Annotated in this window: 45 protein-coding genes and 1 pseudogene (1 of these 46 cut by a window edge); 24 read left to right on the top strand and 22 right to left on the bottom strand. The window is 72.0% G+C overall.

All coding sequences use genetic code 11. The features are described 5' to 3' along the window. The 6 genes from ACIOJE_RS30490 to ACIOJE_RS30465 form a co-directional block, all read left to right on the top strand. On the top strand, window positions 1–274 hold a 274-nt coding region (locus tag ACIOJE_RS30490; RefSeq protein WP_400780585.1), incomplete at its 5' end, for a hypothetical protein. Window positions 275–1,671: 1,397 nt separating this feature from the next. Next, window positions 1,672–2,919: a glycoside hydrolase family 27 protein gene (locus ACIOJE_RS30485; RefSeq protein ID WP_400780583.1), complete on the top strand. Its 1,248-nt coding sequence runs from the start codon at window positions 1,672–1,674 to the stop codon at window positions 2,917–2,919. 57 nt (window positions 2,920–2,976) lie between these two features. Then, on the top strand, window positions 2,977–3,357 hold the full coding sequence (locus tag ACIOJE_RS30480; RefSeq protein WP_400780580.1) for an NPCBM/NEW2 domain-containing protein: 381 nt from the start codon (window positions 2,977–2,979) through the stop codon (window positions 3,355–3,357). Between the two features lie 107 nt (window positions 3,358–3,464). Then, on the top strand, window positions 3,465–3,791 hold the full coding sequence (locus ACIOJE_RS30475) for a hypothetical protein (protein WP_400780578.1): 327 nt from the start codon (window positions 3,465–3,467) through the stop codon (window positions 3,789–3,791). Between the two features lie 159 nt (window positions 3,792–3,950). Continuing rightward, window positions 3,951–5,429, top strand: a complete 1,479-nt coding sequence (locus ACIOJE_RS30470; RefSeq protein ID WP_400780576.1) for an RICIN domain-containing protein — start codon at window positions 3,951–3,953, stop codon at window positions 5,427–5,429. A gap of 124 nt (window positions 5,430–5,553) precedes the next feature. Next, window positions 5,554–5,955: an NUDIX hydrolase gene (locus ACIOJE_RS30465; RefSeq protein WP_400780573.1), complete on the top strand. Its 402-nt coding sequence runs from the start codon at window positions 5,554–5,556 to the stop codon at window positions 5,953–5,955. 183 nt (window positions 5,956–6,138) lie between these two features. On the opposite strand, the gene ACIOJE_RS30460 is transcribed toward ACIOJE_RS30465, so the two are convergent. The 4 genes from ACIOJE_RS30460 to ACIOJE_RS30445 form a co-directional block, all read right to left on the bottom strand. Beyond that, on the bottom strand, window positions 6,139–6,603 hold the full coding sequence (locus ACIOJE_RS30460) for a hypothetical protein (RefSeq protein ID WP_400780570.1): 465 nt from the start codon (window positions 6,601–6,603) through the stop codon (window positions 6,139–6,141). A gap of 262 nt (window positions 6,604–6,865) precedes the next feature. After that, window positions 6,866–8,275 carry a uracil-xanthine permease family protein gene (locus tag ACIOJE_RS30455; RefSeq protein ID WP_400780602.1) on the bottom strand — a complete coding sequence of 470 codons (1,410 nt, stop codon included), beginning with the start codon at window positions 8,273–8,275 and terminating at the stop codon, window positions 6,866–6,868. Window positions 8,276–8,427: 152 nt separating this feature from the next. Continuing rightward, window positions 8,428–9,408 carry an ArsR/SmtB family transcription factor gene (locus tag ACIOJE_RS30450; RefSeq protein WP_400780567.1) on the bottom strand — a complete coding sequence of 327 codons (981 nt, stop codon included), beginning with the start codon at window positions 9,406–9,408 and terminating at the stop codon, window positions 8,428–8,430. Between the two features lie 114 nt (window positions 9,409–9,522). Next, window positions 9,523–10,131 carry an RICIN domain-containing protein gene (locus ACIOJE_RS30445; protein ID WP_400780565.1) on the bottom strand — a complete coding sequence of 203 codons (609 nt, stop codon included), beginning with the start codon at window positions 10,129–10,131 and terminating at the stop codon, window positions 9,523–9,525. A gap of 270 nt (window positions 10,132–10,401) precedes the next feature. On the opposite strand from ACIOJE_RS30445, the gene ACIOJE_RS30440 reads away from it, so the two are divergent. Continuing rightward, entirely contained in the window at window positions 10,402–12,735 is a 2,334-nt protein-coding gene (locus tag ACIOJE_RS30440; protein ID WP_400780562.1) for an ATP-binding protein, read from the top strand. A gap of 275 nt (window positions 12,736–13,010) precedes the next feature. Continuing rightward, entirely contained in the window at window positions 13,011–13,376 is a 366-nt protein-coding gene (locus ACIOJE_RS30435; RefSeq protein ID WP_280683315.1) for a hypothetical protein, read from the top strand. Window positions 13,377–13,469: 93 nt separating this feature from the next. On the opposite strand, the gene ACIOJE_RS30430 is transcribed toward ACIOJE_RS30435, so the two are convergent. Next, complete coding sequence (locus tag ACIOJE_RS30430) at window positions 13,470–14,612, bottom strand: serine hydrolase domain-containing protein (protein ID WP_400780558.1); 1,143 nt, start codon at window positions 14,610–14,612, stop codon at window positions 13,470–13,472. A gap of 265 nt (window positions 14,613–14,877) precedes the next feature. Between ACIOJE_RS30430 and ACIOJE_RS30425 the strand changes: the two genes are divergently transcribed. Then, complete coding sequence (locus ACIOJE_RS30425; protein WP_400780555.1) at window positions 14,878–15,654, top strand: MerR family transcriptional regulator; 777 nt, start codon at window positions 14,878–14,880, stop codon at window positions 15,652–15,654. Window positions 15,655–15,765: 111 nt separating this feature from the next. Beyond that, entirely contained in the window at window positions 15,766–16,869 is a 1,104-nt protein-coding gene (locus ACIOJE_RS30420) for a hypothetical protein (RefSeq protein ID WP_280683309.1), read from the top strand. A gap of 119 nt (window positions 16,870–16,988) precedes the next feature. On the opposite strand, the gene ACIOJE_RS30415 is transcribed toward ACIOJE_RS30420, so the two are convergent. From ACIOJE_RS30415 to ACIOJE_RS30390, 6 genes are all read right to left on the bottom strand, one after another. Further along, the gene (locus tag ACIOJE_RS30415; protein ID WP_400780551.1) at window positions 16,989–17,888 is read right to left on the bottom strand and encodes a Gfo/Idh/MocA family protein; all 900 of its coding nucleotides are present in this window, start codon (window positions 17,886–17,888) and stop codon (window positions 16,989–16,991) included. 32 nt (window positions 17,889–17,920) lie between these two features. Next, window positions 17,921–18,589, bottom strand: a complete 669-nt coding sequence (locus ACIOJE_RS30410) for an O-methyltransferase (protein WP_400780550.1) — start codon at window positions 18,587–18,589, stop codon at window positions 17,921–17,923. Window positions 18,590–18,678: 89 nt separating this feature from the next. Then, entirely contained in the window at window positions 18,679–19,344 is a 666-nt protein-coding gene (locus ACIOJE_RS30405; protein ID WP_280683304.1) for a DedA family protein, read from the bottom strand. 201 nt (window positions 19,345–19,545) lie between these two features. Continuing rightward, window positions 19,546–20,358: a class I SAM-dependent methyltransferase gene (locus ACIOJE_RS30400; protein WP_400780548.1), complete on the bottom strand. Its 813-nt coding sequence runs from the start codon at window positions 20,356–20,358 to the stop codon at window positions 19,546–19,548. Between the two features lie 181 nt (window positions 20,359–20,539). Beyond that, on the bottom strand, window positions 20,540–21,334 hold the full coding sequence (locus tag ACIOJE_RS30395) for a spermidine synthase (RefSeq protein WP_400780599.1): 795 nt from the start codon (window positions 21,332–21,334) through the stop codon (window positions 20,540–20,542). Window positions 21,335–21,387: 53 nt separating this feature from the next. Then, window positions 21,388–22,374, bottom strand: coding sequence for an alpha/beta hydrolase (locus tag ACIOJE_RS30390; RefSeq protein WP_400780545.1), 987 nt, complete (start codon window positions 22,372–22,374; stop codon window positions 21,388–21,390). A gap of 273 nt (window positions 22,375–22,647) precedes the next feature. On the opposite strand from ACIOJE_RS30390, the gene ACIOJE_RS30385 reads away from it, so the two are divergent. Further along, window positions 22,648–24,060, top strand: coding sequence for a selenium-binding protein SBP56-related protein (locus tag ACIOJE_RS30385; protein WP_400780542.1), 1,413 nt, complete (start codon window positions 22,648–22,650; stop codon window positions 24,058–24,060). On the opposite strand, the gene ACIOJE_RS30380 is transcribed toward ACIOJE_RS30385, so the two are convergent. After that, window positions 24,051–25,259: a globin domain-containing protein gene (locus tag ACIOJE_RS30380; RefSeq protein WP_400780539.1), complete on the bottom strand. Its 1,209-nt coding sequence runs from the start codon at window positions 25,257–25,259 to the stop codon at window positions 24,051–24,053. The genes ACIOJE_RS30385 and ACIOJE_RS30380 overlap by 10 nt on opposite strands. Window positions 25,260–25,338: 79 nt before the next feature. Beyond that, window positions 25,339–26,286, bottom strand: coding sequence for a helix-turn-helix domain-containing protein (locus ACIOJE_RS30375; RefSeq protein ID WP_400780536.1), 948 nt, complete (start codon window positions 26,284–26,286; stop codon window positions 25,339–25,341). Between the two features lie 195 nt (window positions 26,287–26,481). Between ACIOJE_RS30375 and ACIOJE_RS30370 the strand changes: the two genes are divergently transcribed. After that, window positions 26,482–27,567 carry an NAD(P)-dependent alcohol dehydrogenase gene (locus tag ACIOJE_RS30370; RefSeq protein WP_280683439.1) on the top strand — a complete coding sequence of 362 codons (1,086 nt, stop codon included), beginning with the start codon at window positions 26,482–26,484 and terminating at the stop codon, window positions 27,565–27,567. A gap of 123 nt (window positions 27,568–27,690) precedes the next feature. On the opposite strand, the gene ACIOJE_RS30365 is transcribed toward ACIOJE_RS30370, so the two are convergent. The 3 genes from ACIOJE_RS30365 to ACIOJE_RS30355 form a co-directional block, all read right to left on the bottom strand. Beyond that, the gene (locus ACIOJE_RS30365) at window positions 27,691–28,197 is read right to left on the bottom strand and encodes a DUF6114 domain-containing protein (RefSeq protein WP_280683294.1); all 507 of its coding nucleotides are present in this window, start codon (window positions 28,195–28,197) and stop codon (window positions 27,691–27,693) included. A gap of 2 nt (window positions 28,198–28,199) precedes the next feature. Further along, on the bottom strand, window positions 28,200–28,856 hold the full coding sequence (locus tag ACIOJE_RS30360) for a DUF6230 family protein (RefSeq protein WP_280683292.1): 657 nt from the start codon (window positions 28,854–28,856) through the stop codon (window positions 28,200–28,202). Window positions 28,857–28,997: 141 nt separating this feature from the next. Beyond that, window positions 28,998–29,750 (bottom strand): TetR/AcrR family transcriptional regulator, encoded by a 753-nt coding sequence (locus ACIOJE_RS30355; protein WP_400780531.1) that lies wholly within the window; start codon window positions 29,748–29,750, stop codon window positions 28,998–29,000. Between the two features lie 417 nt (window positions 29,751–30,167). Here ACIOJE_RS30355 and ACIOJE_RS30350 point away from each other — a divergent pair, with 417 nt between their 5' ends. Next, the gene (locus ACIOJE_RS30350; RefSeq protein ID WP_280683288.1) at window positions 30,168–30,839 is read left to right on the top strand and encodes a Tat pathway signal sequence domain protein; all 672 of its coding nucleotides are present in this window, start codon (window positions 30,168–30,170) and stop codon (window positions 30,837–30,839) included. A gap of 100 nt (window positions 30,840–30,939) precedes the next feature. On the opposite strand, the gene ACIOJE_RS30345 is transcribed toward ACIOJE_RS30350, so the two are convergent. Continuing rightward, window positions 30,940–31,347: a hypothetical protein gene (locus ACIOJE_RS30345; RefSeq protein ID WP_400780529.1), complete on the bottom strand. Its 408-nt coding sequence runs from the start codon at window positions 31,345–31,347 to the stop codon at window positions 30,940–30,942. Between the two features lie 139 nt (window positions 31,348–31,486). Between ACIOJE_RS30345 and ACIOJE_RS30340 the strand changes: the two genes are divergently transcribed. Together ACIOJE_RS30340 and ACIOJE_RS30335 are read left to right on the top strand one after the other, a co-directional pair. Further along, window positions 31,487–32,368, top strand: coding sequence for an AAA family ATPase (locus ACIOJE_RS30340; protein ID WP_400780526.1), 882 nt, complete (start codon window positions 31,487–31,489; stop codon window positions 32,366–32,368). Then, window positions 32,365–33,831: a VWA domain-containing protein gene (locus ACIOJE_RS30335; RefSeq protein ID WP_400780524.1), complete on the top strand. Its 1,467-nt coding sequence runs from the start codon at window positions 32,365–32,367 to the stop codon at window positions 33,829–33,831. Before ACIOJE_RS30340 ends, ACIOJE_RS30335 begins: the two co-directional genes overlap by 4 nt. A 161-nt stretch (window positions 33,832–33,992) precedes the next feature. Here the strand turns inward: ACIOJE_RS30335 and ACIOJE_RS30330 are convergent, their stop codons facing one another. Beyond that, window positions 33,993–34,670 carry a GAP family protein gene (locus ACIOJE_RS30330; RefSeq protein ID WP_400780522.1) on the bottom strand — a complete coding sequence of 226 codons (678 nt, stop codon included), beginning with the start codon at window positions 34,668–34,670 and terminating at the stop codon, window positions 33,993–33,995. 342 nt (window positions 34,671–35,012) lie between these two features. Between ACIOJE_RS30330 and ACIOJE_RS30325 the strand changes: the two genes are divergently transcribed. The 3 genes from ACIOJE_RS30325 (at window position 35,013) to ACIOJE_RS30315 (ending at window position 38,293) form a co-directional block, all read left to right on the top strand. Further along, window positions 35,013–35,603 carry a hypothetical protein gene (locus tag ACIOJE_RS30325; RefSeq protein ID WP_280683278.1) on the top strand — a complete coding sequence of 197 codons (591 nt, stop codon included), beginning with the start codon at window positions 35,013–35,015 and terminating at the stop codon, window positions 35,601–35,603. Window positions 35,604–35,783: 180 nt separating this feature from the next. Continuing rightward, window positions 35,784–37,103, top strand: coding sequence for a Dyp-type peroxidase (locus ACIOJE_RS30320; protein ID WP_400780520.1), 1,320 nt, complete (start codon window positions 35,784–35,786; stop codon window positions 37,101–37,103). A gap of 53 nt (window positions 37,104–37,156) precedes the next feature. Then, entirely contained in the window at window positions 37,157–38,293 is a 1,137-nt protein-coding gene (locus ACIOJE_RS30315) for a catalase family protein (RefSeq protein ID WP_280683274.1), read from the top strand. Window positions 38,294–38,387: 94 nt separating this feature from the next. Here ACIOJE_RS30315 and ACIOJE_RS30310 read toward each other — a convergent pair whose 3' ends face one another. After that, window positions 38,388–39,590 (bottom strand): MFS transporter, encoded by a 1,203-nt coding sequence (locus tag ACIOJE_RS30310; RefSeq protein ID WP_400780517.1) that lies wholly within the window; start codon window positions 39,588–39,590, stop codon window positions 38,388–38,390. Window positions 39,591–39,879: 289 nt separating this feature from the next. Between ACIOJE_RS30310 and ACIOJE_RS30305 the strand changes: the two genes are divergently transcribed. The 3 genes from ACIOJE_RS30305 to ACIOJE_RS30295 are packed head-to-tail and all read left to right on the top strand — an operon-like array spanning window position 39,880 to window position 43,174. Continuing rightward, window positions 39,880–40,656 carry a (5-formylfuran-3-yl)methyl phosphate synthase gene (locus tag ACIOJE_RS30305; protein ID WP_400780595.1) on the top strand — a complete coding sequence of 259 codons (777 nt, stop codon included), beginning with the start codon at window positions 39,880–39,882 and terminating at the stop codon, window positions 40,654–40,656. Between the two features lie 8 nt (window positions 40,657–40,664). Further along, window positions 40,665–42,068, top strand: a complete 1,404-nt coding sequence (locus ACIOJE_RS30300; RefSeq protein ID WP_400780514.1) for an aldehyde dehydrogenase family protein — start codon at window positions 40,665–40,667, stop codon at window positions 42,066–42,068. Between the two features lie 2 nt (window positions 42,069–42,070). Next, window positions 42,071–43,174, top strand: a complete 1,104-nt coding sequence (locus ACIOJE_RS30295; RefSeq protein ID WP_400780592.1) for an NAD(P)-dependent alcohol dehydrogenase — start codon at window positions 42,071–42,073, stop codon at window positions 43,172–43,174. Between the two features lie 42 nt (window positions 43,175–43,216). Here ACIOJE_RS30295 and ACIOJE_RS30290 read toward each other — a convergent pair whose 3' ends face one another. Continuing rightward, window positions 43,217–44,194 (bottom strand): class I SAM-dependent methyltransferase, encoded by a 978-nt coding sequence (locus tag ACIOJE_RS30290; protein ID WP_400780512.1) that lies wholly within the window; start codon window positions 44,192–44,194, stop codon window positions 43,217–43,219. A 385-nt stretch (window positions 44,195–44,579) separates the two neighbouring features. On the opposite strand from ACIOJE_RS30290, the pseudogene ACIOJE_RS30285 reads away from it, so the two are divergent. Continuing rightward, window positions 44,580–44,708, top strand: a pseudogene (locus ACIOJE_RS30285) (helix-turn-helix domain-containing protein); the annotation flags it as partial. A 42-nt stretch (window positions 44,709–44,750) separates the two neighbouring features. Here ACIOJE_RS30285 and ACIOJE_RS30280 read toward each other — a convergent pair. Next, complete coding sequence (locus tag ACIOJE_RS30280; RefSeq protein WP_400780510.1) at window positions 44,751–45,956, bottom strand: MFS transporter; 1,206 nt, start codon at window positions 45,954–45,956, stop codon at window positions 44,751–44,753. A 320-nt stretch (window positions 45,957–46,276) separates the two neighbouring features. After that, window positions 46,277–47,176: an MBL fold metallo-hydrolase gene (locus ACIOJE_RS30275; RefSeq protein WP_400780507.1), complete on the bottom strand. Its 900-nt coding sequence runs from the start codon at window positions 47,174–47,176 to the stop codon at window positions 46,277–46,279. 243 nt (window positions 47,177–47,419) lie between these two features. Here ACIOJE_RS30275 and ACIOJE_RS30270 point away from each other — a divergent pair, with 243 nt between their 5' ends. Together ACIOJE_RS30270 and ACIOJE_RS30265 are read left to right on the top strand one after the other, a co-directional pair. Further along, entirely contained in the window at window positions 47,420–47,629 is a 210-nt protein-coding gene (locus ACIOJE_RS30270) for a hypothetical protein (protein ID WP_280683263.1), read from the top strand. Beyond that, window positions 47,616–47,632, top strand: partial view of an amidase gene (locus ACIOJE_RS30265; protein ID WP_400780504.1) — the 5' portion only. The gene runs 1,381 nt beyond the window's last position; 17 of the gene's 1,398 nt are visible here — the first part of the coding sequence; the start codon lies at window positions 47,616–47,618; the stop codon falls past the right edge of the window. The genes ACIOJE_RS30270 and ACIOJE_RS30265 overlap by 14 nt, the downstream gene beginning before the upstream one ends.

Genomic DNA, 47,632 nt, shown 5'->3' with positions numbered 1-47,632 from the left:
CTTCGACGACATCAAACCCGCCATCTTCCGCTCGGTCCTCGACGGTTATGTCGCGGGGGGCGGAGCGCTGCCGCCGTCAGGTCCAAGCTGGTTCGCGTTCATGATCGGCGGCTGGCTGGGGCACACGAGGTGGAACATCCTCCGGTGCCTCGCCGGCGTCGAGGCGAGCACCGGCCCTGACCTCGCGCTGTCGCACGAGTCCGTGCGCAACGGCGTGCGCGGCCTCCCCGACCTGTTCGGCCGACTTCCGGAGCTCGAGGCGCTGCTCGTGTGACAGCGACCCGCGTCTGTGCCTGGTATGCGGCGTAAGGCGCGCTCCCGATTCCGCTCGGGGCCATCGTCGATGACCTGCACCGACGCGGACGCGCGGACACCCATCTCGGACCGGCCAGGACACCGGAGGCGCGAACGTCATCGCGGGCGTCGCCTGGCGTGACGCGCTCGCAGCAGACGCCGACCGCGGCAAGCCGGCTCTCGAGGACTGGATCAACGCGGCGACCGCCTCGAGGCTCGTATCCGACAGGCCGGCGGCATCGACGCCCTCGGCCGAAAGGTCGTCGACCGGGTCGGCGATCCCGGCGGCATGCAACTCGGCAATCGCCACGATGTTGAGCGGCCCGGTGTCCGGCAGACAGATCAGGATCTCGTAGGCGGCGGCATACTCCTGGGCGCTCGGCTCGAACCCGCTCCTCGCCATCGCCTCGCCCTGTTCGCACGCCAGGTGCAGTTTGGTGGTCCAGCCGCCGCGGGAGCGGCCCAGGCCGTGGTCGGGCAGCTCATCCATGACGCCGCCGGGCGGCTCGGCCTGAGCCATGCCTTCTACTACGACAACAGGGCCTCCTGGACAGCTTGTTGGCGTAGACACCCTTCGAGCCACCAAGAGGCCCTGCTTTCATGCCCGCCACCCGCCACAGTCGCCCGATCGACCAACACCCCTCAAGATCGGAACGACAACAGCCACTCCCTCGGCGACACCGTCCGCATCGAACGCGAAACCGAGGCGGCGGTCGTGGCGGCCGGACTGATCTCCCTGGCGGATGGCCGAGGCCGGATTCGGCAAAGCGCCCGTCGTCGACGGCTTCGTCTCCGGCGGGCTCCACCACGAGCGGCGGCCCAAGCCGGAGGACCCTGCCTGACGTGCGGACACACGTGCCTGGACAGCGACCGCCACGAGCCCGCAAGTACCGCCCCTGACCTCGTTCTTCCGGCCGGTACACCGAGACCGCGACCCCGACCGCGCCGGCCCGGGACGCGCCCGTCGGGAGTCGGCGATCACGGTGCCGTCGTCCCGACTCTGATCGGGCAGCGGGACCGGGGCACGGGAAGAGGCCGGCAACGTCAGCGAGGGGAAGGCGTCGGAATCTGGCCGCGCGGCGGGCCAAGGCGGTGAGCGCGCCCAGCGGGAGGCTCAGGACTGCGGTGGGCACAGCGCGGCACGGTGGTGCCAGGGGCATGCCGGCTCCTCGGCTGCTGGCGGTCGAGGACCGGGGGGGAGGGGCCGTTGCGTGAACATGACCAATATGGGGGCGAGTTGAGCACAAGTCAACATTGGCGATCAGAATCACGCAGCCTTTCTGAAGTCTCGTCCGAGGGCTTGACGTATGCACAGGGGGAGGCGCGACACTCTGATGCGCAACCCATGTTTGATTCTGTCCGCATATGGAGGATCCTGTGCGTTTACCCTCGGGTGCACTGACCCGACGCCTCACGTCCGTCCTCACCGGGCTCGCCCTGCTCGTCAGCGGCGGCGCACTCACCACCGGGCTTGAACTCGCCACCGCCGCACCGGCGATGGCAGTCGACAACGGTCTTGCCCGAACCCCGCAGATGGGCTTCAACAACTGGAACGCCACCGGTTGTGGCCCGCAATTCAACGAAGCGATGGTCAAGGGCATCGCCGACCTCTTCGTCAGCAAGGGGCTCAAGAACGCCGGCTACCAGTACGTCAACCTGGACGACTGCTGGTCGCTTCCCGACCGCGACGCGAGCGGCAACCTCGTCCCCGACCCGGTGCGCTTCCCCGGCGGCATCAGAGCACTGGCCGACTACGTCCACGCCAAGGGTCTCAAGCTCGGCATCTACTCCAGCGCCGGCACCGCCACCTGCGCCATGACCGGCAACTCCGGGAGCCTCGGCCACGAGCAACAGGACGCCAACCTGTGGGCCTCCTGGGGCGTCGACTACCTCAAGTACGACAACTGCAACAACCAGGGCATCGACACCCAGCCCCGCTACAAGGCCATGGGCGAGGCACTCAAAGCCACCGGCCGCCCGATCCTCTACTCGATCTGCGAGTGGGGCACCAGCGCGCCGTGGACCTGGGCGCCGGACATCGGCAACTCCTGGCGCACCACGGGCGACATCCGCGACACCTGGCAGTCGATGATCGGCATCGCCCACGCCAACCAGGCCCTGGCCGACTACGCCAAGCCCGGTGCGTGGAACGACCCGGACATGCTGGAGGTCGGCAACGGCGGCATGACCGACACCGAGTACCGCACCCACATGAGCCTCTGGGCCGAGATGGCCGCCCCGCTGATCACCGGCAGCGACCTGCGCACCGCCACACAGAGCACGCTCGACATCCTCACCAACCCGGACGTCATCGCGGTCGACCAGGATCCGCTGGGCAAGCAGGGCTCGGTCGTCTCCGACACCGGCAACCTGGTGGTGATGAGCAAGCCGCTGGCCGACGGCAGTCGCGCGGTCACCCTCACCAACGAACGTTCCACCACGGCCACCATCAGCACCACCGTGCAGGCCATCGGTGTCGCGGGTGCCAAGTCGTACAAGCTCAAGGACTTGTGGTCCAAGAAGACCAGCACCAGCACCGGCACGATCAAGGTCACCGTCCCGAGCCACGGCACGGTGATGCTCAAGGTCACCCCGCGCACGCCGGTACCGACCGGCCTGAGCTAAGCGCCCGGCGGCCCGTTCTCCTCCGCCGCCAACGGCTGGGGTCCCGTCGAGCGGGACATGAGCAACGGCGACGCCACGGTTGGTGACGGACAGGCCATCAGCATCCGCGGCGTCCCGTACGCGAAGGGCCTGGGCGCCAACGCCTCCAGCGACATCACGTTCCTCCTTCGGCGGCACCTGCAGGAACCTGGTGACCGACGTCGGCGTCGACGACGAGACCGGCCGAGCCGGCTCAGGCAGGCGTCGGTTCACCTCCGGCACCAACCACGGCGGTCCCTTCCCTACGGACTGCTCAACGATCAGCCAGACGAACGCGGAATCGAGTTGGACCCAGCGGTCAAACTCACCGGGCAAACGATCAGGATCGCGTGTCGGCGGTCACTGAGCGTTTTCCAACCTGAAGCTGCGGGTCACGGGGCTTGCATGGGCCGGAGGTGAGGTGCTCGGGGAGATCGTCTGCCGTGCGGTCGGTTCGCCCGAATTCCGGCGCCGCCCGCCGAGGCCTCCCACCCTCCGAGGAGGTTCAGATCGGAGGCCTGCTGGTAGTGGACGTGTTGACGTCGGTGCTGCAGCGACGGCCGGTACTGGCCGACCGCGCCGAGCGGCCGGTCGGACACCTGGCGGCGGACCGCCGGTCGTTCGACCTCGCGCTGCTGGCCCTGGCCGGTAACACCCGTCCGGTCGAGGCCGTCGCCGACCTGCACAACCATGCCGACCGCCACAGCCCGGCCCGACTCGCGCAGCCGGCCGAGCCGCCCACCTCGGCCATGGACCGCCTCGAACTCGTCGAGCTGATGCTCGCCGGCGACCTTCAAGGCCGCGGAGGCCGCCGTGGCTCGGCAGCTCAGGCCTGCGCCCCAGTTGACAAATAGCCATCAGAGCGACAACTGCTGTGAGCATATGTTTCTTTCTGTTGCATTGTGTTGATACGTGATCGACGTGGTGCCATACTGCGTGCCCAGCGCCGCACCGCCGTCCGGGACTGGCTGGAGTGGCGCCCCCACCCCCTCCCCCACCCAGTCGAGGCCTTCATGCCGATCACCGCACCCACTCGTGCGCGCAGAGCCCTGCGCCGCGTCGCCGTCGCCGTCACCGCCCTCGCGTTGTCCGCCGCCCCCACGCTTACGGCCCAAGCCGCCACCAGCAGCACCTTCACGCCGGCCGCGGCCTGGACGGACCAGAACGGCAACCAGCTCCAGCTGCACGGCCTGGGCATCGTCAAGGCCGGCAAGACCTGGTACGGCTTCGGTGAGGACAAGACCGGCAAGAACTGGACCGACACCAGTTTCAAGGACATCCCCTGCTACAGCAGCACCGACCTGCGGCACTGGACATATCAGAGCCAGGCGCTGAGCCAACAGCCCGGCGGTGACCTCGGGCCGAACCGCATCGTCGAGCGGCCGAAGGTCGTCTACAACGCCGCGACCGCCACCTACGTGATGTACCTGCACATCGACGACCCCTCCTACTCGGAGGCCAAGGTCGGCGTGGCCACCAGCAGCACCCCGTGCGGACCGTACGCCTACCGGGGCAGCTTCCAGCCGCTGGGCTTCCAGAGCCGCGACATCGGCCTCTTCCAGGACACCGACGGCTCCGCCTACCTGCTCACCGAGGACCGGGCGAACGGGCTGCGCATCGACAAGCTGTCCGCCGACTACCTCTCCGTCAGCTCCTCGGTGGCGCTGGTCGGCGACTACGAATCGCCCGCCGTGGTGAAGGCCAACGGCAGGTACTACCTGTTCGGCTCGAACCTGACCGGCTGGGGCACCAACGACAACGTGTACGCCACGGCCACCTCGCTGTCCGGGCCCTGGTCCTCGTTCAACACCTTCGCCCCCGCCGGCACCCGGACCTACAACTCGCAGACCGCCAACGTCATCCCCGTCGCCGGCACCTCCGGCACCAGCTACGTCTTCGCCGCCGACCGCTGGACGACCAACGACCTCGGCAACTCACCCCTGGTCTGGCTGCCGCTGACCCTGTCCGGCGACACCGCCAACGTCGGCTGGTTCAACTCCTGGTCGCTGAACACCACCGCCGGCACCTGGACCGCCAACTCCTCCCTGCCGCCCACCGGCCCCCACGCCCTGGCAGGCGCCAACAGCTCCCTGCTGATGGACGTCAGCGGCGGCTCCACCGCCGACGGCGCCCCCGTCATCCAGTGGTCGGCCAGCGGCGGGACCACCCAGCAGTGGACCCTCAAGAAGGTCTCCGGCAACACCTACACCGTGGTCAGCGCCAAGAGCGGCAAGTGCCTGGACACCGCCGGCCACGCCACCACCCCCGGAACCCAACTCGTCCAGTGGACCTGCACCCCCGGCTCCACCACCCAACAGTGGACCGCCGACGCCGCTGGCGACTACACCTCCGCCACCAGCACCAGCTTCACCCTCAAGAACCTCGCCGCCGGCCTGGTCATCGACGTGCCGAACAACTCCACCACCCCGGGCACCACACTCGCGCTCTGGAGCAGCAACGGCGGCAACAACCAGATCTGGCAGGTGTCCTGACCACAAGCGGAGCAACACTCCTCGGTGGGCGCCTGCGCCCACCGAGGGCCGCCCATGTGAAGGAGTCAAGCCGTAGAACTGCGACAACAGGGCCTACTGGACAGCCTTTTGGCGTAGACACCCTTTGAGCTGCCAAGAGGCCCTGCTCTCATGCACGGCAGCCGCCGCAGTCACCCGATCGAGACCCCGGTCCGACCGTCCACCGGGCGCTGATCGCCGAGGGCACCACCGAGGCGGAATGTGGGAGATCCCCTCCGGAGAGGTCGAGACCGGGGAGACCATCCTGGACGCGCTCCACCGGGAGACCGCCGAGGAGACCGGCCTGACCATCGACCAGGTCATCGGCTGCATCGGGCACTTCGACCACCAGAACAGCCGCGGCGGCACCACCCGCCAGTTCAACTTCGGCGTCACCGTGGAGAAGACCGAGCCGGTCGTCCTCACCGAACACGACGCCCACCAGTGGGCACTCCCGGGCGAACTGCCCGATGTCAGCGACGCAGTCCGCAACCTGATCGCCCCCTGATCCAGAGCCGCACCCCCGGCGGCTCTGCGACACGGCAGCCCGTTTCTCGGTGCTTCGAGAGACGGGCCGTAGTCATTTTTGGATCCGGCGCGAGCACGGTCCGGAGGGGCCCACCAGGGCCTCCGCACAGTTGCGAGCAGGAGTCGGGCCCCAGCTTCCTGCCGGGGAAGCCAGGGGCAGCCGCTACTCGGAGGACGGTGCGTTGTCGGTCAGACCGCCCGCCATCGCCATGCGATCGAGCTCGTCCTTCCGGGGCGATCCAACCATGAGCGTATTGAACGCCTCCATGCCTAGGTGCAGAAGCATGAAAGCGATGTACGGCGACATCGCCGCAGAATCGGGCGCCGTACCGAAGTGAGGCTCCTCGAACAGTGCGACGGTGTCCTGGCCGGAGTCGTCGAAGAAGGCCCGGGATCCTGTGGTCGTGGGGTGCGAGAACGGGGTCTCGCTCAGCCACACCGGCGCGAGGTTCTCGTCGAGCCGGTCGAGGAGCGGCTGCATGTTCAGGAAGACGTTCGTCGCGTTGCCTGGGATGACGGCGTCCTCGACGGAGTCGGCCGAGGCCGCGACCTGGCCGTCGTACTCGAAGCCGGAGGCATCGACTGCCTTCCGCAGGCGTCCGTGCGAGTTCTGGCAGCCCTTGTTCATGGAGTCGACCGCACCGCCGCGCTCCGGTCCACACGCACGTGAAGAGACCGCTCAACACGATCAGGAACGTCATCAACCGGTTCAACCCGAAGATCCACAGAGCGGCCGGCGGACACCGAGAGCGTCATAGACCCGACCGTAGCCGCGGCGCACCCGATCGGGTCGCTGACGGCGCGGATCAAGACCTCCAGAGAGCTGCCGCCGGCCGGAGCCGGTCGGCGGCAGCCGCTACCCGTCGCTGCGCCGCGGCGCAGCGCGGCGGTCAGCCGGTGGGACGACCCGGGTCGCCGTCGGCCCCGGCTTCCGCGTCGTACGAGGACGTGCCGGAGTCCAGCAGCGGCTCCTGCATCTTGAGGTGCGCGGGGGCCAGTGCCCGCAGCGCGTGGTAGCCGGTGATGACGACCAGCGTGCCCAGCGCGATGCCGCTGATGGTGAAGGTGTCGGTGAACTTCATGCTGACGTTGCCGACGCCGATGATGATGCCCGCGGCGGCCGGCACCAGGTTCAACGGATTGCGCAGGTCCACCCCGGACTTGGTCCAGATCTGCGCGCCGAGCAGGCCGATCATGCCGTACAGGATGACGGTGATGCCGCCGAGCACCCCGCCGGGGATCGCGGCCACGACCGCGCCGAACTTCGGGCAGAGGCCGAAGAGGAGCGCGAAGCCCGCTGCCGCCCAGTAGGCGGCGGTCGAGTAGACCCGGGTGGCGGCCATCACGCCGATGTTCTCGGAGTACGTCGTGTTCGGCGGGCCGCCGACCGCGGTCGAGAGCATGGAGGCGACGCCGTCCGCGGAGATCGCCGCGCCCAGCTTGTCGTCCAGCGGGTCGCCGGTCATCTCGCCGACGGCCTTGACGTGCCCGGCGTTCTCCGCGACCAGCGCGATCACCACGGGCAGCGCGACCAGGATCGCGGACCACTGGAAGGTCGGGCCGTGGAAGGAGGGCAGACCGATCCAGTCCGCCTTGCCCACGCCCGACAGGTCCAGGCGCCAGTGGTCGGTGAGCTTGCCGCTCGCGTCCACCGAGTGGATCCTCCCGAAGATCCGGTCGAACGCCCAGGAGATCCCGTACCCGAAGACCAGCCCCAGGAAGATCGCGACGCGCGACCAGAAGCCGCGCAGGCACACCACGGCCAGCCCCGTGAAGAGCATCACCAGCAGCGCCGTCCACTGATCCTGCGGCCAGTACGTCGACGCGGTCACGGGGGCGAGGTTGAACCCGATCAGCATGACGACCGCGCCGGTCACGATCGGCGGCATCGCCGCGTGGATGATGCGCGCCCCGAACCGCTGGACCATCAGGCCCACGAGGAACAGCGCCACGCCCACCACGAACACCGCGCCGGTCACCGTCGCGCTGGTGCCGCCCTGCGCCCGGATCACCGCGGCGACGCCCACGAAGGAGAGCGAGCAGCCGAGATAGCTGGGCACCCGGCCGCGGGTGGCCAGCAGGAAGATCACGGTCGCGACGCCGGACATCATGATCGCGAGGTTCGGGTCGAGCCCCATCAGCACGGGCGCCACGAAACTCGCGCCGAACATGGCCACCACGTGCTGGGCGCCGAGCCCTACCGTACGGGGCCAGGAGAGCCGTTCGTCGGGGCGGACGACCGCCCCCGGCGCGGGCGTGCGCCCGTCACCGTGCAGCTTCCAGCGCACGCCGAGATCCATGGTGAGGTTTCGCTTTCTCTGTACGTTCAAGAACTTCCGGACCATTGTCAGGGGTGCCAGGCGCTCCTACGTCCACACGCCCCGCTCGGGGGCCACCTCGGCGTCACCGGTCGGCGCGGCGCGGTGCTCGTCCTCGGCGTCGGGGCGAGCCGTCAGAGCGGGTTGGCCGTGAGCAGGCCGGTCCCGAGGGGGGTGAGGGCGTGGACGACACACTGTCCGTCGCGGATCGACGTGATCATTCCGGCCGCGCGCAGGGTGGCGGTGTGCTGGGAAGCGGCGGGGGCGCTCACTCCGAGGCGGACGGCTAGCTCGGTGGTGGTGCATCCCGCGCCGATCGCCCGCAGCGCGGCGGCTTTCCCTTTGCCGATGAGCGCGGTCAGGCCGTCGACCGCGGGGGGCGGCGGCTGGACGGCCTCGGAGGCGGTGTAGGCGAACAGGGGCTGCTGCCACGGGCTGGCGATCGACGGGGAGATCATGCCGCCGAGGAACAGGTTGGGGGACAACACGAATCCGGCCGCGGCGCTGCGCTTCAGGTGCTCCGGGACGGTCGGGGCGGTGCCCTGGAGGGTGAGCTGGAAGCGCGTGGGGTCGCTGAACGCCTGGTGGACGTCGGCCAGCATCCTTCCCGTCCCCTGATCTCCGAGGGTGCCCCGGCGCATGCTGATGTCGGCGTTGAGCCGCTTGACCATGTCGGGCCAGTCGTCGGCCAGACAGGCGCGGTAGAGGGCGTGGACGGCCTGGATCAGACGGTTCACCTGTGCGGAGCCACCGTCCAACAGCTGCGCCACCGGTCTCGGGGTGGGACCCAACTCGGCGTACCGGCACAGCTCACCGTGCACCTGCTCCGCGCTGACCGCGCTGATCACGTCCAGTTCGTCGGCGATCGACACACCGCCCGGGACCAGTGGTATCGGGGGCGTCAGGAAGTCCGGGAGGTACAGCGGATGGGCCGCGACCAGCTCGATCAGCGGTAGGGCCCGGCCGGGCACACGGGAGCGGACCGAGCGCCACCACCGCCGGGCCGGCAGCGGAGCCCCGCTGTCCTGTTGGAGCCCGATCACCAGGTGCTGGATCGGCGAGATCGCGAACCGCACGTTGGCCAAGTCCCGTGCCCCGAACGCCACTACAGCCACTCGCACTGCTTGCCGCCCCCTCGGTCCGCTTGATCACCCTGCGCCCTGCGAGCGGCACCGGCCTCCCCCGTCCTGGGACGGGGGAGGCCGGTGCCGTGTGCCGTGTGCCGTGGGTCAGGTCTGGTCGAGGACGGTCCAGCCCTGGTAGCCGGAATCCTGGGAGGGACCGTTACAGGGATAGCCGCGGGTGCCCACGTTGGAGACGTCGAGGCACATGTCCGTGTTGTCCTCCTCCCAGCGGCCGCTCTTCAGGACCGACTCGTAGGCGCCGGCCGCGGTGTAGCGGTTGACCATGGCCCACTGCTGGAAGCCCGAGTTGAAGCTGGGGCCGTTGCACTCGTAGGTCCGCAGGCCGAAGTGGTTGCCGTCGTTGGAGTAGTCCAGGCACCGACCGGTGGCCAGGTTCATGAGCTGCGCCCAGCCGTTGGCGTACTCGGTGACCTTCCACTTCTGCCAGGCCATGCCGTTGCAGGTGAAGGCGCGCAGGTTGTCGGTGCCGTCGCCGTTGTTGGAGTCGTCCAGGCAGGAGTCACCGGCGTCGGGCGACCAGGACACGAAGGTGTAGGTGTGCGCGGACATCCAGTAGTAGGCCCTGGTGCTGGCGCTGGCGTGGGCCGTCCCGAGGTCGGCGGTCCCGGCGTCGGCGGTCCCGACGTTGGCCATGCCGAGGCCGGCGGCCAGGGCTACGGCGGTGGCTGCGGAGCCGAGGGTACGGAGCTTCAACGGAGGTCCTCTTTCTCGTGTGGCCGAGCCGAGGCTCACGGCGAGATGAGCACGTGGCCCGGTCAGAGGTGATCGGCTGGTGCTTCGGTCATCCCGTCCGTGCGTGCGCTGATCGCACGTGAAGTGGCGGGTCCATGCTGCCCGCGGCGGTCGGCTGAAGTCCTGTTTCCCACACAACCCCACACACCCCGGCAGCTCGCTCGTAGACTCAGGCTGTCAGGAACACGGCACCACGGGTCGGGGGACAACGTGAGTGAGCAGCGGAGCCGTATGCCGGACCCCGGCAACGCGGCCGATCTGACGGAGTTCATCGGCATGCTCGGGGAGTTGCGCGCGTGGGCGGGGATGCCGTCCTACCGGTCGCTGGCCAAGCAGGCCGGACCGTTCATGAGGCCAGCGCGCGTCGTCTCGCCCTTCACCGTCGTGGACGCCTTCAAGCCCGGGCGCCGCCGCCTGGACCTCGACCTCGTGGTGGCGATCGTACGGGCGCTCGGGCTGGAGGGGGCCGAGGCCGCCCAGTGGCGGGATGCCTGTCTGCGGGTCCATCGCGGGGCGCGGACCCGCGGCCCGAACGGGGTGCCGCGACAACTGCCTGCCGCGGCGCGGCATTTCACCGGGCGAACCCGCGAGCTCCAGGAGCTCGACGAGCTGCTGGGCGATCGGATTCCCAGCTGCGGCGCGGTCGTGATCTCGGCGATCGCCGGCACCGCCGGAGTGGGCAAGACCTCCTTGGCCGTGCACTTCGCACACCGGGTCGCCCACCGCTTCCCCGACGGCCAGCTCTTCGCCAACCTGCGCGGCTTCGACCCCGCCGGACCCCCGACCGAGCCCGCGAACGTGGCCCGCGGCTTCCTGGACGCGCTCGGCGTTCCGGCCCCACGCATCCCCACCGACCCGGACGGACGACTCGCGCTCTACCGCAGCCGTCTCGCCGGCACCCGGACACTGATCGTCCTCGACAACGCCCGCGAGGCAGCACAGGTCCGCCCGCTGCTCCCCGGCTCGGACACCTGCCTCGTTCTGGTCACCAGCCGAAACCGGATGCCCGGCCTCGTCGCCCTCGACGGCGCCGTCCCGCTCGCCCTCGACGTGCTCTCCCGCGAGGAGGCCCGCGAACTGCTCGCCCGCCGCATGGGTCCCGAGGCCGTACTGGGCCAACCGGACGTGGCCGACGAGCTGATCGATCTGTGCGCCCGGCTGCCGCTGGCCCTGAACATCGCCGCCGCACGTGCGGCCGAGCGCGCCGACACCCCGCTGAGCACCTGGACCCGCGAACTGCACGACACCCGCGCCCGCTTGGACCTGCTGTCGGCCGACGACAGCCAGGCCGACGTCCGGGCGGTGCTCTCCTGGTCCTACCACGCCCTCGCCCCGCAGGCCGCCCGCCTGTTCCGCCTGCTCGGTCTGCACCCGGGTCCGCGCATCAGCGCAGCGGCGGCCGCGAGCCTCGCGGGCCTGCCGCTCGCCGAGACCCGCCGCCTGCTGGACGAACTCCATCGCGCCCATCTGATCACCGCGGTGGACCGGGACTGGTACACCTTCCACGACCTGCTGCGCGCCTACGCCGCCGAGCTGGTCGCCACCGACTCCACGAGCACGCAGGCCGAGGCGGCACGGCGGATGCTCGACCACTACCTCTGCACCGCGCACCGGGCCGGTTCCCTCGCCTACGCCGACGACGCCTCGTGGCATCCGCTCGACCTCCCGGCGCCGGCCGTCGGGGTGACGCCCGAGGTTCTCACCGACCGCGGGCAGGCCCTCGCCTGGTACCAGGACGAACAGTCCGTGGTCGAGCAGCTCGTCTCGTGGGCCCACCGGGCGGGGTACGACGATCACGCCTGGCAGCTCGCCGCCGCGCAGGTGTCCTACCTGCAGAAGTCGGGGCTGTGGCAGCAGTGGCAGCAGGTCAGCGAGACCGCACTGGGAGCCGCTGAGCGCGCTGCGGACCTCGCCCGGCAGGCACACGCGCACCGCTGGCTCGGCCAGGTGCACCGTTCTCAGGGCCGCCAACCCCAAGCCCACCTCGAACTGCGCCTCGCCTGCGACCTGTTCGGCACCCTCGGGGAGCTGACGTGTCAGGGAAAGACCCAGCTCGACATCGCCATCACCCACGGTGAGGAACACGCTTACGCAGAGGCGGTGGCCGAGGCCCACCGGGCACTGACACTGTTCGAGTCCACCGGGGACTCCTCCGGACAGGCCCTCGCCCTCAACCTCGTCAGCTGGTACCTGACGCGACTCGGCCGGGCCCGCGAGGCCCTTCCGTACGGCCTACGCGCCCTGGAACTCGCGCGCAGCTGCGGCAGCCTGCCCGCCCAGTCCTCCATCTGGGACAGCATCGGCTACATCCACCACCACCTCGGCGAGTACGAGCAGGCGCTCCCCGCGTACCACGAGTCACTGCGCCTGCGCCAAGCCGCCGGGGACTACTTCCTCCAGGCCGAGATTCACACCCACATCGGCGACGCCCACCTCGCGCTCGGCGACACCGAGGCCGCCCGGCACGCCTGGACCCAGAGCCTCGCCATCCTCGAACACCTGCAGCATCGCGACGCCGACGCCGTACGCGCCCGTCTGGACACGAACACCGCCCGACAACCGTGACCGGGACACGGTCCGCGCGGGCGAACCGGGCCGCGTCCACGGGCTGTCCTGTTCAACCGGGTCCAAGGGCTGTCCTGTTTAAGGCGAGAGCTTCATGGCTGTCCTGTGCGCGGGAGAGAGGAACACCATGGGCCGCAGACGCCACCGCGACGGACGCCGTGCCCCTGCGGCCGAGCCTCCTCGGCGGCGCCAGCACCTCCACACCGGGCCGACACCCGGTGTCACGACGCCCCGGCGCCGAGTCCGGGGCCAGACCGAGTAATTGGGGGAGCTCCATGCGACTCACCAGGACGACGAAGCGCGCAGTGGCCGTCACCTTCGCGGCTGCCGCGCTCGGATTGGGTGCCACAACCTCGGCCTACGCGGCCGAGGGCACCTGGACCGTCACCAACGGCGGCGGCTGCCAAGCGCTGGAGAAGGTCCAGCTCATGAGCGGCCACGACTACATGGCGAACGACCCGATCGCCAACAGCGGCGGCTGTTCCTTCGGCATCTACAGCTGGAACACCTCCAGCTGGGTGTACGGACCGACCGGCAGCGGCGCCCAGTCGCCCTGGATCTACGACGGCCCGGGCAACAGCCTGTCCGCCTGCGTGTGGTCGTCGGGCAACCCGAACTGGGTGTGCGGCCCGGCCAACTGAGCAGGGTGCGGTGACGGAACAGTAGCCATCGGCGAGGCGGGAGCGGCCCCGGGTCCGCGCCCGCCTCGCTTGCCCGTCGGAGGTCCGGGGTGCTCAGTCCGTCGGCTGGGCCAGCCCGGTCTGCCCGCCGCAGAACACCTCCGTGACGAGCCGCTGCTTCACCTTCTCGAACACCGCGGCCAGGGCGGCCCAGCCGAGCTCGGCGCCCCCGAAGGTCAGCGAGCCGGTCAGGGTCCTACGGCCGTCGGGCGTGCTGTACATCAGCGACGCCCAGCCCCAGAAGCCGCCGTTGTGCTGGAGGATGGTGCCACCGCCGTCCGTCTCCTCCACGAACACCCCCAGCCCGTAGCCCATCTTGGGGTGCGGCGTGCACATCTCGGCCAGCAGCGGGGCCGGCAGGAGCCTGCCGCTCATCAGCGCGGAGAAGAACGTGTGGAGGTCCCGGCTGGTCGAGATCATGTCGCCGGCCGAGGAGATCCAGGAGGGGTTGAAGCGGGTGGTGTCGATCACCTTCCACCGGCCGGCGTCCTCGAACCCGTAGTAGCCGTGGGCGTGCGGCCGGGGGATCTCCGGCGAGGCGCCCGGCAGCACGGTGCCGGTCAGCCCGAGCGGACCCAGGATCAGCCGCTGCATCTCCTCGGCGCAGGAGCGGCCGGTGGCCTTCTCCACCAGCAGCCCGGCCAGCACGTAGTTGGTGTTGGAGTAGTTCCAGTCCGCCCCTGGCTCGAACCGCGCCGGCTTGGCCAGCGCCAGCCGCACCAGCTCCTCCGGCCGGTAGGTGCGGAACTGATTGTCCGCCCACTCCTTGCCCACCCCGGGGACTCCGCCGGGCACGACCGTTCCGTCCTCGTAGACCTCGCCGGTGAAGCTGAACAACCCGCTGGTGTGCTGGAGCAGCATCCGCACCGTGATCCGGCGGTCGAGGCCGAACTCGGGCAGGTAGTCGTCCGCCGGGGCGTCCAACCCGATCCTGCCCTCGGCGACCAGTTGCAGCACCAGGGTCGCGATGAAGGTCTTGGTGATGCTGCCGATCCGGAAGTGCCCGTCGGTCGGCGGCTTCGCGGCCTCGCCCAGCTTGCGCACCCCGGCGGCGCCGACCCACTGCCCCTGCTCGTCGTGCACGCGCACCTGCACCCCGGCGAAACCGGAATCGACGATCTCCTGGAGGGCCTTCCGCAGCTCGGGGCGATCCGGCGCGGCAGCAGTGTTCTCGATGGTGTGGAGGAAGTCCCCCATGGTCGTTTCCTATCTCGCGACGGTGGGTGTTCGGCACGGCTCGGAAGCGCCACGGTGGCCCTGGCGGCCACCGACCCCTTCGCGGCGGCCATGGGATGAGCGTGCACGTTGACCCAAGGTCAAGGTCAACCCCGGCTGCCGGCCTCGGCGACCAGGGTGATGAGCTCCGAACGGATGCGCGCTACCCTCACCCCTGTGATCGCCCGCAACCCGCACCTCCAGGCAAGCGCGAAGGCCGCCCACGATCCGGAGGTGCGCTGAACCGATGGCGACCGGGCTCACGATCGGTCAGGCGGCCGCGTTCGCCGGTGTCACGATCAAGACGGTGCGGCACTACCACCGGCTCGGTCTGGTCCAGGAGCCGGAACGCGACGGTTCCGGCTACCGGCGTTACCGGTCGACCGACCTGCTGCGGCTGGTCCAGGCCCGGACCCTGGCCGGGGCGGGCGTGCCACTGGCCGAGATCGGTGACCTGCTCGACGCCGATCCCGAGCGGTTCGCCGCCGCCCTGGACGACGTCCATCGCCGGCTCACCGAACGGATCGAGGACCTGGTCGCGCGCCGCGACACGCTGCACCGGCTCACCCGAGGTGACCGGGCCCTGCTGCCCGACCGGGCCTGCGCGGTCCTGGACCGGCTCGCCGACCTCGACTTCAGCCCCGACTACGTGGCCACTCAGCGGGAGGCCCTGGTGCTGGCCCAGGCGCTGGTCCCGGAGGTCTTCGACCCCTTCCTGACCCAGCTCGAACACTGGCTCGACGACCCCGAATGGATCGAGCTGACCAAGCGGGGCTGGGCCGCGATGTCCTGGGACCCCGACGACCCACGGATCGACGGGCTGGCGTCCGCGCTGGCCGCCAAGCTGCTGGCGAACCGCGCACTGCTGACGATGCCGAACGGGTCTCAGGACCAGTCCGACACCGCCTCCCGGTACGGACTGGTGAACCACCACCGGGAAGAGCAGTCGCCGTCCATCGCCCGGTTGAACGCCCTGGTCGAGGCGAAGCTGCGCGCGGCCGGCATCGACGTCCCGCGTCAATGACGGCCGCCCGGCTCCCCGGAAGCCGCCGCCGACCGGGGCCGGTCGGCGCCGGCCCGCCCGTCGAGGGTGCCCGATGCCTCATCTCCCCCGCGCGCCCGACAGAATGACGCCATGAGGATGATCCACACCCTGGCCGGCGTGCTGCTGCTGATCGTCGTCGTCGGCAGCATCCTGCGCACCCTGGTCGTCCCGCGCGGGCTGTACTCGGCGCTGGTCCACCGGCTCTGGCGGGCCCTGCGGACAGCGCTGCGCTGGTCCGCCCTGCCCTTCGACACCTACCGCGCGCAGGACCGGGTCCAGACCTGGCTGGCCCCGCTCATCCTGGTCGGGATGCTCGCGGTGTGGCTGGGCGGCATGCTCGTCGCCTACACCCTGCTCCTGCACGGCACCTCGGACCTGAACTGGTCGGTGTCCTTCCGCGAGGCCGGGTCCAGCCTCTTCACCCTCGGCTTCGCCAGCGGCGAGCGGCTCCACCTGTCCGTGATCGACTTCCTGGCCGCCGCCACCGGCCCGCTCGTGATCGCCCTGCAGATCGCCTACCTGCCGACGCTGTACGCCGCCTACCAGCGCCGCGAGACCGAGGTCACCCTCCTGCAGTCCCGGGCCGGCGAGCCCGCCTGGGGCCCCGAACTGCTCGCCCGGCAGTCCCTGGTCGACACCGAGACCGCCCTCCCCCAGCTCTACCGGGACTGGGAGCGGCTGGCCGCCGACATCGGCGAGAGCCACTCCAACTACCCCGTGCTGCTCTCCTTCCGCTCCCCGCAGCCCAACCGCAGCTGGGTGGTCGGCCTGATCGCGGTGATGGACGCGGCCGCCCTCCACCTCGCCCTCTGCCCCCGCTCGGCCCCGCCCGAGGCCCGGCTGCTCCTGCGCGCGGGCTTCACCGCGATGCGCGACATCGGCCGCTCGCTGCGCGTGGACTTCGACCCGGACCCGGACCCGGACGTCCCGATCCGCCTGACCTACACCGAGTACATCGGCGCCGTCGCCATGATCACCGCCGCCGGCTTCCCCCGCGAGCGCGCGGTCGAGGAGGCCTGGCCGCACTTCCACGGCTGGCGGGTCAACTACGAGACCGTGGCGTACGAACTCGCCCGCCGCAGCGACGCCGTCCCCGCCCTGTGGACCGGCCCGCGCGACTTCCGCGCCCCCGTCATCCCCCCGGCCCGCCCCACCGACCGCCGCCCGTCGAACCCGCCCCACCCCACCCTTTGAGATCCTCGTGGTCTCCGCCAGGAGAGGCCCCGCCTTCCCCCGGGAGTATCACCTTTGGTGCGTGCAGCGGGCGGCGGGCGTGGAAATCGCCGTGGCGATAAGCGAGGCATGACGCAGGCTCAGACCTCCACCGGCGCGCCGGTGGCCAGCGAGCGCTCGGCGCCGGCGAGGATCTCGACCACCCGCAGGCCGAAGTCGGCCCCGCAGGGGTGCGGTTCGCCGGTGCCGGCCGAGGTCTGCAGGGCGTCCAGCGCCCGGTGCAGGGCGGCGATCGGGCCCTCGCCGCGCTCGGGCAGGTGGGCCACGCCGTGCTCGCCGCGCAGCTCCATGCCGGTGCCGCCGGCCGCGACCGGCGCGGTCAGGCTGAGCGCGAGGGTGCTGGACGCGCCGGCGGCGTGCCGCACCACCAGGTGCACGGTGTCCAGCGGGCCGGCCACCGCCGTCACCTGCGTCACGTCGCCCAGCACCGGCAGCAGCACCGACAGCGCGTGCGGGCCGACGTCCCACAGTGCGCCCTTCTCCTGCCGCCACGGCGAGGCCGCGTACGGGCTGGCGCTGCCGGGGGCGAACACCGAGCCGAGCCAGTCCGAGCGGCCGGTGAACCAGCCGCCCAGCGCCGCCTGCCGCTCGATCCACGGGATCTGGTCGCCGCCGAAGCGGACGGTGAAGAAGACCACCGAGGCGACCTCGTGGGCCCGGACGGCCTCGGCCACCGCGCGCGCGTCCGGCACGGTCAGCGCCACCGGTTTGTCCAGCAGCAGGTGGCACCCCGCCTGCGCGGCCCGCACCGCGAGGCCCGCCTGCACGGTCGGCGGCAGCGCGATCGAGACCGCGTCCACCTCGTCGAGCAGCCGGTCGAGGTCCGCGTACCCGGGGACCCCGTGCGCCTCGCCGAGCGCCGCGGCCGCCTCCGGCCGACGGGCCCAGACGCCCGTGAACTCCAGCCCGGGGTGCGCGGTCAGCACGGGCGCGTGCACCCGCTCCGCCCAGGGGCCGGTGCCCAGCAGTCCGATCCGCACGATGTCTCCGTTCGTTCTTGTCGTTCTGTGGTTCAGCTCTGGACGCGGGCCAGCGTGAAGCCGTCGTAGCCCTTGCTGCCGACCGTCTGCACCGAGGTCGCGGTGACCCTCGGCTCGGCGGCGATCAGCTCGTGCAGCACGCGGGTGCCGACGACCGCCGGGTCGGTGCTGTCCGCGTCCGCGACGGCGCCGCCGCGCACCACGTTGTCGACGATGATCAGCGAGCCCGGCCGGGTCAGCTGGAGCGCCCGCCGGAAGTACTCGGGGTTGCTGGGCTTGTCGGCGTCGATGAAGACCAGGTCGAAGGGCTCCACGCCCTGCTCCACCAGCGCGGCCAGCGAGTCGGCGGCGCGGCCGAGCCGCACCTCGGCGACCTTGTCCAGCCCGGCCCGCGCCAGATTCCCGCGGGCGACCTCGGCGTGCTTCGGGTCGATCTCCAGGGTGATCAGGGTGCCGTCCGCGGGCAGCGCCCGGGCCAGCCAGATCGCGCTGTAGCCGCCGAGCGTGCCGACCTCCAGGATCCGCCGGGCGCCCTGGGTCAGCGCCAGCAGGTGCAGCAGCTTGCCCTGGTTGGGGGCGACGGCGATCTCCGGCAGTCCGGCCGCGTCGGCGGCGACCGCCGCCTCCTCCAGGGCCGGATCGTGCCCGACCAGCTGCTCGGAGAAGTACGCGTCCACGGCGTCCCACGTCGACTGGGTCATCGGGCCCTCCAGTGTGCAAGATCGGCAGGTACCCGCCGATGCTACTCCGGGGGCCCGACACCCCCTCCGCGGTCAGGCCCTACGATCCGTCACTCCGCGACCGGCGCCTTGGCGGCAGCAGCGGCAGCAGCCGCCTCCTCCGCCTCGATCTTGGCGTGCGTCTTGGCCGCCCGACGCTTCATCACCCACGCCGAGAGGCCGCCGACCAGCACCGCCGCGGCCAGGCCCGCCCAGGAGAACCGGGACAGCCACGGCTCGATGCTCTTGCCGACCTTGTAGACCAGCAGCGTCGTCCCGCCGGCCCAGACCACGCCGCCCAGCACGTTGGCGACCAGGAACTTCCAGTACGGCATCTTCAGCGCGCCCGCGAGCGGCCCGGCGAAGATGCGCAGCAGGGCGATGAACCGGCCGAAGAAGACCGCCCACATCCCCCACTTCTGGAAGGAGCGCTCGGCGGTGGCCAGGTGGGACGGCCCGAAGTGCTTGGGGAACTTCCGCCCGAGCTTCTCGAACAGCGGCTTGCCGCCCTTGCGCCCGATCGAGTAGCCGATCGAGTCGCCGATGATCGCTCCGAGGATCGCGCACACCGCGACCCCCATCGGGCTCACCACACCCTTGACCGCCATCAGGGAGGCCGTGACCAGCGCGATCTCGCCGGGCAGCGGGATGCCCAGCGACTCCACCCCGATGATCAGGGCGACCAGGGCGTACACCGCGGTCGGTGGGACGCTCTCGATCCAGGCGTCGATGTGCAAGGCCAGTACCTCCGTGGCAGGACGGGACCGGCGCGGCCCTCAGCGGTGCCGCACGCCGATCCCGGCAGTTGTCCGATGGCGGCAACGCGGCCGCTTCCCCATCAGGGCAGCCTAACGTGCCGGGTGGCCTGTCCCCCGGCCGATCACCCGTGGTTACGACGTGCGGCGCCCCGCCGTGGTTCCAGCCCGACCAGGCTTTCCTCAAGATTCGGCAAAGAGCAGTGCGACCACGGACGGCCGCCCCTTCGCCCGGCGCACGAAGGGCAGCAGGGCACGCACCAGGCCCCGCCCGCCCTCCGGGTACACCTCGCGGGCCTCGCTCACCGCCGGGTGGGCGGTGAGCAGCTTGCCGCGCTCGTCCGCGTCCATGCCGAACGGCATCGGCGGCGCCTGGTAGTGCCGGTCGCGCAGCTTGCCCCGGACGGACCGGTCGCTGAACCAGCGCGGCACCGCGTCCAGGACGAGCGAGGCGCCGGGGAAGCGCTCGGCGCAGGCCGCGATCAGCGCGCGCACCTCGTCCGGCTGCAGGTACATCAGCAGCCCCTCGGCGCAGATGATCACCCCGCGGCCCGGGTCCACCTCCTCCATCCAGGCCGGGTCGGTGGCCGAACAGGCGAGGATCCGGTGCCGCTCGTCCGGCGGGAGCAGCCGCTCCCGCAGCGCGGCGGTCTCCGGCAGGTCCACCGACAGCCAGTCGGCCCGGCCGTTGTCGACCCGCCAGGCCTGGGTCTCCAGGCCGTCCCCGAGGCCGACCACGGTGCCGCGCGGGCACCGGGCGAGGAAGTCCGCCACCTCGCGGTCGAAGCAGGCCGCGCGCAGCGCCTGCAGCTGGCTGACCAGCGCGCCCTGCCCGAAGCGCTCCGCGAACGGGAAGTCGATCCGGTCGACCAGCTCGACCGCCTTCGGATCCTCCAGCACCGTGTCCGGCCGACGTGCCTCCACCGCCCGGTGCCACAGCGTCCACAAGGCCGTCTCCGGCACCTGCGCCAACTCCGGCCGCTCCCCACCGCTCATCGCTCACTCCCTCGGACGTGCTCCGCGCTCCGGCCTGAACCCGCCGATTCTGACACCCCGGACGTGGGGAGGCTCGGGGCGACGCGCGGACCTGCGGACGACCGCCGCGGCGCCGCCGGGACCGGCCGGGCGGCCCGGACGAGCGGCCCGGACGGCCCGGCCCCGTCGACCGGCGTGCGGCTCAGCCGATGCTGAAGGCGCCGTCCGGCGGGGGTGGGGAGTCGGTGGCGTCGGCGTCCGTGACGGGGGCGGTCCGGCCGACCAGCGCCGTCAGGTCGGCGCCCTCGGTGAGCCGGGCCGGGAAGATGTCGCCGGCCAGCAGCCGGGTCAGCTCGGCCACCGGCAGCGGCGCCGTCGAACCGGCCAGCAGGATGTTGCCGTACCGGCGGCCGCGCAGCACCGGGGCCTCGGCGACCAGGCAGGTGTACGGGAACACCGCGCCGACCGTCGCCGCCTGCGCCCGGGCGAAGGCGAGCGGCGGGCCGTCCGCCAGGTTGGCGGCGTAGCAGCCGCCGGGCCGCAGGGCGGCCGCGGCCAGCCGCAGGAACTCCACCGAGGTCAGGTGCGCCGGGGTGCGCGAGCCGTGGAAGACGTCCGCTATCACCAGGTCCTGGGAGCCGGCCGGGGTCTCGGCCAGGGCCGCGCGGGCGTCGCCGACGGTCGCGGTGATGTCCGCGCCCGGCCCCTGCCAGGGCAACTGCTCGGCGACCAGGTCGAGGAGCGGCCCGTCCACCTCGACCACCCGCTGGCGGGAGCCGGGGCGGGTGGCGGCGAGGTAGCGGGGCAGGGTGAGCGCGCCGCCGCCGAGGTGCAGCGCGTCCAGCGGCCGCCCGGCGGGGGCGAGGGCGTCGGCGAGGTGGCCGAGCCGCCGGGTGTACTCGAACTCCAGGTGGGTCGGGTCGGCGAGGTCGACGTAGGACTGCGGGGTGCCGTCCAGGGTGAGCAGCCAGCCGCCGTCCCGGTCGAGGTCCGGCATCAGCTTGGCGAAGCCGAGGTCGGTCCGCCGACCGACCGGCACCGGCTCGTTCGTCACGCCTTCTCCTCCACCGGCTGCTCCCCCACCGACGCGACGTCCAGGTAGGCGGCGAGCCAGCGGTCGAGTTCGGCGAAGACCTGGGTGCGGGCGGCCTCGCCGGAGAGGACCAGGTCGTGCATGCCGCCCTCGATCCGGACGATGGTGACGTGCCGGCCCAGCCGGGGGCCCTGGTCGGCGATGTCGTCGGCGCGCAGCACGGCGTCGGCGTGGTGCAGGGCGTTGTGCCACTTGGTGGTGGCGATCGACCTGGTGGAGGCCATCAGCAGCACCGGCACGTCGATCCCGAGCCCCTGCCGCAGCCGCCGGTGCCCCTGGTGGATGGCGGCCAGCCAGCCCGCGAACAGCGGGAAGCCCTCGGCGGGCTTGAGGGTGAGGTCGAAGTCCCACTCGCCCTTGTGGTCCTTGTGCAGGCTGTGCGTGTAGTGCGGGTTGAGCGTCGACGGCAGCACCCGGGTCGGCGCCAGCCGCCCGATCGCGATCACCGCCGGGCCGCCGACCGTCCGGACGGCGGGCGCGGCCGGCATGGACAGGAACGGGCTGTTCAGGAACAGCCCGTCCACCAGGCCCCGCCCCGATCGCCGCCCGGCCCACAGCGCCCCGATCAGCCCGCCGGTGGAGTGCCCGTTCAGCAGCAGCTGCCGGTGCCCGTCCACCTCCCGGATGATCCGCACCGCCTCGTCGATCTCCTCGTCGTACTCGGCGAGGTCCCGGACGAAGTTCGGCGACTGGTGCGGGCGCAGCGAGCGGCCGTACTTGCGCAGGTCCAGGGCGTAGAAGGAGAACCCGAGCGCGGCGAAGTGGTCGGCGAGGTTGGTCTGGAAGAAGTAGTCGTTGTACCCGTGGATGTACAGCACGGCCCGCTCCGCCCCCGGCACCACCCGCCGCACCAGCGTCGCGCAGACCTCCCCCTCCTCGTCCGCCCGCAGGGTCAGCTCGGCCGCCTCGTAGGGGGCACCCAGGACGTCTTCCCGAAACTCCATCTGCGCCGCACCCGTTCTCTGCTCTGCCCGCCGACCTGGCAGGCGACCACCGTTCCGAGCCACGACCATACCGGCCGGTAGCCCCGCACTGCGCGGCGGCGTCCGCCTCCGGGGCACATCGGGCCGGTTCCGGGTGGGGCGGGGCTGCGCGGGGGGCCGGTCCGCGCGCACCCCGGCCGCTCCCCGTGCGCCTGCTGTGCGCCGGTGGTCGTGTGGAACGCTTCCCGGACAGATCCGACTCCGGTTGTCACGCAGGCGAGTTGAGGAGAACACATGCCGCAGGCCGGCCAGAGCCACACCGATCCGTCGCTGTACCGTTCGGCCGCTGAGGCGATCGCGGCGCCGCCGGAGCGGCTGGCGTACGTCGCCGGGTTCGACCGGGCCGGGGAGCGGCCGGACGCGCTGCTCACGGTGGACACCGACCCGGCCTCGGCGAGCTACGGGAAGGTGGTGAACTTCGCCGAACTTCCCACCTTGGGCGACGAGTTGCACCACTTCGGGTGGAACGCCTGCTCCAGTGCCCTCGCGCACGCCTGCCACGAGAACCCGGAGCGGCGGTATCTGCTGCTGCCGGGGTTGCGGTCGTCGCGGCTGCATGTGATGGACACCAGGCCCGACCCGGTGCGGCCGCGCCTGGTGAAGACCGTCGAGGCGGAGGAGCTGGCGGCCAAGGCCGGGTACTCGCGGCCGCACACGCTGCACTGCGGGCCGGACGGGGTGTTCCTGTCCTGCCTGGGCAGCGGGGACGGCACCGACGGCCCGGGCGGGGTGGCGCTGCTGGACCACACCACCTTCGAAGTGCTGCGCCCCTGGGAGACCGAGCGCGGTCCGCAGCACTTCGCGTACGACGTCTGGTGGCACCTGGGCACCAACGTCGGCGTGACCAGCGAGTGGGGCACCCCGCGGATGGTCGAGGACGGGGTGGTGCCGGAGCTGCTGCTGGGCCGCAAGTACGGGCACGCGCTGCACTTCTGGGAGCTGGACTCGGGGCGCCACCTCCAGCGCGTCGACCTCGGCGACCAGTACCAGATGGTGCTGGAGCTGCGCCCGGCGCACGATCCGCAGGCGGAGTGGGGCTTCGCCGGGGTGGTGACCAACGTCGAGGACCTGTCCTCCTCGGTCTGGCTCTGGTACCGGGAGGGACCGGCGTTCACCGCGCGCAAGGTGATCGAGATCCCCGCCGAACCGGCCAAGGCCGAGGATCTGCCGCCCGCGCTGCAGCCGTTCGGCGCGGTGCCGCCGCTGGTCACGGACATCAACCTGTCGGTGGACGACCGCTGGCTGTACGTGTCCGCCTGGGGCACCGGCGAGTTGTTCCAGTACGACGTCTCGGACCCGTTCCACCCCCGCCTCGCCGACTCGGTGCGCCTGGGCGGCGTCACCGCGCGCACCCCGCACCCGGCCGAGCCGGGGCGCCCGTTGAGCGGCGCACCGCAGATGGTGGAGATCAGCCGGGACGGGCGGCGGCTCTACCTCACCAACTCCCTCTACGGCGCCTGGGACGACCAGTTCTACCCGGACGGCATCGAGCCGTGGATCGTCAAGCTGGACGCCGACACCGAGGCGGGCGGGCTGCGCATCGACGAGCGCTTCTTCCCGCATGGCGCCGACTTCCGGGGCCTGCGCGTCCACCAGACCCACCTGGCGGGCGGCGACGCCTCCTCGGACTCGTACTGCTACCGGTAGAGCGCCTGGTCGTACCGGACCCGCGCCAACGGCAGCCCGGCCGCGAGGAGTTCGGAGCGGACGGCGGCGACCATGCCGACCGGGCCGCTGATGCAGGCCAGGTGTTCGCGCCAGTCCCCGGCGCCGGCGACCGCGTCGGCAAGCCGCCCGGCGGTGACCGGGGTGAGCGCCAACCAGGGCTTGTGCAGGCCCAGTTCGGCGACGGCCGACCAGTCGTAGAGGTCGGTTCGGTCCCGGGCGCCGACGAACAGGTGCACCCGGCGCCCGGGCGGCCGGTGGGCGGCCTGCTGCTCGATGATGGCCTTCATCGGGGCCAGCCCGGTGCCGCCCGCGACGAGCAGCAGGTCGCGGGGGTCGTCCTCGGGCGGCAGGCCGCCGCGCGGCGGGCCGAGGCGCAGCCGGTCGCCGACGGCGGTGCGCTCGACCAGTGCCGCGCTGACCCCGTCCGGGCCGGTGCGGCGGACGTGGAACTCCAACTCGTTGTCGGTGCGCGGGGCGCAGCCCATCGAGTACTGCCGCCAGGTGTGTGGCAGCCGCGGGTGTTCGACGGTGCCGTACTGCCCCGCCCGGTACGGGTACGGCTCGCCGGTGCGCACCCGCAGCACGGCGAGGTCGGGGCGGCGGCGCTCGTGGCCGGTCACCACGGCGTGCCAGTACGGGGGTTCGGTGAGGGCGGAGTCGGCGCCGGCGGTCATCGCGCCGACGGCGAAGCGCAGCATCCGCACCCAGGCGGCTTCCAGCTCCCCGCTCCACCGCTCGCCGGCCCGGTGCCGGATCGCCGCGCACAGGGCCTCCTCGAAGGCCTCGTAGTGGACCGGCCGTACGCCCAGTTTGCGGTGGTCACGGCCGAGTTGGCGGAGCATCGACTCCAGTTCGGCCGGTCGGTGCAGCTGGTCGATCAGGTGTCGGAAGATCCGCTCCAGGTGGGCCTGCTGGAAGTCCATCGAGGCGGGGAAGAGCGGGCGCAGGTAGGGGCGTTGGCCGAACATGACCGCGTAGAGGTGGTCGATCAGGCCGGCGAGCGGGGAGACCAGGCCCAGGCCGCGTCGGATCACGCGCTGGTCGGCGGCGCCGTCGTAGCCGTCGCTCCCGGTCTCGGCCTCCGACGGCGAGGCGGGGGTGAGGAGTTGGCGCCGCAGTCGCATCGCGTGGTGGCGGGCGATCAGGCGGTCGTACTCGTGTGTGCTGCTGTTGTCCATGACCTGCCCAGTCAACCGCCGTCCGCCGAAACGGTGAAGGGCCGATGGCCCCGGACGCTCCCGGGACCATCGACCCCGCTCAGGCGCCCTGGCCGGCTTGACCGCCCTGGCCGCCCTGAACGGCCTGCCCGGCCCGGGCCACCCCGCCCGTCGAACCGCCCGTCGCCGCGGCCGCCTCGGCGTGGTCGTCAGTGGCCGCCCAGCTGGCCAGCAGGCGCAGGGACTCGGCCGAGCTGGAGCCGGGCTCGGCGTGGTAGGTGACCAGCACCTGGTCGGGCTCCCCCGCCGGGCGCAGCGTCTCGTACTGGAGGCTGAGCCGGCCGACCACCGGGTGGTGCAGCTGCTTGGTGCCGTGGCCCTTGTCCTGGATGCCGTGGGCCGCCCAGAGGCGACGGAAGTCGGCGCTCTTGAGGGAGAGTTCGCCGATCAGCGAGGCGAGCCGGGGGTCGTCGGGGTCGCGTCCGGCGTCCAGCCGCAGCATGCCGACGACGTCGGTGGCCTTGCCCTCCCAGTCCTGGTACAGCTCGTGCGCGGCCGGGTCGAGGAAGACGTGCCAGGCCATGTTGCGCTGCTCGGGCGGCATCGCGGCGAAGTCGCCGAGCAGGGCGGTGCCGAGCCGGTTCCAGCCGATGACGTCCAGCCGCCGGCCGATGACGTACGCGGGCACGCCCTCCATGGCGTCCAGGAGCTGCTGGAGCGCGGGCCGGACACACTGCCGGCGGGCGGCGGCCCGGCCGGGGCGGCGGCGGGCGGGCTTGGTGAGCCGGCCGAGGTGCTCACGCTCGGCGGGGCTGAGCCGCAGGACCCGGGCGATGGCGTCCAGGACGGCGACGGAGACGTTCTCGCCGTGGCCCTGTTCGAGCCGGGTGTAGTAGGCGGTGCTGACACCGGCGAGCTGGGCCAGTTCCTCCCGGCGCAGCCCGGGCACCCGCCGCCGGGTGGTGGTGCCCGGCAGGCCGACGTCCTCGGGCCGCAGCCGGGCGCGGCGGGATCGGAGGAACTCGCTCAGTTCGGTGCGCTGGTCCATGTCTGCAGTATGCGGGGGATCCGCGCGGACAGGGCGGGCCAGGGTGACACTGCCATGCGTACGCTCCCTGGTCGTACGTCCGGTTTCCCTACGCCCGGGGTTCGTACGTCCTGACTTCGTACGAAGACCTCGGGACTGGTTGGCCGCTCCGCGCCGCCGCAGGCTGGAAGCATGACGAACACGACGACGAACGCCATGACGACGAGCACCACCGAGGTCGCCCCCGAGGGCACCACCCGCACGGTCGCCGCCTACGCCGCGGCGCGGCCGGACGCCCCGCTGGAGAAGACCACCATCACCCGCCGGGCGGTGGGCGAGCACGACATCGTGATCGACATCAAGTTCTCCGGCATCTGCCACTCCGACATCCACCAGGTCGGCGAGGACTGGGGCTCCGGCATCTTTCCGATGGTGCCGGGCCACGAGATCGCCGGCGTGGTCCGCGCGGTCGGCCCGGGCGTCACCCGCTGGCAGGTCGGCGACCGGGTCGGGGTCGGCTGCTTCGTCGACTCCTGCCGGGAGTGCGACAACTGCCGGGCCGGCCTGCAGCAGTACTGCACCGGCCAGGGCGGCGCCGTCTTCACCTACAACGGCGTCGGCCACGACGGCCTGCCGACCTACGGCGGCTACTCCTCGGAGCTGGTCGTCGACGAGGGGTACGCGCTGCGCATCCCCGACAACCTGCCGCTGGACGCCGCCGCGCCGCTGCTGTGCGCCGGGATCACCCTGTACTCGCCGCTCGCGCACTGGGGCGCGGGCCCGGGCCGGAAGGTCGCGATCGTGGGCCTCGGCGGGCTCGGCCACATGGGCGTGAAGATCGCCCACGCCATGGGCGCGGAGGTCACGGTGCTCAGCCAGTCGCTGCGCAAGCGGGAGGACGGGCTGAAGCTCGGCGCCGACCACTACCGGGCCACCTCCGACCCGGCCACCTTCACCGAGCTCGCGGGCACCTTCGACCTGATCGTCAACACGGTCTCCGCCGACCTCGACCTGAGCGCCTACCTCGGCCTGCTGCGCACCGACGGCACCCTGGTGCAGGTCGGCGCACCGGAGAAGCCGGTCACGGTGAACGCGCACGCGCTGCTCACCGGCCGCCGCTCGCTGGCCGGCTCGATGATCGGCGGGCTGCCCGGCACCCAGGAGATGCTGGACTTCTGCGGCGAGCACGGCATCACCGCCGAGATCGAGCTGATCCGCGCCGAGCAGATCAACGAGGCCTACCGGCGGGTGCTGGCCGGCGACGTCCGGTTCCGCTTCGTGATCGACGCCGCGACGATCTGATCCCGCAGGTCGGCAGCCGGAGCCCCGACCTCAGCGGCGCCCCGGCGCCCCGTACCCGGCGACGCCCGCCCCCCGGTGCTCTCCCAACACCAGGGGGCGGGCGTCATCGCGGGCCGGGGCGCCCTACACCCCGACCGTCTTGGCCCGGGAGGATCGGCGTTCCTGGCGCCGGTCCTCCCGCCGCTGCCGCCCCCGGCGCAGCGGCTGCTCGGGCAGCCAGCCGAAGGTGAGGCAGGAGCCCACCAGCCCGAGCAGCATCCCGATCAGGAAGCCGCCGAAGTTGGAGGTGAGCCAGCTGGCCAGCGAGGCGAGCACGCCGATGACGGAGTAGAACAGCCGCTGAGCCGGGTTGAACAGGATCAGCAGACCGCACACCACCATCACCGCCGGTACCAGGTACCCGGCCAGGCCCTGGATCCCGACGTGCAGGATGACGGGCAACGGGGCGCGCTCGACGAACAGGATCTCGGCGCCGCCGAGGAACACCAGCAGCCCGCCCCAGAACGGCCGCTTGCCCCGCCAGTCACGTTTGACCGGGCGGGTGGCGGGGGCAGGGGCGGGGGCCGTCCCCTCGGCACCCGCCGCCACGCCCTCGCCGGGGCCGGCCGGCTCCGGCACGGACTCCGCCATGGTCAGCAGCCCTTGGAGCTGAAGCTCAGCCGCAGGTTGGGCAGCTTGAACCCGACCGCCGTGCTCGCGTAGTTGTGCTGGTTGAGGTGCGTCAGCACGACGGTGTCGGCCTGCTGCCCGAAGACACCGGGGTTGCCCTTGCCCTTGTCGCCGGCCTTGGTGTACGTGCTGGCGTCGCCGCCGATCTCGATGTTGGTGAACTCCGCGTCGCCGGACAGCATGTCGGAGTCGGTGGTGAGGTCCGTGGCGCTGACGGGAGTACCGCCGTCGCCCGCGTGGATCACCAGGTTGACGCCGCCGAGGTCGACGCTCTGGCACAGGTTGGTGATCTGGGCGTTCTTGATCGCCGAGACCGCGACCAGGACCTGACCGCCGGTGGAGCCCTGGTTGGGGCTGTCGGGGATCATCGAGTCCAGGCCGCCGAACTGCGCGAAGCCCTTGCCGTCGAGCCTGTCCGCGGTGATCGTGAACGGCATGCCGCTGATCGAGAACTGGGCGGCGAGTACGCCCTGGGCGGTGAGGGTCATCAGCACGGCGCCCGCCGCGACGGCCGGGACGGCCATCAGGGCGCTGCGCTTCAGCCGTACCCGACCTCTCCTGGCGCCGGTCGGCGTCTCCGGTGCCTCGGCCGCGGCGGCGGCCTCCTCGGACATGGCCATGTGTGCTCCCTGTAGGTGGGTGGGGTGTACAGGCACTGGCACGGTGCCCTGGCGCGGACAGCGTTCCACGGCCCGGCCGGGCCGCCCGCCCCTCGGCAGCGGGGCGGGCGCGGTCGGACCGCAGGTTGAGTAACTGGGAAGCTACTGCTCGGTATTGGCCGGGTCAATACGGGTGCACGAAGGATCTTCACCAATCGGCAACCCGAGCCGACCGGCCGCTTCCGCCGCCCCGAGGAAGGGGGCGAGGCAGAACATGCTCAACACCGGTAGGAGTTCCGGCAGTTGAACGGTCCGACCGGAGTCGATCCGCCGGTAGACCGCGCTGTAGACACCACCCACCACGGCATCCACCATCTCCATCAGCCGTACACCAGCGGGTGGTTGGGGAACCTCTGCGAAGAACGCCCGGAATCGGGTGAGGAGTTGGTCTCGCTCGCGGCGCCCGGCCGGGCCGACCGCCTCGATCTCGATCACCGCCATGGTCGCGAAGACCGGTGTCCCCGCCAGCAGTTGGAGCATCGCGCCGAGTGCCTGCCGGATCCCGGCACACCAGTCGGACTCCGCCGCGAAGGCCGCCGCCATCCGCCGGATCACCACCCCGGTGCCATGCCGGTGCGCGGCCAGGAAGGCGTCCTCCTTGCCGCTGAACAGCTCGTAGAAGACCGGCCTGGTCACACCCGCGGCGCGGCAGATGTCGCTGACCGTGGCGTGCTGGTAGCCGCGCTCGGCCACCGTGTGGACCAGCCCGTCGAGCAGCCGCTCACGCTGGGTGGCGGCGACCACGCCCGGGGGCAGCCGGCTCGGCCCGCGCTTGATCGACCGGGCCGGGTCACGGCCGGTCCGCGCGCCCGGCAGCAGGATCACGTCGGCACTTCGGAGGTGTTTCCGTTCCATCACCAACTCCTGTGACCTGTCTTGACATTGACGCAACGCCGGGTTTACAACACTGACAGGTTTCCAACCGGTGGGCGACCCTGTCACCACCGGATGACCTCCAGGGCTCCGACGGCCCCGGGCCAACCGCCCGGGCCACGGGACCACGAGCGGACGCAGGCCCGCGGCGGTGGCAGCCGCCGACGTGCACCCCACTGCACTGCAGCGCACGTCCGCACCTTCACACCGTTGTGCCTTCACACCGCTGTGCCGTACGAGCGGGCCCGTGGCGCCGGGCCCGCCGCACCACGGGCCCGCGGAGCCCCCGGTACGCCGGGCCACGCACGCCATGCCCACGCACCTCCCCCGCCGTGCACGCCATCACACCCGCACCGCGGGCATCCCCCACCCGTCTCCGCACGGAGAGAAGTCACCCTCATGCGCTTTCGCCGCACCCTCGGTACCGCCGCCCTCGCCGCACTCGCCCTCACCTGCGCGGCCGTCGCACCCGCCCAGGCCGACGGCTCCGCGGTCCTGACCACCGGCAGCTCGACCGGCCCGGACGTCGCCGTCGGCGACGTCCTCACCGCCAACCTGGTCTCGGGCACCAACGCCACCTTCTACAACAGTGCCACCGGCTCCAGCGGCATCAGTTGCGCCAACTCCGCCTTCTCCGCCACCGTGACGGCCAACCCGGCCGCCCCCGGCAACGCGGTGGAGCAGCTCAACACCCAGACCTTCGGCTCCTGCTCCTCCAACGTCCTCGGCGTCACCGGCGTCAAGAGCATCACCGTCAACAACCTGCCGTTCACCAACACCGTCGGCGACGGCCCCGGCAACCCGGTCTCCCTCACCCCCGGCGCGGCCGGCGCGATGAAGACCACGGTGGTGCTCAACACCATCCTCGGCAGCATCAACTGCGTCTACCAGACCACCACCGGCATCTCCGGCACCACCTCGAACACCGGCAACACCATCGGCTTCTCCAGCCAGCCGTTCAGCCTGGTCTCCGGCTCCGGCCTGTGCTTCTCGACCGGCTACTTCAGCGCCACCTACGGCCCGGTCACCGACACCTCGGTGGCGGGCAGCCCGCTCGTCTTCGTCAACTGACGGTCGGCTGACGGTCGCCCGACGCCCCGGGCGGGCCGGAACGAACGAGCGGCGTACGGCGACCCCGGGTCGCCGTACGCCGCTTCGTCAGGTCCAGGGTCTACGGGGCGATCCAGACGCAGTACACCGCCACCATCACGGCGGCGGCCAGGAAGGTCTGGCCCACCATCGTCGGCGGCCAGGTCCTGTCCTCCGACTCCCCCTTGCGCTTCGCCTCCATCAACCGCCGGGCCAGCTCCTTGCGGTGGCCGATGGCACCCAGCGGGAAGATCAGCACCACCGACGTGTACATCGCCAGGACGGTGGCCTCCTCCAGCTGCTTCGCCGCGTAACTGCCCAGCGCGAAGACCGCCATGGCGAACGGCGCCAGCGCGGTGCGGATCCGGTACTCGCGCGTGGGCATCTCCGGCACCATCAGCACCAGGAACACCGCCGTCGCCAGGATGGCGATCCACCACCACGACACGGCACCGAGCCCCAGCACGTCCACCTCAGACCCCCTGGTCACGGACGTTCGGTCACGCACGTCCACTCGCAGGCAGCCTAGCCATGCACCAGGGAGGCGACCGCGCCACCCCCGCGACAGCGAAGTGACCGGCGGGTAGGGTGCTGCCGCACGGACACGGCCGACAGGAACGGGGCGGGGCATGGGCAGCGGCGACGGCGACGGCACAGGCTTCTTCGCATCGGTGGCGGACACCGCCGACCAACTGGCCGCCACCGGCTACCTGGCCTCCACCGCCGTGGCCACCACCGTCTTCCTCGCCGACCGGCTCGGCAAGCCGCTGCTGGTCGAGGGCCCGGCCGGCGTCGGCAAGACCGAACTCGCCAAGGCGGTGGCCGCGGTCGGCCAGGCCCGGCTGGTCCGGCTGCAGTGCTACGAGGGCATCGACGAGGCCCGCGCGCTCTACGAGTGGAACCACGCCAAACAGCTGCTGCGGATCACCGCCGGCCGCGACGAGGGCTGGGACCAGGCCCGCACCGACATCTTCGCCGAGGAGTTCCTGCTCACCCGCCCCCTGCTCACCGCCATCCGCGGCGACGAGCCCACGGTGCTGCTGATCGACGAGATGGACAAGGCCGACGTCGAGGTGGAGGCGCTGCTGCTGGAGGTGCTCAGCGACTTCCAGGTCACCGTGCCCGAGCTCGGCACCATCACCGCGAGCCGGCGGCCCTTCGTCCTGCTCACCTCCAACGCCACCCGCGAGCTGTCCGAGGCGCTGCGCCGCCGCTGCCTCTTCCTCCACCTCGACTACCCGGACGCCGAGTTGGAGCGCCACATCGTCCGGCTCAAGGTGCCCGGCCTGGACGACACGCTGGCCGCCTCGCTGGTCCGGGTGGTCGGCGCGCTGCGCGCGATGGAACTGCGCAAGGCGCCGTCCGTCGCGGAGACCATCGACTGGGCCCGCACCCTGCTCGCGCTCGGCGCGGACACCCTCGACGAGGCGGTCGTCCAGGACACCCTCGGAGTGATCCTCAAGCACCAGGACGACATCCGGAAGGCCGCACAGAAGCTGACCGTCGCATGACCACCGCCCCGCCACCGGCCGACACCGCCACCCGGCTCACCGGCCTGGTCCGCGCGCTGCGCGGGCACGGCCTGCGGATCGGCCCGGCCGAGACCGTGGACGCGGCGGCCGTCCTCGACGTCCTCGGGCTCGCCGACCGCGAGCAGATGCGGGCCGGTCTGGCCGCCGCGCTGCTGCGCTCGGACGGCCAACGGGCCGTCTTCGACGCCACCTTCGACCTGTTCTTCCCGCTCGGCGTCGGCACCCCCGAGGCCCTGCGCACCCACCCGGCCGGACACCTGGCCGAACACCCGGACGGGAACCCGCCCAGGAACCCGGACGACTCCCCGCCACCGCGCTTCGGCCGACCCGACCCGCTCCGCGACGACCTGCGCGAACGCCTCGCCGCCGCCCTCGCCGCCGACGACCGGACCGCCCAGTCCCGGCTGGCCCGCGAGGTGGTGGAGGCCTTCGGCCGGTACGGCACCGGCAACACGCCGACCTCGGACGGCTGGTCGGCGCACCAGGCCCTCGGCCGGCTCGCCCCCGAGACGCTGCTCGCCCGGATCCTCGCCGCCCTGCGCGAGCAGGCCGGCGCCCCGGACCTCTCCGACCGCGTGCTCGCCGACGAGATCCGCCGCCGCATCCAGGACTTCCGCGCCCTGGTCACCACCGAGGCCCGCCGCCGGGTCGCCGAGCTGCGCGGCGCCGAGCGGATCGCCGAGCGCGCCGTCGCCCCCACCGCCGACCGGATCGACTTCCTCGCCGCCGGCCGCGACCAGCTGGCCGAACTGCGCCGCACCGTCCACCCGTTGGCCCGCAAGCTGGCCACCCGGCTGGCCGCCCGGCGCCGCCGCGCCGCACGCGGGCAGATCGACCTGCGCCGCACCCTGCGCCGCTCGCTGTCCACCGGCGGGGTGCCGCTGCGCCCGGCGTACCGGCTGCGCCGCCCGGCCCGGCCGGAGCTGGTGCTGCTGTGCGACGTCTCCGGCTCGGTCGCCGGGTTCGCCGACTTCACCATGCTGCTGGTGCAGGCGATGAACGAGCAGTTCAGCAAGGTACGGGTGTTCGCCTTCGTCAACCGCACCGCCGAGGTGACGGCCCTGCTGTCGCGCGGCGGCGCCGACCCGGCCCGGCTCGCCGCCCGGATCCTCGCCGAGGCCAAGGTGATGGGCCACCACGGCAACAGCGACTACGGCTCCGCCCTGGGCGAGTTCGCCGAGCGGCACCTCGACGCGGTCGGCCCGCGCACCAGCGTGCTGATCCTCGGCGACGCCCGCAACAACCACCGCGACCCGAACCTGGACGCGCTGCGCCGGATCGCCGGCCGCGCCCGGCGGGTCTACTGGCTCAACCCCGAGCAGCCCGCCCTCTGGCCGACCGGCGACTCCGCCGCCCTCGCCTACACGGACGTCGTGGAGATGCACTCCTGCCGCAACGCCCGCCGCCTCACCGAGCTGATCGCCCGCCTGCTGCCGGTCTAGGGCCAAGGCCACTGACTTGACAGCGCCCGAAAGTCGTTGACCTGCGGCGATGCCGGGGCCCAAAGGCTCCGGCAGGCCACGAGGTCAGTGGCATTGGCCCCAGGGTCCGCACGTCTGCGCGGACCACACGGCCACGCCTGTCAGGACCACCGCCACGCCTGTCAGGAGGTGAGGATGGAGATGCCGTCTCCGAGCAGTTTCAACCCAAGAACGAAGAACAGGGCCGCCATCACAGCGACATTGTGCTGGGCCGCCCAGTCCTTCCAACCGCCGAGCGTGGTTCTCGCTCGCTCTCCTCCGAGCAGGAAGACCCCCAGTGGGGCCAGCAGGCCGAGGGAGGCGATCAGGACGAAGATCGCCAGCGACGCGATCTGCTGCCCGACCGGTAGTCCGGCTGAGCCGATCGCGGCGCCTGCGGCGATGGTCAGCGGGGCGTTCTTGGCGTTGAGCGCGGCCAGGGCCGTTCCGAGTCCGAACACCTTGACCGGCGTGAGGCGGTCGATCGCGCCCATCCACTTCGGCAGCTGAGCTTGCGAGGGATCCACCGGGCGCCGGTGCCACTGCCGGGCGCCGAAGAGGACGAGCAGCACGCCCAGAGCGAGCTTGAGAACTCCCACCCAGGTGGCCGGGTGATCGCGGGCGAAGGCACCTGCGGGGGAGGCGATCGCCAGCATCACCGCGCCCAGTGCCGAGAGTCCCAGGATCCAGCCGGCGGCGAAGAGCAATCCGTTGAGACGTCCCCGAGGCGTGGCGAGGGTGAGGATGATGGCGATGATCGGGAGCGGGCTGACCGCGACACCGGCCGCAAGCCCCAGCACGTCACCGAGGACTTTGCCCATGCTTGCCTCCAGCTGAGGGGTCGGGTGGCGATCGAGTTGAGCACGGCCGGCGGGGAGTGCGAGCCCTGACCGCCGGCACGCGGCGCGGCGGGACCGTCGTGGACGTGTCCGGGGCGTGTTGAGCGGATCGGCGGCTCCCCGTTCCATGGTCCTGCGCCATTCCGCATATGTCCTCCGGAGCTTCTCGGAGGGCTCTCGACAAGCCACTCCCGGTGACCACCTCGCCTCGGGCCGGAAGTGCGAGGCGGCGCGTGGGCGGCCAGGATGAAGGGTGAGGGCGATGGCGCCTCGTGTCGGGTGCTTGGCGTCTCTCGCGCCGATCCGTGGCAGGAGGATCTCACGATGACCGCAACGGCAGGAGCAGCCCAGTCGGCTCAACCCGAGCGTCCGGGCAGGAAAGATGGGGTCTGTGGCGAGTTCACGGTGTTCACCAGGATCAAGCCGGGCCATGCGGATGCGCTGCGTGAGGATCTCGCCAGGATCGCCGACACGTCGGACAACGAGGGAAACCGCGCGGCGTTGCGCCAGATCGGCACCCTGCACGACGCACGCCATGTGATATTCGACAACGACACCCGGTTCATGTTCGCCAGCGTCTTCGACGGCTCCTGGGACACCTACATCGACGACTTCGGCAAGACGGCGGTCGGAGCGAACTTCGAGAGGGTCTTCTCGCACAGCGAGGGATTCCCCGGCGTCAGCGATCCAGGGGCGAAGGACTGGTTCGTCGCTCACCAGGAACCCGCGGGTGTCTTCGTCAGCGCCTATCCCGATCTGACCGTTCAGCAGATCTGGAAGGACCAGCACGTGAACGAGGCGTTCCAGGAGGTGCTGGACACCCCTGAGTTCCGGGCGGCACTGGAGAACCCGGCCAACGCGGAGCTGCTGGCGACGCCTGCCTTCCAGAAGCTGCTGGAGGAAGCCGCGGTCTAGGGCCTGTCCGGCCCTAGCACCCGGACACGACCAACCCTCACAGCCGGCCCGACACCATCGGCCCCACGCGGGCGGTGGTCGGCCGGCTGCGGCTGGGATGTCCGGACAGAGACCGAGACCGAGACCGATACGGAGGCAAAGGCACACATGAATACGGCGGACAGCAGCAGCGCAGCCGCGGTGGGCGTCGAGATCGACGACGTCCAGAGCGGCGCGCTGCGTCCACGCCCAGTTCCGTACCAGGGAAAGTTCGTCTTCCTGCACGTCGACGACCGCCACGCCGGGCGTGCCCTGCTGCAGCGGCTGCTTCCGTTGACCTCGGGTGGTCTGCCCAGCGTGGGCTCGAACCAGGGCGCCTGGGTGGCGGTGGCGTTCACCTACCAGGGACTGAGGGCCCTGGGGGTGCCTCAGGAGTCGCTGGAAAGCTTTCCGCGGGCGTTTCGTGAGGGCATGGCCGCTCGGGCGGAGCTGATCGGTGACGTGGGCGAGAGCGGCCCGGCCCACTGGGAGGCACCGTTTGGAACGGGCGATGTTCACATCGCGTTGAGCGCCCTCTCCTCCGACGCGGCACAGCTGGACCAGGAGCTGGAGCGGGCCCGGGTCGCCTTCCAGGACACGCCCGGTGTCCAGGTGATCTGGCAGCAGGAGGTCCATCAGCTTCCGACCGGGCGCACCACCTTCGGCTTCCGCGACGGCATCAGCCATCCGAACATCGAAGGCGTCGGACTGCCCGGCTCCAACCCGCAGGAAACCCCCATCAAGGCCGGTGAGTTCATCCTCGGCTACCCCGACGAAACGGGCAACCTGCCGCCCATGCCCAGCCCCGAGGTGCTGGGGCGCAATGGCACCTACGCGGCCGTGCGCAAGGTCCACACCAACGTGGCGGCCTGGCGCCGGTACCTGCGCGCGAACAGCTCCAGCGCCGAGGAGGAGGCACTCCTGGCGGCGAAGATGGTCGGGCGCTGGCCCAGCGGGGCGCCACTGACGCTGACGCCGGAACGCGATGATCCGGAGCTGGCGGCCGATCCGCACCGCGTCAACGACTTCCTGTACCGGGAGAACGACGATCGTGGCTTCCGGTGCCCCGCCGGTGCGCACATCCGGCGCACCAACCCCCGCGATGCCACCATCATCGGCGATGCCCGGATGCACCGCCTCATCCGCCGCGGCACCACCTACGGCCCGCCGCTGCCCGAGGGCGCGCTGGAGGACGACGGCGCCGACCGGGGCCTGGTCGGAGTCTTCATCGGGGCTCATCTGGAACGGCAGTTCGAGTTCATCAAGGCCGAGTGGGTCAACGACGGCAACTTCATCGGCTACCCCGGCGAGAAGGACCCGGTAGCGGGGCATCACGGCGGAACCGGCAGCGTCACCATCCCGGAGAAGCCGGTCCGGCGTCGTCTGCGGAACCTGCCCAGCTTCGTGGTCACCCGGGGCGGTGAGTACTGCTTCGTGCCGGGTCTGCGTGCCCTGCGCTGGCTCGCGGAACTGGAAGGCTGAGGGGGATTTCCGCCCCCTCAGACCCCACTACGCTCCGAGGAGAGGTCGAAGCCATGGCAGCACAGTTCGTCCCCTACACGCCGGATGTCGAAGACGATGATCCGCATTTCGACCGCGCCCTGCGGACGGTGATCGAAAGGACCGAGAGCTACATCAGCGAGTCGGTCAGCGCCGGTGGCACCGGCCGGGCCCTCCGCGACGCCCATGCCAAGGGCTACGGGCTGGTCCGAGGGCAGGTGGAGATCCTGGACGGGCTTCCTCCCGAATACGCCCAAGGCATCTACGCGACTCCGGGAACCCACGATGCGCTCATCCGCTTTTCCAACGGTTCGCCTCACGCCGGAGCCGACGCGCGACTGGGCAGCGCCACCGGACTGGCGCTGAAGATCTTCGACATCGCCGGCCCGACCCTGCTGGACGACGAACCGGACACCGGCACATTCGACTACGCGAACATCAACGCGCCGATCTTCTTCTGCAATACGGTCGAGCACTACCTGTTCATCCAGGAATTGTTCTTGAACGCGCCGTCCTACTTCTCCCAGGGCCGGCCCGGAGCACATCGTTTCTTCACCGATTTCGTGACCGGAAAGGGAACGCTGGACCAGGACGACTGGGCGTGGGACGAGTTCCTGGCCTTCGTGCGTCTGTCGAAGATCGCCCCGGTCAACGTACTGCTGTCGAGCTACTGGACCATGGGAGCGGTCAGGCACGGAGACTACATCGCAAAGGTGCGCATCGCCCCCGACCCGCGCTTCGCCGCTGCGGTGGTTCGGCGTGCCATCGACCCGGCCTCCGCGGCGGAGGTCTTTCGACCGGCCCTGCAAGCCGAGCTGCAGGAACGCCCCTACGCCTTCGACATCCAGGTCCAACTCTGTACCGACCTGGAGCGCATGCCGGTGGAGGACACCACCGTGGAGTGGCCCGAGCAGCTCTCGCCATCCGTCACCGTGGCCAAGCTGCGGCTGCCACAGCAGGACATCTCCGGCCCGGAGAACCTCGAGACGATGGATGCGCTGTCCTTCACGCCCTGGCGGGTCACCGCCGAGCACGCACCCCTGGGCAACATCATGCGGGCCCGCAAGGAGGTCTACCGGCATTCCTCCATCGAGCGCCACAAGCTCAACCGGCAGCCGCGCACGGAGCCGCGCAGCATCGACGAGGCACTTGGCCCGGCGCGCCACGGCTAGGTCCGGTCTGGGGCCTGCCCGGCAGCGGCCGCCGGAGGGGCGGCGGCTCAGGTGGTGACGACGGTTCGGCGGTGGTTCACGTGGTGCCGGCGGTTCAGCTGGTGGCGCCGGCCCGGCGCAGCAGGTACGCCCCGGAGGCGGCGGCCAGGAGGGCCGTGCAGACGGCGACGGCCAGACCGGCGTCGGCCAGGCCGATCAGTTCGGCGAGCAGGCCGACCCCGAGGACCGGGATCGAGATGCCGAGGTAGGCGACGACGAAGAGCGCCGAGAGGACGCCGCCGCGGTGCTCGGCGGGAGCGGCGACGGCGACCTCGCCCACCGCGCCGCGCAGGCCCATGCCCTGGCCCGCGCCGCCGATCAGGGCGCTGAGCACCAGGGGTGGCAGGGTGGTCGAGGCGAGCGAGGCGGCCATCAGGGCCAGCCCGGCGATGAGCACCAGGCAGCCCAGCGGGATCGCCCGTGCGGTGCCCAGCCGGGGCACCAGGAGCTGGCCGAGGGTGGAACCGAGGAAGGCCGTGAAGACGATGAGGCCGACCACGGCGGTGTCGTGCACGTGCAGGACCGTGGCGAGGAAGGCGGGGCTGACCGCGGTGAACACGCCCAGCAGGGAGAAGCCGGCGAACGCGGCGATCCCGGCCGGGACGAACACCCCGCGGACCTCCGGCGGCAGGGACGGCCGGCACGGCCGGGCGGTGCGCAGCCGGCGGGCGCCGGCGACCGTCTCCGGCAGGAGCCAGGTCACCGCGAACGAGACGGCGAGCAGCCCCAGGTGCACGACGAAGGGCAGGACCAGGGGGCCGGGCGCGTACCGGGCGAGCACTCCCGACAGCAGCGGTCCGCAGCCCAGGCCGCCCATGTTGGCGGCGGTCGCGGCGAAGCCCGCACGGCCCCGGTCCCCGGGCGGGGCGAGCTCCAGCACGTACGCGGTGGCGGTGCCGGTGAACAGGCCCGCCGACAGGCCGGACAGCAGACGGCCCAGGGACAGCAGGGGCAGGCCGCCCTCGGCCAGGAAGGCGACGGCGCTGCCGGCCGAGAGCACCAGGCCGCACAGCAGGACGGGCCGGCGTCCGACGGAGTCGGAGACGTTGCCGACGAGCAGCAGGACGCCGATCACACCGACGGCGTAGATCGCGAACACGACCGTCACCATCAGTTCGGAGAAGCCGATCTCCTCCTGGTACAGCCCGTACAGCGGGGTGGGCAGGGTGGTCCCCGCCATGGCGACGGCGAAGGCGCCGGCGGCTCCGAGGTAGCCCGCCCGGCCTGCGGCGGGCCGCTTGGTCCGACGATCGGTCATCCGCCCACGGTAGGCGCCCGCCCGGGCCGGGCCCGCGACGCGCGGAGCCGGCTGCGCCGAATGGCCGTCACCTGCCGCTGGAGGAGGGCGGGACGCCGCGGCGGCCGGCGGCGGGCACGGGTGTCCGGTCGGTTCGAACTGGTGTGGACGGCGCGTCGGGGGGCGGACACGCCGTGGCAATGATCCGGTCGGGCAGCGCGCGCCCTACCAGCGGCCACGGGCCGCGGTGATGATGAGCGGACCACGCGTGATCCAGACGACTCCGCAGGCCGGCCCGGCACGGGCGGACGTGCGGTGGAAGGAGTCCACGTTGTTGCTTCTCATCTCCCCGGACAGCGTCGAGGAGGCCCTCGACTGCGCCAAGGCGGCGGAACACCTCGACATCGTCGACGTCAAGAAGCCCGACGAGGGCTCGCTCGGCGCGAACTTCCCGTGGGTCATCCGGGAGATCCGCGACGCCGTCCCGGCGGACAAGCCGGTGTCCGCCACCGTGGGGGACGTGCCGTACAAGCCCGGTACGGTGGCCCAGGCGGCGCTCGGCGCGGCCGTCTCCGGGGCCACGTACATCAAGGTCGGCCTCTACGGGTGCACGACGCCCGAACAGGCCGTCAACGTGATGCGGGGCGTCGTCCGGGCGGTGAAGGACTACCGGCCGGACGCGTTCGTCGTCGCCTCGGGCTACGCCGACGCCCACCGGATCGGCTGCATCAACCCGCTCGCGCTGCCCGACGTCGCCCTCCGCTCCGGCGCCGACGCGGCCATGCTCGACACCGCGATCAAGGACGGGACGCGGCTGTTCGACCACGTCCGGCCGGACGTCTGCGCGGAGTTCGTCCGGCTGGCCCACGAGGCCGACCTGCTCGCCGCCCTCGCGGGCAGCGTCAAGGCGGCGGACCTCGGCGAGCTGACCCGCATCGGCACCGACATCGTGGGAGTGCGCGGGGCGGTCTGCGAGGGCGGCGACCGCACCACCGGACGGATCCGACCGCACCTGGTGGCCGCCTTCCGGGCGGAGATGGACCGGCACGCCCGGGAGCACTCGGCCGCCGTCACCGCCGCGAGCTGACCGCCGGCATGCCGACACGTCAGCCCCGCCGCGCACCGCTGGCCGGCGCGGGTCGCCTCGCCGTCCTCGATCCGGCCACGGGTGAGGCCTTCGACGAGGCTCCCGACCAGTCGCCGGACGAGTTGGACGCCGTCGTCGACCGGGCCCGCGAGGCCTGGCGCGGCTGGCGGGCCGACCCCGTCGCCCGCACCACCGCCCTGCTCGCGGCGGCCGACGCCGTGGACGCGGCCGGGGCCGACCTCGCTCCGCTGCTCACCCGGGAACAGGGCAAACCCCTGGCCGAGTCGTCCGCGGAGGTCGCCCGGACGGTGGCCCGCCTGCGCTACTTCGCCGCACTGGACCCCGGGCCCCGGCCGATCACGGACGGTCGGCCGGTGCGCAGCGAGGTCCGCTGGCGGCCGCTCGGGCCCGTCGCCGCGATCGTCCCGTGGAACTTCCCCCTCCAGCTCGCGGCGGCGAAGTTCGCACCGGCGCTCGCCGCGGGCAACACGATGGTGCTCAAGCCCTCCCCGTTCACGCCCCTCGCCACCCGGCTGCTGGGGTCCGTCCTCTCCGCCGCCCTCCCCGAGGGCGTCCTGACGATCGTCACCGGTCGCGAACCCCTCGGTGCCCGCCTCGTGTCCCATCCGGGGATCCGGCATGTGACCTTCACCGGTTCGATCCCCACCGGACGGGCCGTCGCGCAGGGCGCGGCGGCCTCGCTCGCCCGGGTCACCCTGGAGCTGGGCGGCAACGACGCCGCCATCCTGCTGGAGGACGTGGAGGTGGACCGGATCGCGGACCGGCTGTTCTGGGCGGCGTTCCGCAACTGCGGGCAGGTCTGCATGGCGGTCAAGCGCGTCTACGCCCCGGCCCGGCTCTACTCCCAGGTGGTGGAGGCCCTCGCCCAGCGCGCGAGGTCCGCCGTCGTCGGAGCCGGGCTCGATCCCGGCACCCAGCTGGGGCCGGTCAACAACGGCCCCCAACTGGCCCGGGTCGAGCGGTACACGGCCCGGGCCCTGGCGGACGGCGCCCGGGCCGCGGCCGGCGGCCACCGGCTGGACCGGCCGGGCTACTTCTTCGCCCCGACGGTCCTGGCCGACGTCCCGCCCGACAGCCCGGTGGTGACGGAGGAACAGTTCGGACCGGTCCTGCCGGTGCTGCCCTACGAGGACCTGGACGACGCCGTCGAGGCGGCCAACGACACCGGCTTCGGGCTGGGCGGCTCGGTCTGGGGCAGCGACCTCGACCGGGCCGAGGCGGTGGCCGACCGGCTGGAGTGCGGGACGGCGTGGATCAACCACCACGCCGAACTGTCCCTCGCCCAGCCCTTCGCGGGCACCAAGGAGAGCGGTGTCGGCGTCGCGGGCGGGCCGTGGGGGCTCTACGGGAACCTCAGTCCGTTCGTCGTGCACCGCCCGGAGGAGGCGTGACCGTGAAATTCGCCGCGGCGGTGCTGCGTTCGTACGAGAGCCGGTTCGCCGTCGAGGAGGTGTGCCTGGACGCGGGACCGGCCGACGGCGAGGTCCTGGTCAGGATCGCGGGCTGCGGGATGTGCCGGACGGATCTCGCGGTCCGGCGCTCGGCGGGCCGCTCGCCGCTGCCGGCGGTGCTCGGTCACGAGGGGGCCGGGGTCGTGGTGGAGGCGGGCGGCCCGGACACCGGCCTGAGCATCGGCGACCACGTCGTGCTGAGCTTCGACTCCTGTGGGCGCTGCCGGAACTGTCTGGGCGCGGCCCCCGCCTACTGCGACTCCTTCGCCCCGCTCAACCTCTTCGGAGGCCGCGAGGAGAACGCCGCGAGGTTCACCGACGCGGCCGGGGGCGCGCTGGCCCCCCGGTGGTTCGGACAGTCCTCGTTCGCCGAGTACGCGGTGGTCGCCGCCCGCAACGCCGTCCGGGTCGACCCCGACCTGCCCGTCGAGCTGCTCGGACCGCTCGGCTGCGGCTTCCTCACCGGCGCCGGGGCCGTCCTGAACTCCTTCGGCGTCGGCCCCGGCGACACCGTCGCGGTCTTCGGCGCGGGGGCGGTGGGCCTGGCCGCGGTGCTGGCGGCCACCGCCGCCGGGGCGGTGACCGTGGCCGTCGACCGGCAGCCCGAACGCCTGGCCCTCGCCGAGCGGTTCGGCGCGATCCCGCTGCACGCCGCTTCGGCGGACCTGCCAAGCCGCATCCGGCGGCCGACCGGCGGCGGCGCGCAGTACGCGCTGGACACCACGGGCTCCGCCCGGCTGATCAACGACGCACTCCGGGCGCTGCGCCCGACCGGCCACCTCGGACTGGTCGCGCGGCTCCACACCGCGCTGGCGCTCGAACCGGGGACGCTGGACCGGGGCCGGCGGATCTCCCACATCTGTGAGGGGGACGCGGTGCCGGGGCTGCTGATTCCGCGGCTCACCGGGCTGTGGCGGGCCGGGCGGTTCCCCTTCGACCAGCTGATCCGCACGTACCCGCTCGCCGACATCAACGAGGCGGAACGGGACTGCGAGGCGGGCCGGGTGGTCAAGCCCGTCCTGGTTCCGGAGGGGCCGGGGCGGTGAACGGAGGATCCGCCCCCGCCGCCGGGCCGTCCGACAACGGCGTTACGGGATCGGCTTGTCGAGAGGCCCGTCGAGAAGCTTGTCCACGGGCTTGTCGAGGGGCTTGTCGAGGGGCTTGTCGAGGGGCTTGTTCGCGAACACCCACCGGTTGCCCGCCAGCGCGTCGTTCGGCTCGGGCAGCGGGCCCCGTCCGTGCCGGTGGGTGAACTCGAAGGGGGTGTGCACCGAGGTGGACCAGCCCCTGTCCGCGAGGTCGCCCGCGGAGTCGGGGCGCGGCTCCCGGTCGAACAGGTTGAGCAGGTCGATGCCGATCTGGTGCTTCGTCGAGGTGTAGAGCGGGCTGTCGCGGTACTCCAGCAGGTCCTTGTCGAGCTTGACCTCGAAGGCCAGGGCGCTTCCCGCCGGGCTCAGCCGGTCCACCGCGTCGATGAGGGACGTCTCGACGGCGTTGGGCAGGTAGAACATCAGGCCCTCGGCCAGCCAGACGCTCGGTGCGGCGGTGTCGAAGCCGGCGGCGGTCAGCGCTTCGATCCAGTCGGCGCGCAGATCGGTCGGGACCGGTACCCGCGCCGCCGTCGGGGCGGCCGACAGCCCGCCGAGCACCCCGTGCTTGAACGCCAGCACGCCCGCCCGGTCGATCTCGAACACCACGCAGCCGGGCGGCCAGTCGAGTCGGAACGCCCGGGTGTCCAACCCCGCACCGAGCAGGACCACTTGGCGGGCTCCGGCGTGCGCCGACCGGAGGAGGAAGTCGTCGAGGACCCTCGTCCGCAGACCGAAGTAGCGCGCGAACCGCCCCCACAGCGGGTCCGCGTCCCCGTCCGCCACCTCCTGGATGCGGACCGGCCAGGCCGCGGACGCCGGAGCGGCGAGCACGAAGTGCTCCGCGTAGACGTCCTGCGCCAGGCTGTCGTGGCGGTGGGTCTCGATCGCCCGGGCCGCGGCGACCAGGAGGGCCGTCAGGCCGACTCCTCCCTCCACGCCTTCCACACCGGTGCTCGGATGTGCTGTGCCGACCATGTGTCCTCCCTTGGGGCGAGTCGAGACCACGAACAGCGATGCGGATTGGTGCCCGGTCGTCACCTCGACCGGCGGTCGGGCGCCGAGGCGGCGCGGCGTCGAAGCGCCGAACCGTCGAGGGCGTCCAGGTCCCTGCGGTCGTGGCCGATGGGGTTGGTCCACGCCGTGGGGGTCGGCCGTTCAAGGCGAGCCCGTCGCCGTCCGGGCCGCCTCCCGAGACCCCCTCACTATCCAGCCGACGATCGGCCCCCACCGGCAAAGGCCAGCGGCGTTCACCTGAAAGGGTGAACACCGTGGGCGCCGCAGGTCAGGCGTCCAGGTGGGTGGGGGCGAACATCCGCAGCACGGCGGGCAGGACCAGCACGTCGGGGTCCGGTGCGGCCCTCGTACCGCCGCGGCGCTCCCGCTCCACCGCAACACCGTGCGCCAACGCATCGCCCGGGTCGGCGAGTTGCCGGAGCTCGACCTCCGCGACGCGGACGTCCGGATGGAGCTCTGGTTCGCGCTGCGCTGGCTTCCGCCCGACACGGACCGACCGCCGGCCGGCCGGCGGCACTCACATGAGGGGCGCGCTGCGGGGGCCCCGGAGCGGAGCCCTGAGGCGGTGGGCCAGGGCGCTGGCGGCCACGCAGAGGCCCAGACCGGCCCACAGCTGCGGGGGGTTGTGCAGGCCCAGGCCGATGACGGCGGGCCCGACGGCGTAGGACACGGTCCAGGTCACCTGGAACAGGGACATGTACGGTCCTTCGTCGCCGGTGGGGGCCATCGTCACCGCCTCCGCGGCGGCGGTCGGTTTCGACGCGAGTTCCGCCAGGGCCAGGACCGCCGCCACCAGGACGGCGAGTGGCCCTTGCAGGACGTGCGGGGCCTCGGAGATCGTCGCGGTCAGGGCGATGGCCCCGGCCACCACGCCGATCGAGAGGCGCAGGACCCGCGACCGGGTCCAGCCGCGCAGACGGCGGCTGATCGGCATCTGCAGGCAGGCGATGGTGGCGTAGCGGACGGCGACCACGGCGGTCGGCCAGTAGGCGGGCTGGTCGAGGGACTGGACGAGGTAGACGGGGAAGGCCGCCGTCGGAATCAGCCAGGCCGCCGACAGGAGCGTCTGCGACACGACCAGCGACAGGAAGAGCCGGTCGCCGATCGCGCCTCGGATGCTGGACCTCGCCGCCTTCGCGTCCTGCGGTCCGGGTGCCGGTGCCGTGACCCCGAGGAGGAGGACGGCGGAGAGCAGGGAGCTCGCACTGTTCAGCGCCAGCGCGATCTCCAGGCCGCGCCCGCCGGCCAGGGCCATCAGCGCGGTCGCCCCCAGGGTGCCGGCGCCGAGGCAGGTCGTCCTGAGGGCGCTGATCGAGGAGAACCACCGGGTGAGCTCCCCCGGTTCCGCGAGCCGCGCGAGCAGCGTCGGCCAGGCGGCTCCGTAGAGGCGGTCGGCGGCCATGACGACGAAGGCGGCGGCCGCCACGACGAACAGGTCTCCGGCCGCGAAGTACAGGGCGTATCCGCACGCGGTGAACACGTTGCTGATGAGGAGGCAGGATTTCGGCCCGCCGGCCTGGACGATCCTGCCGCAGACCGGCACGACGGCGAAGGAGGCGATCGATCCCGCCGTCACGGCGGTACCTGCGGCCGCCGCCGAGAAGTGCTGGACGGTGACGAAGAACAGCAGCGACAGGGGCATGAAGACACCGGCGCCGACCGTGTCGATCCCGACGGCGAGGAAGAGCCTCCGCTGCCGGCGCAACTGCTCGGCGCCTATCACTCCACCCCCCACCTCGGACCGGATCCGCTGCGCAGACGTCGACGCCGCGGCTGCGCCGGTCGCACAACAGGCGTGCGCCGGCGCGCTTTTGGGGCGCACCTGTCATGACCACTTATAGGTCTAGACCACGACTGCCGCAAGCGGTTCGAGGGCGGAGCGATATTTTGTGACGCCGGTCACGTGGTTCGACGGTGGCTTTTGGGCGAGTGCGCCAGGATTCACGGGCGCCTGGCGGCATTCGGGGGCTGGCGGCCGGTTTCGGCGCAGTCGCGGCGGACGCCGCCCTCCCGGGCTCCTCGAAGGGCTCGGCCGCGCGGCGGTCAGACCGCGGGCACGGGCAGGAGCCGGTAGGCACCCCCGTGCGTGATCACGCGGCCGGCGGTGGGAGGCGCGAAGTGGGTGCCGAGGACGAGGGCGTCCGTGTCGGCGACGGAGGCGAGCAGCGCGCGACGGGAGGCCTCGGACCGCCTCGGGTCGATGTCGACGCAGGCGCCGATCGCAGGGTGGGCGAGCTGGACCGGGTGGTGGATGCAGTCTCCGGTGATCAGCGCCGCCGCACCCCGGCTGGTCAGTTCGACGGCGACGTGGCCGGGGGTGTGGCCGGGCGTGGGGATCAGGCGCAGACCAGGGGCTATCGCGACGCCCCCGGCCGGGACGTCGACGGCGTCCAGCAGTCCCGCCCGCTCGACCGGGATCACGGAGTCACGGAACATCTGCGCACGCGCCTCGTCCATGGCGTACCCGGCCCAGAACTCCCGCTCGGCACGGGTGGTGAGGTAGCGGGCGTTGCGGAAGGTGGGGATCCACTCGCCGTTCACCTCCCGCGTGTTCCAGCCGACGTGGTCGGCGTGCAGGTGGGTGAGGATCACCAGGTCGACGGAGTCCGGCGGGAAGCCGCCGGCGGCGAGGCGCTCCAGGTAGTCGGTCCTCAGGTCGCGCCAGGCCGGGTTGGCCCGCTCCTTGCCGTTGCCGATGCCGGTGTCGACCAGGACCCGCAGGCCGTCCACGACGAACGCGAAGCTGTGGCTGGCGAGGCGCAGGGCGCCCTCGTGGTCGGTGAAGTGGGGGCGCAGCCAGTCCTGGCCGGCCACCACCTCGGGGGTGGCGTCGGGCAGCAGCCACTGTCCGGTCGCGGGCGGCAGGAGGACCTCGTCGACCCGGTGGACGGCGACGTCGCCCACGGCCCAGAAGGGGATGGGGGCGGCGGGGGAAGTCTGCATGATCCGTCGTTCCTTTGCTCTCGGCGGCCGCTCTCAGCGGCGAGGCGGTTGTCTGCGGGGCGCGGGCGGGTCGACACATCCCGCTGGACGCGCGAGCCCCGCTCCACAAACGCAAGGGATTTGCTTTAAGCCACGATAGAACCTACAGTCCACCTAAAGCAAACCATTAGCTTTTGGAGCGAGGGCCATCTCGCTCCAGCCCCGACCAGGCCCCTACCAGGCCCCGACCAGGAGAGATCGCCCATGCCCTCCGCTGACCTCACACCGCCCGAGGCCGCCCGCTGGGCCGCCCGCGCCGGACTTCCACTGCCCGCCGACCGCCACACCGCGGTCGCGGCCACCGCCAACCACCTCCACTCCGTCGTCGCCCTCCTGCGGGAGCTCGACTTCGGGGACACCCCACCCGCCGGCGCCTACCGCGCCGGAGAGGAGCAGCACGATGCGACCGTATGAGCT

Source organism: Kitasatospora sp. NPDC087861 (genome assembly GCF_044742585.1).
Lineage (GTDB): Bacteria > Actinomycetota > Actinomycetes > Streptomycetales > Streptomycetaceae > Kitasatospora.
The sequence above is the reverse complement of the archived record's forward strand: the minus strand, read 5'-3'. Positions and strand labels throughout refer to the sequence as shown.

Bases quoted from the DNA above. Each gene is read 5' to 3' on its own strand.
- ACIOJE_RS30480 (WP_400780580.1), top strand. From the start codon at position 2,977: ATGAGCAACGGCGACGCCACGGTTGGTGACGGACAGGCCATCAGCATC.
- ACIOJE_RS30470 (WP_400780576.1), top strand. From the start codon at position 3,951: ATGCCGATCACCGCACCCACTCGTGCGCGCAGAGCCCTGCGCCGCGTC.
- ACIOJE_RS30460 (WP_400780570.1), bottom strand. From the start codon at position 6,603: ATGAACAAGGGCTGCCAGAACTCGCACGGACGCCTGCGGAAGGCAGTC.
- ACIOJE_RS30455 (WP_400780602.1), bottom strand. From the start codon at position 8,275: ATGGATCTCGGCGTGCGCTGGAAGCTGCACGGTGACGGGCGCACGCCC.
- ACIOJE_RS30440 (WP_400780562.1), top strand. From the start codon at position 10,402: ATGCCGGACCCCGGCAACGCGGCCGATCTGACGGAGTTCATCGGCATG.
- ACIOJE_RS30435 (WP_280683315.1), top strand. From the start codon at position 13,011: ATGCGACTCACCAGGACGACGAAGCGCGCAGTGGCCGTCACCTTCGCG.
- ACIOJE_RS30430 (WP_400780558.1), bottom strand. From the start codon at position 14,612: ATGGGGGACTTCCTCCACACCATCGAGAACACTGCTGCCGCGCCGGAT.
- ACIOJE_RS30425 (WP_400780555.1), top strand. From the start codon at position 14,878: ATGGCGACCGGGCTCACGATCGGTCAGGCGGCCGCGTTCGCCGGTGTC.
- ACIOJE_RS30420 (WP_280683309.1), top strand. From the start codon at position 15,766: ATGAGGATGATCCACACCCTGGCCGGCGTGCTGCTGCTGATCGTCGTC.
- ACIOJE_RS30410 (WP_400780550.1), bottom strand. From the start codon at position 18,589: ATGACCCAGTCGACGTGGGACGCCGTGGACGCGTACTTCTCCGAGCAG.
- ACIOJE_RS30400 (WP_400780548.1), bottom strand. From the start codon at position 20,358: ATGAGCGGTGGGGAGCGGCCGGAGTTGGCGCAGGTGCCGGAGACGGCC.
- ACIOJE_RS30395 (WP_400780599.1), bottom strand. From the start codon at position 21,334: ATGCCGGACCTCGACCGGGACGGCGGCTGGCTGCTCACCCTGGACGGC.
- ACIOJE_RS30390 (WP_400780545.1), bottom strand. From the start codon at position 22,374: ATGGAGTTTCGGGAAGACGTCCTGGGTGCCCCCTACGAGGCGGCCGAG.
- ACIOJE_RS30385 (WP_400780542.1), top strand. From the start codon at position 22,648: ATGCCGCAGGCCGGCCAGAGCCACACCGATCCGTCGCTGTACCGTTCG.
- ACIOJE_RS30380 (WP_400780539.1), bottom strand. From the start codon at position 25,259: ATGGACAACAGCAGCACACACGAGTACGACCGCCTGATCGCCCGCCAC.
- ACIOJE_RS30375 (WP_400780536.1), bottom strand. From the start codon at position 26,286: ATGGACCAGCGCACCGAACTGAGCGAGTTCCTCCGATCCCGCCGCGCC.
- ACIOJE_RS30370 (WP_280683439.1), top strand. From the start codon at position 26,482: ATGACGACGAGCACCACCGAGGTCGCCCCCGAGGGCACCACCCGCACG.
- ACIOJE_RS30365 (WP_280683294.1), bottom strand. From the start codon at position 28,197: ATGGCGGAGTCCGTGCCGGAGCCGGCCGGCCCCGGCGAGGGCGTGGCG.
- ACIOJE_RS30360 (WP_280683292.1), bottom strand. From the start codon at position 28,856: ATGGCCATGTCCGAGGAGGCCGCCGCCGCGGCCGAGGCACCGGAGACG.
- ACIOJE_RS30355 (WP_400780531.1), bottom strand. From the start codon at position 29,750: ATGGAACGGAAACACCTCCGAAGTGCCGACGTGATCCTGCTGCCGGGC.
- ACIOJE_RS30350 (WP_280683288.1), top strand. From the start codon at position 30,168: ATGCGCTTTCGCCGCACCCTCGGTACCGCCGCCCTCGCCGCACTCGCC.
- ACIOJE_RS30340 (WP_400780526.1), top strand. From the start codon at position 31,487: ATGGGCAGCGGCGACGGCGACGGCACAGGCTTCTTCGCATCGGTGGCG.
- ACIOJE_RS30335 (WP_400780524.1), top strand. From the start codon at position 32,365: ATGACCACCGCCCCGCCACCGGCCGACACCGCCACCCGGCTCACCGGC.
- ACIOJE_RS30330 (WP_400780522.1), bottom strand. From the start codon at position 34,670: ATGGGCAAAGTCCTCGGTGACGTGCTGGGGCTTGCGGCCGGTGTCGCG.
- ACIOJE_RS30325 (WP_280683278.1), top strand. From the start codon at position 35,013: ATGACCGCAACGGCAGGAGCAGCCCAGTCGGCTCAACCCGAGCGTCCG.
- ACIOJE_RS30315 (WP_280683274.1), top strand. From the start codon at position 37,157: ATGGCAGCACAGTTCGTCCCCTACACGCCGGATGTCGAAGACGATGAT.
- ACIOJE_RS30310 (WP_400780517.1), bottom strand. From the start codon at position 39,590: ATGACCGATCGTCGGACCAAGCGGCCCGCCGCAGGCCGGGCGGGCTAC.
- ACIOJE_RS30300 (WP_400780514.1), top strand. From the start codon at position 40,665: ATGCCGACACGTCAGCCCCGCCGCGCACCGCTGGCCGGCGCGGGTCGC.
- ACIOJE_RS30290 (WP_400780512.1), bottom strand. From the start codon at position 44,194: ATGGTCGGCACAGCACATCCGAGCACCGGTGTGGAAGGCGTGGAGGGA.
- ACIOJE_RS30275 (WP_400780507.1), bottom strand. From the start codon at position 47,176: ATGCAGACTTCCCCCGCCGCCCCCATCCCCTTCTGGGCCGTGGGCGAC.
- ACIOJE_RS30270 (WP_280683263.1), top strand. From the start codon at position 47,420: ATGCCCTCCGCTGACCTCACACCGCCCGAGGCCGCCCGCTGGGCCGCC.